The sequence below is a fragment of the Mesobacillus boroniphilus genome, from assembly GCF_018424685.1.
In the GTDB taxonomy this organism is placed as follows: domain Bacteria; phylum Bacillota; class Bacilli; order Bacillales; family Cytobacillaceae; genus Mesobacillus; species Mesobacillus boroniphilus_A.
Map to the genome: position 1 here is coordinate 864,397 of NZ_QTKX01000002.1, position 57,671 is coordinate 922,067.

A 57,671-nucleotide genomic window follows, 5' to 3' on the forward strand; every position below is an offset into this window, starting at 1 on the left:
GATGTTTCAATTTATGATGTGTGTAAGAGATCAGTCGGATAAATACTGAACTCGACAAAGGCAAACCTGGTGAAAGCCAGCGACGCAAAGCTACAGGGGCTACGGCAATTCATGCTAGGCCAGCCAGCTACCGAAAGATCAGGGTGAATTACATGATGCGTGTATTCAGTGAACCCCCCTTTCGGTAAAGGCGGGGTTATTTTTGTACAGTCGGAGGTGAAAAGCGAAGTGAGGCTCGTGAACGAATCGAACGGCAAAGAGTTGGCAGCGAATGTAAAAATAGCAGATACCTTTTTCAGCAGATTCAAAGGTTTAATGCTGACAGATAGCTTGCCAGAAGGTCACGGTCTCTACATAAAGCCCTGCCCGTCCATCCATACCTTTTTTATGAACTATTCCATCGATGTTCTTTACATCAACGAGAACTATGAAATTGTAGGTGCGGACGAACAGCTAGAACCTGCAAAAATGGGAAAGCGCTACAAAGGTACGTATTCCGTCTTCGAGCTTCCAGAAGGCACGATCCGGAATACAGGAACGAAAGTCGGTCATTCAATCAAACTAATAAAATGAAAAGGGGTTTTAAACGATGATAGCAAAAATGAAAGCATTATTCACAGAAGAACAAGGACAAGGTATGACTGAGTACGGTTTGGTACTTGGAGTTATTGCGGTAGCGGTAGTTACTTTATTAGTATCTCTTCGCACACAAATCATAGCTATGTTTACTAATGTTGTTACTGCAGTAACAGGAGCTACTACAGGTACTACTCCATAATATGCATTGACGTACTTTCCATTTCATATCAAAGCACTCATTTATTCTTATCTACAGTTTGTGATGGAAGTTCGTTTAATTAATACAATCGCCAGTCAGAGGTACAGGCAGAAGGAGCCTCGCGTTGAGAAACGTGGGGCTTTTTTAAAACTCCTCAATGAAGATGAGGTGGAATAATGTGGTTTGATTTAATTTTAGTAGCTTTACTGGTTATTTGTGTAATAACCGATTTAAGAGAACGGAAGATTTATAACAAGGTATTGATTCCCTTTCTCGCGATTGGCCTGATCCTCAATATCGCAGTTGGAGGAATAGCAGGGCTTGGCCATGCCTTGGCCGGACTTGCTGTGGGATTTGCTATTTTGCTAATCCCCTATTTTCTTGGCGGAATGGGGGCTGGCGATGTGAAGCTGCTCGCTGTAATCGGTGGATTGAAAGGTACGGTCTTTGTTTTGACAGCTGCTGTTTATATGGCGCTGGCGGGAGGAATACTAGCGTTATTTGTCCTCTTTTTTCGGAAGGGTGCACTTAGCAGGATCAAACAGATAGGCAATTTTATAGGGGGATTGCGGAGCGGGGTGAAGATACCGCTAGCTTTAGATAAAGACTCTTTAAATGCAACGTATCCATATGGGGTAGCGATCGCCATCGGTGCACTTGCAGCGATTGTTTTCCCTTCTGGAGGAGGTTTGCTATGAAGAGGGATGAGCGTGGCCAGTCACTAGTTGAGACAGCCCTAATCCTTCCTGTCCTCATTATCATTTTGCTGGGTATCATTGATTTTGGAAGAATCATGTATTCATATGCCCATCTCCACATGGCAGCCCAGGAAACTGTCCGGATGGGCGGACTAGGGAAAAATGATACTGAAATTGTTACCTTCGCAAAAGATTATGTCACTCTTAACCCGATTGACCAGCTGAGAATTAACATTTCCCCGGGAGATGCAAGCCGTGATTCCGGTGATTACGTTACTGTCAAGCTTGAATATCCTTTTCAATTCTTTACTCCGTTTGTATCCAGTCTGTTTCCTTCTTCATTGTCAATTAAAGCGGAGTCTACGATCAGAGTCGAGTAGGAGGAAAAAATGATTAAAAGACTTTTATTTACTGATGAGTCTGGGAATACGATTATCCTTGCAGCCTTTTCTTTATTGGTCCTTTTAACCATAGCGGGTCTGGCCATTGATGGTGGCATGCTCTATATGACAAAGTCTGAGCTTCAGAAAACGGCCAATGCGGCTGTACTGTCAGGTGCTCAGGAGCTGACCAATAACGAGGCGAAGGTAGATGAAATAACAAGGAAGACTGTAGCTTCTCACAACAATGGGTCTGAGATAGAGAGTCTTTCAATCCAAATGAAGAAAAAGGTCGCTATTGATCTGGCAAAGACGGTTCCACTGGCATTTTCAAAACTGTTAGGAGTTGAATCTGTAAGAGTAAAGGCGCATTCAGCAGCTGAGCTTAGGACAATGGGCAGAGCTGTTGGTGTAGCTCCCTTGGGAATTGATGACAGTATCCCGTTGGAGTTCAATAAAGAATACAAGCTAAAGGTCGACACCGGTGGAGTGGAGTATGGAAATTTTGGTGTCCTTGCGCTGGGTGACACAGGTGCCAGGACATATGAGGAAAACCTGCGAAATGGCTACCAGGAGGAACTATCTGCAGGGGATATAGTGATCACTCAGACAGGGAATATCGCTGGTAAAACAAGAGAAGTAGTAAAAGAAAAGGTAAATAGCTGTCCGGAATTGCCACGGGATATTCACTCCAGGGATTGCTCGCGGATTATACTGGTTCCTACTTATTCACCAAACAAAATAGATGTTAATCAAGTAAAAGAAGTAAGAATTACAGGCTTTGCTTATTTTTATATTACGGAACCAATGGACATGCTGGACACGTCTATAACAGGAATGTTCATCCAAAGGCCAGGGACTGGTTTTGAAAGTGAAGCAGCCGCCTCCAATGGCGCATACAGCATTCGAATAACGGAGTAGGTGATCAAATATGCGGTCAAAGCTAGTTTTGGTCCTCGCATTAGTAATGGGAATTGTAACGACATTTTTATTCTTTCAATATATGAATCAAGTAAATGCGGAAAAGGCAATGAATAGCAACTTGGTTGAAATTGTTGTTGCCAAAGAAAAAATCATGAAAAATGAGCAAATCACTTCCAATAAACTAGAAACTGCCATGGTTCCTGAAAAGGCATTGCACGCCAACTCCATTAAAAGCTTTGGGGAGGTTGAAGGGAAGCTGGCGAACGCTGAGATTGAACAAGGTGAGCCAATCCTTTCCCATCGACTGGGAACTCAGACTACAGAACATATCTATGTTTCTAGAAAAGTCAGGGATGGCTACCGTGCTGTTTCTGTCGGGGTTAACTTAAACCAATCAACTGCGAACCTGATTGAACCTGAAGATGAAGTCGACATTATGTTCTCAAAAAAGCTTCCAGGTCAGGAAGGAAATGTTGAGTCTAAAATTATCTTGGAAAAAGCAAGGGTTTTGGCGGTTGGACGGAAAATGGTCCTGCCTGAGGATACGCAGGAGCCATATGCTGAATATACGTCAGTTACGGTAGAACTTAAGCCAGCGGATGCTTTAAAGCTTGTCAATTCTGCTGAACAAGGCAATATCCATTTCATGCTGCATAAGCGGCCAGTCATAACGGAAAAAGCAGCAGCGGGCGACAGCGATCAAGATTGAATAAGATGGAGGGTGACCAATCATGGATAACACTGATGAACTGCAAATACATGAAAAGAAGCCGGCTAAGATGAAACGTGGCGAGCTTATTGCCGTTTGCAGTGCAAAAGGCGGGATTGGTCGCACGGTCCTGACAGTCAATCTGGCTGGAGCTTTGGTGAAGAAAAATATTTCCGTCGCGATTCTGGACGGAGATTTTCAATTTGGGGATATCGGACTCGCCATGGACTTGAAGTCAGCTTTTACCATCAAAGAAGTCATTGAAGGGTTGAGTACTCTTGATGAGCACTCTCTGGCTGGCTATATGTCAAGACATGAAAGTGGCGTGAAGGTGATGGCGGCTCCGGATCGCCCTGAGTATGCCGATCTTGTCACGAAAGATGCGGTGGATAAAATTCTCGACCTCATGCTGTTGAATTATGACTATGTTGTAGTTGATACTTCTGTCGGCTTAAATGAACACACTGTGCATATCGCAGAAAGGGCAGACCAGATCATGGTGATGGCGAACCTCGAGATGTCAGCACTTAAGAATACCAAACTGCTCATTGAGACCTTTGACATTCTTGAGCTTCGCAATAAAGTAACGCTCGTTGTGAATCGGGCAAATATGGAGAGTGTAATCAAGGCAGAGGATGCTGCAAGGATACTTGGCTACGATGATCCTGTATATATCCCAAATGATTTTCAAACATGCTCACAGTCACTTAATATTGGGATTCCTTTTGTAATGAATCAGGGCAAGACTGATGTGGCAAAAGCGGTCTTTAAAATGGCTGAACGAATAACCAGCCGGCGTGAGATTACCTTATTCAAAGAACCAAAGGGACCTTCTTTCCTATCAAAACTAATAGGAAGAAAACGCATGAAGGGAGGAACACCTTAATGAGCCTTCTGAATCGGATACAGGAAAGGACGCAACAAGCAGATGAAACTGATGGCCAGCAGGATGAGTTGCGGTCTCATCCTCCCGTACAGCCGAAGGTAGACATCAGGTCAGTCTTCAGAGAACCTCACACGAAAGAAACTGTCCATCCAGAAGCCAAAAGAAAACAGGATAAGCATCAGGAGCTTAAAAACCTGATACATAAGAGAATTCTTCAGGAATATAAAGATTCACCGGTAGAGGATATCATTCCTCAGCTTGAAGTCATGGCTATTGAAATCATGAAAGAGGATGAGCAATTCCGGGGCAGCATTGACCGTAAGAAGGTAGTGGATGAACTGAGGAATGACCTTACCGGGTTTGGACCAATCAATCCGCTGCTTATGGATGAAGATGTCAGTGAAGTAATGGTAAATGGCCCCTCAAAGGTCTACTGTGAACGGAAAGGGAAAATTGAATTGACTTCGATTATGTTCAGGGATGACGAGCATGTTATGAGCATCATTGAAAAAATTGTCGCCCCGATTGGCCGGAGAATCGATGAAAGTTCCCCAATGGTCGATGCGCGACTTCCAGACGGTTCTCGTGTCAACGCGATCATCCCGCCCCTGGCGTTGAATGGACCAACAGTAACGATCCGTAAATTCTCAAAAGATCCCTTTCAAATTGATGACTTGGTCAACTTTGGCACACTCAGCCAGGAAATGGCGATCTTTCTTGAGGCATGTGTAAAAGCAAGGTTGAATATATTCGTCTCTGGAGGAACAGGCTCTGGTAAAACGACAACATTGAATGTACTATCCAATTTCATTCCACATGATGAACGAATCGTTACCATTGAAGATGCTGCTGAGCTTCAGCTCGGCCAGGACCACGTCGTATCACTTGAATCAAGGCCTCCAAATATCGAAGGGAAGGGTGCAATCACGATCAGGGATCTTGTGCGTAACTCGCTTCGGATGAGGCCTGACCGTGTTGTCATCGGGGAGGTCCGTGGCGCTGAAGCACTGGATATGCTTCAGGCGATGAACACAGGTCACGATGGTTCTCTTGCGACTGGACACTCGAATAGCGCCAGGGATATGATTGCCCGCCTTGAAACGATGGTATTGCTTGCCGGTGTCGAACTTCCAGTAAAAGCGATCCGCGAACAGATTGCCGGGGCACTTGATGTTATCATCCAACAATCCCGATTGAAGGATGGCTCGAGAAAAATCACCAGTATAACCGAGGTTCAGGGAATGGAAGGCGATGTCATTGTCCTCCAGGATATTTTTGCGTATAAGCAGCAGGGCGTGCATGAGGATGGTAAAATCATCGGACGTCTCATTCCTACTGGGGTCCGCCCTAAATTTTATGAACGTCTTGAAGCATCAGGGATTCATATTCCGGCGAATGTCTTCATTGAAGGTGAGGAGTGGGCAGAATGATTTATGGCCTTTCCGCATTGTTCATGTTGACTGTATTTCTATTGTCATATTCTATTTTCCAAAGAATTTTTCTTTCTGACAAGCGTCTGGAGAAGCGGATTGAAAAATATCTGGCCAGTTCCGGGACGAAGCTTGACCGGAAGCAATATAATTTGATGGTTTACTATCAAATGACAAAACAAAAGGTCAGGAAGACCATGCTGACCAAGGAAAAAAATACAAAGCTCGAGACGATGCTAAGGCGGTCCGGACTTCCGTTGAAGCCGGAAGAGTTCATTTTATTCAAGTGGCTGTCTGCTGGATTGACAGGCTTACTTCTCATGCTGGTGAGCGGAAATGTCCTTTTAATGATACCAGGATTCTTTTTAGGATTAATGCTGCCTGGGTGGTATGTCAAAAAGAAAATCAAACAAAGAGTCGTGAAATTCAACGATGGACTTCCTGATATGATTTCTACTATTGTCGGGTCCTTAAGGGCTGGGTTCAGTTTTCAACAAGCTTTGAAAACCGTCATTGAGGAAGCGGGTTCTCCAATCAAGGAAGAGATGGGTAGCGTCATTAAGGAAATGCAATATGGTGCCAGCCTTGAAGACTCTTTGAATGAGCTGAAGCAGCGCATGCCAAGCGAGGATTTGGATTTAATGATCCAAGCAATTTTAATCCAGCGCCAGGTTGGCGGAAACCTTGCCACAGTCCTTGATAAAATTGTCCAGACGATCCGGGAGCGGACGAAAATTCACCGGCAAATATCTTCTTTGACCGCTCAGGGAAGATTATCAGGGGTTGTAATTGGGCTTTTGCCCATTATACTCGCATTTGTCCTTTATTTAATTGAGCCGGAATATATAGGTACATTGTTCATCCATCCGGTGGGGATCGCCTTAGTCGGGGCAGGGGTGGTTTCTGGTACAATCGGATTTGTCCTCATCCGCAAAATTACGTCTGTAGAGGTGTAGGATGCTATACTTTACATTTTTCTTAACTATTTCTTTTACAATTTATGGCTTCTATTTATTGAGGGCAGAAAAAGCTTCGCATTTAAAAAAGCGAATGTCTGCCTTTGTTGGGGGAATCAAAGAGGAAGCAGCTACACAGGATGAAAAGACATTTAATGCACCATTGTATGACCGGATCGGAAAACCGTTGCTGAACGATTTCAAAAGAAGTTTTAAAAAAAGAATGCCTGGGGAAAAGGAAGCCAAAATCGAAACGAAGCTACAGTTGGCTGGAAGTCCTTTTGGAATGACTCCGGTTGATTTCAGGTTGCTGCAAATATCGCTTGCTTTGGTGTTCCCTATTTTGGCTGGTGTCTATGGTGCCATTCTAAATGCAGGTTATGCAGGCGTTTTTATGTTTTTCTTGGTCGGACTGGCAGCTGGGAGCGTCTTACCCCACTATTATTTAAGCATGAAAAAGAAGGCTAGAAATAAAAGTGCCTTAAAGGAACTTCCGGATATCCTCGACCTACTGACAGTCAGTCTTGAAGCTGGACTTGGATTTGATTCCGCAGTCAGCAAGGTCGTTTCCAAAAAAGACGGGGTACTGTCAGCTGAATTCCATCGCAGTCTCGAGGAACTTAGACTTGGCCGAACGAGGAGAGAAGCGCTTACGGGAATTAAAAACCGGATAGAAGTCGAGGAAGTACGAGCTTTCATCAGCAGCATCCTGCAGGCTGAAAAGCTTGGAATTGGGATGGTGCAGGTGCTGAGAGTCCAGTCGAATGAGGTTCGAGACCGCCGGAGGCAGCGCGCTGAGGAAGAAGCTATGAAGGCTCCGGTGAAAATGCTGTTTCCTCTTGTCCTGTTTATCTTTCCAACCATATTCATCGTCTTGCTTGGCCCGGCTTTAATTCAATTCCTTCAAACCTTTTCGAAATAAAATGGACTGGCTGATGCCAGTCCATTTTTCTTATTTCTTGACGATTTTTGAAGGATTATTGATCTTGTATGCAACCGAAACGTCCAGAAGCAAGGCTTCATCTTCCACGTCCTTGCCTTTAGGGAGGCTCTTTTTAACAATCTTGCCATCAAATTCAAGCTGCTGTCCAGGCTCCAGTTCGTGCTTTTTCAGCGTTTTGCTGTGTGAGCCCCATGCCAGGCCAACCTCGATTGGTTCTTCCTGTTCGATTCGTACGTTTTCGAATACAACTACTTCGTCATTATCCTCATTGAAATGGTTCCAGCTAAGTGCAAATTGCTTCACCGTCGCTGTAAAATGAACCTTTTCCTCGGGGAGCACCAATTTAGGTGCTTTCTCTTTTTTCGGTTTTTTTGCTGGTTTTGCAGCTTTGGTTTCTGCTGCCGGTGCAGCTGTATCTGCTTTCGGCTTTTCCGCAGCAGCTATTTCTTTATCGGATGCCTCGGCCCCTTCCACTTCACCAGATGCCTGGGCAATGATTTCCTTTCCGAAGCTCGAAGACTGCATTTCCTTCAGGTAAGCAGGATGGATGCATGACAGGTTCCCATCCTCGAATTCAATAACCAGCGTATTGTATTCAGCGGTTTCACCGAACACCTCATAACCTTTTATGCTAACAAGACAGTGCTGATATCTGTCTTTATACCAGAATTCCTTCTTTGTGCTCAATCCCCATTCCTTCACCTTTTCGAGATAATGAGCGTCATCTTCAAATAGCTCATACATACCTTTCGGCGGGATATATTGAGTTAAATGGTTTTGATTTGAGCCTGCAACTGAATTCGCCATCTGCCCACTTCCTTTCATATCTATTTTACATTTACACCATGCAGAAAAAAAGCGCAAGCCATTGGTGCAAGACCGGACAGAAAAGGAGGGAGAAGTTCAATTATTGTCCGTCATCAAGGCCATGACGGACAGAAAAGGAGGGAAGAGCGTGATTATTGTCCGTCATCAAGGCCATGACGGACAGAAAAGGAGGGAAGAGCGTGATTATTGTCCGTCATCAAGGCCATGACGGACAGAAAAGGAGGGAAGAGCGCGATTATTGTCCGTCATCAAGGCTATGACGGACAGAAAACGAGGGAAGAGCCCAATTATCGTCCGTCATCCATCGCCGTCTATCTCTCTACCTGCACACATTTTCCTTTCACTAGATTCATGCCCTTACGTTTTTGGCCAACCTTGAATTTATTAAATAAGAAGTGGCACTAAAAGAAAGCAAGGAGGAACATTGTGGATACGAAGTATTTGAAAAAATGCATGAAGGAAATCAATGTGACGAATCTATAGTGAGGAGAAACCAATATGAAAGTACTAGTAATCTGGCATCTGCTTTCAGTTGGCGGTGTAAATGCCGGGTGGCGGAATCGTTCAATTTACTTTAAAAAACATGGAATTGATACTGAGTTTCTATATACGACCGATCTTGGCGGGCTTCACATCATGGAAGATGTCGCTCCTGTCTATTTAACTAAAGATGAAAACGAAATTATAGGCATTATACAGTCCAATGATTATGATGCAATCATCGTCATCGATACGAAAGATGCCTATACGTGGATCCGTAAAGCAGGATTTGCCGGGCCAGTAATCATAGAAGCCCATACTCCGGAGATTATCAAGCTCCAGCCCCATTTGAAATCCCTCAAGGCAATAAAACCTATAACCATCGTAGTCCCATCCAATTACCAGAAACGTGTTGTCTCCATTTTAACGGAAAGCAAACCGGTTGAGGTCATTTATAACGGTGTGGATCAATCCTTTTTCAGTCCCCTGCTGGAAAGGGAAATCGACTATTCCAGTGAACCTATTTTGGACACAGAGAAAAAAATTATTGGCTGGATTGGTTGTTTGGACGAACGGAAAAACTGGCAGATGCTTCTGAAGGTAGCGAAAAGGATCAAAAAAGAACGGAAGGATATTGAGTTTTGGGTAATTGGCGGTGCGCAAAGTGTCCAGCGTGCAGAGTTCGCGGCGAAATGGCAGGAGGAAAGCCTATCTGACATCGTAAAATGGCACCCTATCATTCCTTATCACCAAATGCCAAACGTCTATGCAAAAATACGTAAATCCGGGGGGTGCACGCTGGCAACGACAAAGTCCGAATCCTTTGGCAATACTTTTATCGAATCGATGGCTTGCGGTGTTCCAGTAGTTGCTCCTAACATGATGCCAGTTACTGAGCTAGTTCTTAAGGAGAAGACAGGGATGTTATATTACGGCCAAAAGGTTGATGATGCCGTAAAAAAGCTTTATTCCATCATTGACGCTCCTGAATTGCAGCAGCAAATGTCCAGGGCGGCCATCCAGCATGTCAAGCAGCATTTTGCCATTGAAGTAGTAGCGGATCAATATCTCGATCTATTATATGAAATTATTTACAGAGATCGGTTAAGAGGAGACCAGTCATGATGAAACCCGTAGCTTACCGTAGGAAACTCGATGGAAAATCAAATGCGCATCTGATTACTTTTGATGATGGCAGAGACTATGTGGTGAAGTTCCTTCAGGCTGGATTTGAAAAAACTTTGCCAAATGAATGGGTTGCCTATTGTCTGGCGAGATACCTGGGTTTGCCAGTGCCATGTGCCTGCCTGGTTGAAATGCCCGAAGAATTTACCGGGAAAATTCCTGAGCTTGCTCAGTTTATCCCTACTCGGCATCAATTTGCCTCTTTGTATGTGCCGAATTATCTTGACGGGCATCATGTATCGAATGTTAGCGGAATTGTGAATTCAGAAACGCTTGCTGGCATCATCCTTTTCGATTATTGGCTATGCAACAGAGGTCGGACACGAAAAAATATTCTTTTGCAAGAAGTGGCAAATGAAATCTATCATTTATGGATCATTGACCATGCCGAGATTCTCGGTTCGTATAATTGGGAGATTTCCAGCCTTGAAAATTTGCCAATTGGATTGAGGAAAAGTGCTGCACAACAAATGATGGCAACACATATCGAGAATGAGGATGCCTTCGCAGAGCCGCTTGAACTGATTCAGACCATACCGATTTTTTTAATAGAAGAAATTGTCTCAACTATTCCTGATGATTGGATGGTTACCAGGGAAGAAAGAAAAGCGATGGTCACAGCACTGTTGAAGCGGAGGAGGAAAGTACTTCCTAAATTGCTGCCTCGTTTTATAAGAAAAGTATATTTACCTCTGCATAGATGACTCATTGCCCCTAGCAGGAGTTCTTTCTTTTAGGCAGGAATCTATTATCGTACACCGGTTCATAGTCTATTTTTGAATTGGTAGGCCATTAACGTGTCGGGAGCTTGACCTTTTGAATATAAAAGACTATGGAATTCAAAAGGAGGCAGCATATGAAAATCCGAAAAGCGATTATCCCGGCAGCCGGACTCGGGACAAGATTTTTACCGGCAACAAAAGCACAGCCTAAGGAAATGCTGCCGATCGTTGATAAGCCGACAATCCAATATATCGTAGAGGAAGCAGTTGCCTCAGGGATCGAGGAAATCATTATCATCATCGGCAGGGGAAAAAGATCAATAGAGGATCATTTTGATAAATCATATGAACTAGAAGATGCGTTATTAAGAAAGAATAAGCTTGCTATTTTAGAAGAGGTCCAAAAGATATCAAGCCTGGCAAATATCTATTATGTCCGGCAAAAAGAACCGATGGGCCTGGGCCACGCTATCCTTTGTGCCCAGAGTTTTATTGGAAATGAACCGTTTGCTGTGATGCTAGGAGACGATATTGTGATGTCTGATACGCCGTGCCTGAAGCAAATAATCGATGTTTTTAAATACTGCAACAGTTCTGTTATAGCGATTCAAAGTGTGCCTGACAGTGATGTCAGTAAATATGGAATCATCAAACCGAAAGGGGCAAACCTTGAACCGAACTTGTTTTATATTGATTCGCTGATAGAAAAGCCTGAAAAAGAAGAGGCTCCATCTAATTATGCGATCATGGGCCGTTATGTTCTAAGGCCGGAAATATTCGATGTACTCTCAAAGCTGCCAGCAGGTCGTGGAGGAGAAATTCAGCTGACAGATGCAATCAATGAGCTTAATAAACGGCAGGCAGTCCTGGCATACAACTTCGAGGGTAAGCGATATGATATCGGGGATAAAATCGGTTTCATCAAGGCAACGGTTGATTTCGCACTGCAAAGGGAAGATACAAGGGACGATGTCATTGATTATTTGAAAGATGTGTACGACATGCCGGGCATGAAGAGAGAGAGTGACTGACATGAAGGTCGCTGTACTTGGAACAGGATATGTCGGACTGTCCACAGGAATCTGCCTGGCGGAAATCGGCCACAATGTGATTTGTATAGACATTGATGAAAGGAAAATAAATACCCTTAAGGAAGGAAAGTCCCCGATCTATGAACCCGGTCTTGAAGAACTTCTCATTAAAAATTCCTCTGCAGGAAGACTCACTTTTACTACCTCTCACCAGTATGCATTGAACCACGCGGACATTATCATTATCGCCGTCGGTACACCTCAGAGTGACGATGGGCAGGCGGATTTGAGCTTTCTTGAGCGGGCCGCAAAGGACCTCGCTGAAAATATCGTCCGGGATTCGATTGTCGTGGTTAAAAGCACGGTGCCCGTGGGCACGAATGAATATTTGAAACAGCTGTTACTAGGGCAGCTGAAAAATAAGGTTGAGATTAAGATGGTCTCCAACCCAGAGTTTCTACGGCAAGGGTCAGCCATTCAGGATACCTTGAAAGCGGACAGGATTATCATAGGCTCTGACGATGCGGGTGCTTCTGAAATAATCCAGGAAATGTATCGGCCGCTGAACGTTCCGTTTTTATTGACGGATGTAAGAAGCGCCGAAATGATCAAATACGCCTCCAATGCTTTTTTGGCAACGAAGATCAGCTTTATCAATGGAATCGCCAATCTTTGTGAAGCCGTAGGAGCAGACGTGGAAGATGTAGCGAAAGGGATGGGCTACGATAAGAGGATTGGATCAGCCTTTTTAAAGGCCGGAATAGGATACGGAGGCTCTTGTTTTCCGAAGGATGTAAAAGCACTGCTGCATACATCAAAGGAGCAAGGGATTCCTTTTTCCTTATTAGAAGAGACTATTGCCATCAATGATCATCAGCAAGAGCTGCTTGTAGGTAAGGCGCTGAAACGACTCGGAGAATTGAAGGGGAAGAAAATCGCCATGCTTGGCCTTTCCTTCAAGCCAGAAACGGATGACATGAGAGATGCACCGTCGATAAAAATTGCACATGCCTTAACTGCAGGAGGTGCTGAGGTTACAGCCTACGACCCAGTTGCATCCGGCAATGCAAGAAAGGTCATCGGTGAGGTCATCACCTACGTGGACTCAGCATTTGAAGCGGCAAAAGGAGCAGATGCGCTGTTTATTGTCACAGAGTGGGAAGAGTTCAGACAGTTAGAATTCGAAGCACTATTGGATGTCATGAAGCAGAGAATTATCTTTGACGGCAGGAACTGTTTAGATGAAGCAGCTCTTCAGGAATGCTCGCCAATTGAATATTATCCAGTCGGGAGGCCGGCGGTTATTATGAAAGATAAGAAAGTTTAAAATTCACTTCGAGAATTGTCCAGCTCCAGCGCTTAGCCAGTTTTCATCCCTGATAGTGCTTCCTCGAGTATCTTGCGAGAAGCGTTACCTTTGAGCAGCTCGAGTCGCTTGTCCAGCTGCGGCTCCTAACTCCTCGAGACGCTTCGGTCCTGCCAATGAAGTCAAAGAGCGACTTCACAGGCAGGCCCTCCAACGCTTGTCGGAGTTGAGCAGTCGCCTCCGCATTTCGAATTGTCTAGTTGCGCCTCCTAGAAACTCCGAAACTTCAACTCCGGCAGCAGAAGCAAAAAGCGCTTCTTTGTCGGAGGCTCCAGTTTCTGCGTTTCTGGGCAGTCGGCTACACATTTCGATTTGTCCTGTCAATGAAGTCAAAGAACGACTTCACTGCCAGGCCCTCCGCGGCACACGATGTGCTAGACCCGCCAGCCACAGGACAAGGAAAGCATCGAAGCGATTCATCGCACGACCGAAAGCGTTAGCTTTTGGGAGGACGTGGCGTTATAAGGCGGGCAGCGCTTTTCGGGGCTGACCAAGGCGCTTGCGCTCTTCTTAAGGGGAATGATTGAGTTCATTCCTTCTTTTTTTTGTTTGTTATGTTTACTAACTTGTTATTGAGGTAATCATGGCGTGGTTTTTGAAAATGAGGGATCTGGGAATAGTAAGGGTGATTTAAAACATAAGTGGAGGGAACAATTCGTGAAGTTTAATCTCCAGCTTTTAATTGCCTTTTTTGGTTCGTTATTCGGTTTTATCCTTATGTCTTACATGGTACAGGCAGAATATCTTGTTGCGTTCGACCGGGTTGTCATTGATAGGGTGCAGGGGCTCGAAGCGGAAGGGCTGACTGCGGTCATGAAGTTCTTTACCTATATTGGATCCTTAAGATTTATTGTAATTCTGTCCATTCCAATTTTCTTGTTCCTGTTTTATGTCTTAAAACACAGGCTGGAAATCCTGGTTTTCCTGTCTGTAGTTTATATTACTCCGATTCTGAACAGATTACTGAAGCTGTATTTTCATCGCGCACGCCCGGATTTTCATCGGCTCATCGAAATTGGTGGATACAGTTTTCCAAGCGGCCATGCGATGAATGCTTTTTCTTTTTACAGCATCCTTGCTTTCTTGCTCTGGCGCCACGTCCCAACCCGGATAGGGAGAACCGCTGTCATCCTCATCAGCAGTATTATGATCCTTGGTATTGGAATAAGCAGGGTTTATTTAGGAGTACATTATCCAAGTGATATCATTGGAGGTTTTCTTGCCAGCGGCCTATGGGTCGCAGCTGTTATCTGGTTTTTCCAAAGATATAAAGAAAAGCTGGAAATACCGGAGCGAGCGCACTGAGAAAATACCCGTTTTTTTCGTTTCAACCGGCCTGAGAACGGGAATGAAAATGAAAGACGCCGAAATGGATTACATAACATATTTCTCTCACATTTATATTGTATAAAAGAGATGGGCTTAGTGCTTGTACCAAAATGTGATTTAGTGAACAAACTCTCGAGGTGACTTTATGTATAAAAAACAAGAAAAAATGCTTATGTGGCTGGCTTTTATTGTGGCGGCAATCATGGGTCTGTCATTTATCGGACGAATTTTTGCTGGATAGAAAAGGGGAGTTAAAGAATGGGGAATGAAGAATCGGTTTTTTTCAGCCGTGTTTTAACGGAGCTTACATTATCCTTCCATATTATTTATGCCACCATCGGAGTCGGAATACCGCTGATGATCATGATTGCTCAGTGGCTCGGAATCAAGAAGCAGGATGAGCATTATATATTGCTCGCAAGAAGATGGACGCGAGGTTTTGTCATCACCGTGGCGGTCGGAGTTGTGACTGGGACGGCGATTGGTTTGCAGCTGTCCTTATTGTGGCCTAATTTTATGGAACTAGCGGGCAACGTGATCGCTCTTCCGCTTTTCATGGAGACATTCGCATTTTTCTTTGAAGCGATTTTTCTCGGCATTTATTTATATACATGGGACCGGTTTGAAAATCAGAAGAAACATTTGCTGCTATTGATTCCGGTTGCGGTTGGAGCATCCTTTTCAGCCGTGTTCATCACGATCGTGAATGCGTTCATGAATGCGCCGCAAGGCTTTGATCTTGTAAATGGACAACTGGTCAATATTAACCCGGTTCTGGCAATGTTCAATCCTGCGATGCCAACGAAGGTTGCCCATATGCTGGCGACAGCTTATATGACTTCAGCGTTTGTCCTGGCTTCGATTGGCGCATACCGTCTCTTGAAGGGTTCAAATCATATCTATCATAAAAAAGCATTATTTTTAACAATGAAAATTGGACTTATCTTTTCAATTGCCGCTGCTGTCATAGGGGATTTCTCTGGTAAATACCTCGCAGAATACCAGCCGGAAAAGCTGGCAGCAGCCGAGTGGCACTTTGAGACACATGAGGGAGCGCCACTGATGCTGTATGGTGTTCTTGATGACGGAGAAGTAAAATATGCGCTTAAAATTCCTTACGCACTCAGTATTTTGGCTCACAGCAATCCAAACGCCGAAGTCATTGGCCTGAATGAATTTTCTGAAGACGAGATCCCGCCTTTGTATATTCATTATTTATTTGATGGAATGGTGACCATCGGGATGTGGATGTCGGCCCTTTCACTGGTCTATGTCGTGGGTGTGTGGATGAAATGGAGTTTCATCAGAACAAGGTGGTACCGCTGGCTGATCGTCTTCGGTGGACCGTTGTCCATGCTTGCGATTGAACTAGGCTGGTGGTTCGCTGAAGTCGGGAGGCAGCCATGGATTCTTCGAGGAATCATGAAGGTTGAAGATGCGGCAACTACAAGTGGACAGGTCGATTTAATGCTGCTACTGTTTGCAGGTTTATACTTGATTCTTGCCATTGGCAGCACCGTTGTATTAACAAGGATGTTTCGGAAAAATACAGTTGAACAGGAACTGGAAGACAGGGAATTGGAGAAGGAAGGTGAGTTTCGATGACACTTGAAATAATAGGGATTTCGGTTCTTTGGCTCTTTCTATTTGGGTATGTCATCGTCGCCTCCATCGATTTCGGAGCAGGTTTTTTCAATGCATACAGCCTGTTCAGAGGAAAGCAGCATATCCTGACAGGGATTATCCAGCGTTATTTATCGCCTGTTTGGGAAGTCACGAATGTATTTCTTGTGTTTTTCTTCGTAGGAATTGTCGGGTTCTTTCCTAAAACAGCTTATTACTACGGAACAATCCTGCTAGTTCCGGCTAGCATTGGAGTTGTTTTGCTCGCCATTCGCGGAGCTTATTATGCTTTCACCACTTACGGTGGATTGAAGCACAAGAGATATACGTATTTATATGGACTTACTGGCTTGTTCATCCCTGCCTCCTTATCGATCGTACTGACGATTTCAGAGGGGGGCTTTGTCGAAGAGACTGCATCGGGGGTAGAGCTAGACTATTGGTCCCTGTTTACCAGTCCATTGACATGGAGCATAGTTGTCCTGAGTCTGGCCGCAGTTCTATATATATCTGCAGTTTTTTTAACGTGGTATGCGAATAAGGCCCAGGATGAACCTGCTACAGAGTTGTTGCGGAAATATGCCCTGATTTGGTCTGTACCTGCGATCGTGACGGCGACAGGCATCATCGTTGAACTGAAGGACCACAACCCCGAGCACTACAGCAGGCTGGTTGATTTATGGTGGTTGTTTGGCATTTCCTTTATCCTGTTTGTGGGGACAGTGTACCTGATTGGGAAACGCAAGGCATATGGAGTTGCGTTCGGGCTATTGACCGGCCAATTCTTTGTTGCCTTTTTTGCTTATGGAATTTCCCATTACCCGTATCTGTTATATCCCTTTCTCAGCATATACGACAGCTTTACAAATGAAGCGATGGCGGTTGCCCTGATCATCGCGTTCATTGCAGGGCTGGGGCTTCTGCTTCCGTCACTGTACTTGCTGCTAAGATTGTTTTTATTTAATAATGACTATGTCCAGGGGAAAAGGAACGATCATGCATAGGAGGTTGGAAAATGGCAGAATTCACAATGTTTTATGCTCCTTTCATTGTCATTATCGCATCGATTGTCGCGTCATTTTGGCTGGCAGGCAAGGATGAAAAGGTGGAGTGAATTTAAAAGAACTGCCATCCAGACTAAGGATGGCAGCTCTTTTGAAATTATGAAAGCTTGCGCCATAATGACGTACTAGACACTACTGAGTCATTTTCAATGATGGTATAGGCAGCATTTGTGATTGCTTCAGGTAAATTTGCTCCCGTACCTTTGAATTGGTTAAAAGCGGCCTCGGAAACTCCATTAGATGAGAAGCTGTATCCCAATTTCTCCAGTCTCTCGACAACTAGCATCGCATGTACAAGGTTTTGCTCCGGCTGGAATTCGGAATCATTGATAAATACGCCTTTATCATAATCATACCAGCGATCCCACCTATTAAGCTTCCAACCCAAAATCCTCCGTGCAATTGCATCCGTTTTAGTCATGTATTTCTACCTCTCCCTTCATTCATTTTTCACTGATTGTTATATAACAGATTATTTAATAAAATTATATTACATAACAGATTGGAAGTGCAATAACAAAGATTTAATTTCTGATATTTTATTTTGAAAAATTGCGCATCTTAAAACTGGGGGTGACAAACATGAATGAAAAAGAAATCAGCCAGCCAAATGTAAGGCTGGGCGGAAAAATCGCTAAGGAAAAAGGCCGCAGGAATGGTGAGTTAGGCAATGACCAGGATATCAATTCTGGCAAAAGCCGTAAAAAATAAGAAAGAGGGATGACCATGACAAATCGTAATGATAACCGCGAACGTAAAAATAAGTATCCTAACAATAAAGAGAGAAATATATCCAAAGATGTGAATATTCGAAGCGAAATGACCCAAAAGGATCTGAAGGAATAAAACAGGAAGGGGATATCCCCTTCCTGGCCTGTGATTTTTAGGCGATCTAGTGGACGATTCTTTACTCTTCTAGCGATGGAATACTCGTTTCTAGTCTCTTTTTTCTTCCCAATAGCCACAAATTCTGGCTCAAAGCCAATTCTTTCTACGACAATATCCCCTATGTCTCCCATAAACGGATCCCAATCAATAACCTACTTGGAATCACCAGGATCCCGGCGGTATTAACTGCAAAACTGCTATGAAAAACAGTGTTGGTGATAGTAAAAAATAAATTAGGATAGAACCTGGTTTTAATCTTGATAGATTAGGGTGACAATAATGATGAAAATTATTAGAATATTAATAGATTTATAATAATTTTTTACCGGGGGAGTCATGAAACGGAAAAAACTTCCAATGTCCCTGCAAACAAAGATCATTGGCTCAAATATTGTTAATACGGTGTTTATCATCTTTATTTTCCTTGTTATTTCATTGGTTATTGAATATAAACAGGTCGAAAAGCAGAGAGGGAACCAGGCTCTTCAATTGGCAAAGACAGTAGCATCCATGCCTACCGTGATTTCGGCATTTGAGCATGAAGATCCCTCTAAAACGCTTCAGCCTCTCATGAATAAAATCAAAAGGGAAACCGGGGCGCAATTCATTGTTGTCGGCAATACGGATGGAATCAGGTATGCGCATCCAGATGAGAAGAAACTTGGATTGTCGATGGTTGGAGGAGATAACAGCCCTGCTTTAAAAGGTGAATTTTATATATCAAAGGCGGAGGGTTCGCTTGGCCAGTCAATCAGGGGAAAGGGCCCCATCCGAAATCAGCAAGGGGAGATAGTCGGCATCGTCTCAGTTGGCTATATGATCGCTGACCTCCAGGAGGACGCTTATCAGCGAGGAAAAGAGATTGGTTTCATTTCATTAATTGTCGTGATCATCGGTATGATCGCAAGCTATCTTTTGGCTAAAAATATCCGAAGGACAACATTAGGTCTGGAGCCTCATGAAATGACGTCTTTATACCTTGAGAGGAATGCAATTCTTTATTCGATAAAAGAAGGCATTATCTCAGTTGATAAAGATGGTTATATTACAATGATCAATCAATCTGCTAAGGAACTATTAGATATAAAAGAAGACAGCCTAAATCAGAAAATAGAAACCATAATACCCAATACCGGTGTCTATCGTGTACTTGAAACAGGAAAGCCTGACCGTGATCATGAAATCACATTGAGAAATAGAGATATGATCATCAATCGAACTCCAATTATTGAAAATGGCGAAGTAATCGGGGTAGTATCAACATTTCGGGATAAAACGGAAATCAATAAAATGCTCGAAACTTTGACAGAAGTGCAAAGGTATTCTGAGGATTTACGGGCACAAACACATGAATTTTCCAACAAGCTTTATGTGCTCTCAGGTTTGCTCCAATTGGGCAAGCATGATGAGGCAATTGAAATGATCCAGGCAGAATCGGAAGTTCATGAAAATCAAAACAAGATTATTTTTGACCAAATCTTTGATACGAAAATCCAGGCATTATTATTAGGTAAACTGGGAAAAGCCTCTGAGAAAAAAATTCAGTTCATCATTGATGAGAATAGCAGTATGGGTCCCCTTCCGGCACATATTCCCTATACAGATGTAATATCGATCCTCGGGAACTTGATTGATAATGCCCTCGATGCAGTAGAAGGGAATAAAGCAGGTGAGGTTACATTCTTCGCAATTGATCTAGGTGAGGACTTGATCATTGAAGTATATGACAATGGACCTGGGATTTCAGTCAATGAAACGGAAAAAATATTTGAAACAGGCTTTTCTACCAAAGGTGAAGAAAATCGGGGCTACGGCCTGGCCATTGTGAAGCAGGCAATTGACAAACTTAATGGAAATATCGAGGTTGAATCTAGACCAGGCAAAGGATCGATATTGACCGTTTACCTGCCGAAAAAAAGGCATAATGTTGCAAATTAGGGACTATAGGAAGATAGAGAACACAGGGAGAAGGGGTGATGGTGATGATCAAGGCAGCTATAGCAGAAGATGATTTCAGGGTTGCATCCATTCATGAACAGTTTTTACAGAAAATTGAGGGTATTGCGGTCGTTGGCAAAGCATTGAATGCAAAAGAAGCCATTGAGCTTTTGGAAAGTAAAGAAGTAGATGTGTTATTGCTGGATAATTATCTTCCAGATCGTAACGGTGTATCAATGCTGCCAGTTTTAAGAAAAAGGTTCGAGAATTTGGATATTATCTTGATCACTGCTTCGACTGAACGGAAAGTAGTGGAACCTTCCATACGCAATGGAGTGGTTGATTACATAGTAAAGCCAGTTACTTTTGAACGATTCAAGGAAGCTCTGGAGAAGGTGGTTAGGCGCAGGGTACTAATGGAATCAAACGAGGAATTTAATCAGGCAGTAATCGACCAGGTATTGACCGGCGGGCAAGCTGGCGAAGAGACCAATTTTCTGCCAAAAGGAATCGACCCATTAACGCTGGGAAAAGTAGAGGATACATTGAGTTCCCTTTCAAGTGGCATTAACGCAGAGGATTTGAGTGAGCATTTAGGCGCGTCAAGAACCACAGCCAGAAGGTATTTGGAGTATTTAATTTCTGTCGGGAAGGCAAGGGCTGAACTGGAATACGGGATAGTTGGAAGGCCTGAGCGAAAATACTATTTGGTTTGATGCATCTCCTGTGAAGGGAGATGTTTTTTTGTATAAACATTTCAATACTGGCATTCCTATTTGGACCTCCGTGAACAAAATGAACAAAATAGCCAAAAAGATTTTTATGGAAGTAAAATTGTAAACGGTTACAATTTGATTATTCTGAATTAACATAGCATTTAGGATGGAAGAATGATCTTTATAAAGGGGGAAACAAAATGAAAAAGTTTTTAGCGACGGCTGCGGCGTTCACGATGCTGTTCGCAGCAGGATGTTCGAACCAGTCTTCTGGCGACGGCAATGCAACAGGGGAAAATGGAGAATGGAAACCGACTCAACCAATTGAAATTACGGCTCCAGCTGGACCAGGCGGCGGTTGGGATACAACAGCACGTATGGCTTCACAGGTTTTCGAACAGGAGAAAATCATTGACAAGCGTTTACCGGTTGTCAATAAAGCTGGTGGAGGCGGAGCGATTGGCTGGGCTTATATCGCCGGTAAAAAAGACAGCGAGCACAATATGTTTGTTGCATCGCCGCCATTAATTTTAGTGCCTTTAAATGGACAATCTGAATATGGATATGAAGACTTCACACCGCTTGCGAACGTAATTGCAGACTACGGTGCATTCGTTGTTAAAGCCGATGCGAAGTGGGATAACCTGAATGACCTATTTGAAGATATGAAAAAGGATCCTGCAAGCGTCAGCGTTATTGGAACTTCATCACCGGGCAGTATGGACCATATGCAGTTTGTCAAGATTGCTAAGGCCGCTGGCGTTGATGTAACTAAAATCAAGTATATTTCTGACCCGGATGCTGGTGGTTTAACGGCTGTATTGAATGGAAGTGTGGATGTTTATACAACAGGTGTAGCAGAAACGATTGAACAAGTAAAAGCAGGGAAAATCAAGGTTCTCGGTATCACTGCTGAGGAAAGATTAGAAGGAGAAGTCTTATCGGACTTCCTAACAGCCAAGGAACAGGGGATTGATGAAACGTTTGTAAACTGGAGAGGCTTCTTCGGACCTCCGGGGATGGATCCAGCAGCTGTTAAATACTATGAAGAAAAATTCAAAGAGTTAAGCAACTCTCCTGCATGGGATGAAATCCGCAAGAAGTATGGATGGGGAGAACTTTACATGGATAGCGAAGAGTACAGCGAGTTCTTGAAAAAAGAAGCGGAAGACATGAAAGAGCTTCTTGAAGAGCTAGGGTTGTCACGCTAACTTCCAGTCTGAATAAAAGGAAACTTATCGGAAGATAGAGCAGATTCGCCTGTTCTATCTTTCATTCTATTAGAAGAGGTGACCATCATTGCTTATAAGGATCAATCAAAAAGTTGCCGTTATCCTGGCAATTCTAGCAGGCTTCTATTTGCTATTAAGCTATAATCTGCCGAAATACCCTAATGCCATAATCGATGCGGATGTTGTGCCAAAGGGTCTAGGCTTTCTTTTGCTGTTTTTCGCTGTCATTCTATATTTAGATAAAAAAGAAGAGACTGAAGCGGAAAAGTTAAAGCGTACAATCACCAAAGAGAATGTAATGTTGTTATTAGCCGTTCTTGCTTTCATATTAATCTACATTTTCCTATTAGAAATCATTGGCTTTTTAATCATGACTGCTTTGTTTATTTTTGGATGCTCATTATTCCTTGGGTACAGAAAGCATGTAACGAACGCCATAGTTTCGGTTGTATTTTCGTTAGTTATTTATGGACTTTTCAACTATCTTTTGAAAATAAATCTGCCAGCAGGAATTATCCCGTTGTAAAAGGAGGGTAGAGCATGGATGCATTTCAGGGTTTAATGTCAGGATTTCAAGTAGCATTTAGTTTACAGGGAATTTTATTTGTATTTATCGGTGTTTTTGTAGGTACATTCATCGGAATGATGCCAGGATTGGGACCAATCAGTGCAATCGCAATCATGATCCCAATCACTTATAGTATGGATCCGACGGTAGCATTGGTTATGATGGCCGGGGTTTATTATGGAGCCATCTTTGGAGGTTCTAGTTCTTCAATCCTCTTGAACGCACCTGGTGTTGCCGGGACGGTTGCAACTGCCTTTGATGGTTATCCAATGGCACAGCAGGGGAAAGCAGGTAAGGCACTCGCGATTGCTGCAATTGCCTCTTTTACAGGGGGAACAGTCAGCGTCATTTTATTAATGTTATTTACGCCAATCCTCTCGGCTGTCGCGGTTTCGTTTGGGCCAGCTGAATATTTCGCCTTGATGTTTTTGGGTTTGACAGCCATATCAAGTTTGTCAGATGGCTCGACAATCAAGGCATTTATATCGGCTACACTAGGATTTATCGTTGTAACCATTGGGATTGACAGTCAGACAGGAACGAGCCGGTTCACGTTCGGGAACCCGAATCTTCTCGAGGGTATCGACTTCCTGGTCATCGCATTGGGTTTATTTGCTCTGGCTGAGGTCACTACACTCATCTTGAACCGAAAAGATAATTCTATGAGTGACAATAAAGAGATTGGCAGCCTGCGTCTGTCTAAGCAGGATGTCAAGGAAATGAGCGGGCCGATGGCAAGGCAATCCTTCCTGGGCTTCCTCATCGGTGTCTTGCCAGGAGCGGGAGCAACGATCGCTTCCTTTATTGCTTATATTACGGAAAAGAAGCTGGCGAAAAAGCCAGAAGAATTCGGGAAGGGTTCAATCAAAGGACTTGCTGCACCTGAAACAGCCAATAATGCAGCTACTGGAGGAGCATTCGTGCCACTTCTCAGCCTGGGAATTCCAGGTTCGGGTACAACAGCCGTTCTATTGGGAGCATTTTTAGTTTTAGGCGTTCAGCCGGGTCCACTATTGATACAGGATCGTCCTGAAGTATTCTGGGGGATTATCGCCAGTATGTATATCGGGAATATTTTTCTATTAATCCTGAACCTTCCGTTGATCCCTTACATCGCCAGGGTACTCAGGATTCCTAGGCCGCTATTGATCTCACTAGTGATCATTTTCAGCTTGATTGGGGTATATGCCATAAGCTTCAACACATTTGATTTGTACATGTTAGTCGCATTTGGAATCATTGGATTCCTGATGAGGATGTTCTCGTTTCCAGCGGCCCCATTCATCCTCGCTTTTATCCTTGGAGGAATGATGGAGCAAGCCTTCAGGCAAACGTTGACGATTTCAAACGGAAGTCTGGCTATCTTTATGGATAAGCCAATCGCGCTTACACTGATCATTGTAAGCTTGCTGACAATTTTAGTTCCAATGTTTACAGGGCGAAAAAAGCTAAATGCGAAGAACGATGCAGGAAAACCTTTATAATGATGAAAAACTGCAGGCCAGGTGGTTTGCAGTTTTTTTATTCCTTAAGGAAAGGGTTGCTCCAATATTCACCTTATATATATCCTGGGAGAATGTTTATCAGCATCCAGTTGGGTTATAAGTAAATAAGAATTGTAAAAGGAAGGAGTGGCACCATGAAGAAAAGAAACTTATTACTTTCATTCACGTTTGGGACAGGCCTATTGCTTGCCGGTTGCGGAGCCAATGAAGAGCCTCCGCCGGAAGAACAACCTGCCGTTGAGTCAGACGAACATGCTCCTTCAGCACCTGATGGAACCCATGAATTACCGGATGAACCCGAAGAAGGTACAACCGAGAATGACGAGGAATTAACCGAATCGGAAAAGCAGCTCATCGAAGAGTCTGTTGAAGAATAACAGTTTAATGAAAAAACCTTGGAACCGTCATGGTACTAAGGTTTTTTTTATCACTAGAAGGTTAACGTTATAGTTAAAAACACATAAATGCTACAAGGAGAGAAGAACGTTGAGAAAAGCTATTTTACCATTGATCATCATGCTGGCGGGGTGCACTGGAGCTGAAAGTCCTCCTCCTGAATCGGACCCGGCCTCTGGAGGGAAAAAGCAACAAACTGAAACTCAGAACTCAAATGAAAATAGTGAATCAAAAGTGAAACTTGATGCGCCCCATCTATCCCAACTGCCTGAGTTAGAGCGAGGCTGTGAAGTTACGACACTGGCGATGCTATTACAGCATGCGGGCAAGGATGTTGGGAAGATGGAGCTATCAAAGGAAATCGACCGTGTTCCATTTGAAAAAGATGGGCTGAAAGGGCATCCAGCTGAGGGCTTTGTAGGCAATATGAAAACATTGGACGAACCTGGGCTTGGAGTCTATCATGGCCCTGTTGCAAAATTAGGAGAAGAATACCTGCCAGGTAAAATATTAGACCTGACCGGGGAAGAATTTAGCGAAGTAGAAAAACATGTTAAAGATGGCCGGCCCGTATGGGTGCTGGTACCAAGTACATTTGCCGTGGTACCAGAAAAACATTGGGAAACCTGGAATACCAAAAAAGGCAAAGAAAAGATCTCATACAAATGGCATTCGGTCTTGGTCACCGGTTTCGACGACAATAATGTATATGTAAACGATCCGCTTGGAGATAAAAACGATAAGCTCTCAAAAGAAGAGTTCGTAGCAGGCTGGGAGCAGTTCGGAAAACAGGCAATCACTTACAAACCATAACAATGAAAAATGCTGTTCCTTCATCAATGAAAGGAGCAGCATTCTTTCTGACGATCTGTCATCAACTTAAAAATAATGATGTGACCTATAGCCTGCATGAAATAGGCAGCATGTCTAACTTTGTAATTTGATTGAATGAAAAAAAGGAAAGAAATCAGCGACTTCTTTCCTTTTTTTTAACTTAGTTAGTCATGGAACCAGGCTGTTAGGGATTCGTCTGGGTGTAGCTTGTCAGCATTTGGTCCATATCTTGCTGCGCCAATTGAGGTACCTGATAATAGCCATGTTTGTTTTGATAAAGGAAAATTTCATAGCTCAGTTCAATGAAATTCGGAACGCTGTCCGCAATGACACGTCGAAGCACAGGATTTGTCATCTCCAGTGCAGTCATTGCAAGCATGGAAGACATCGATTTTGCCTGTCCCAGCATAAAACCGGATATGCCTTCATCAGAAATCTCATTAAGTGACTGCATAGGCTTTTTCGGCTGGCCAGGCTTAAGTCCATATATAACATCATTATTCTGGGTCATTTCATATTGCTGAGTCGGTATGGTTGGATCTTGTCCTGTTTTAAAACTCTCGACTATTGTGTTATATGTTTGAGTGACAAAAGCAGACTGACGCTGCAGGATCGTTTTTAACTCGGGATCCTTTATATGCTGATTATATATTAGATATTGATCAAGCATACAGGTGATTCCACTGATAACCTCGTGAGCATCAAAGAGCTCATGTCCCCCATGATTGTTTGACAAACCTTGATTCATTGGCATGATCGCTTCCGTTTGATTGCCGTTTTGGTTAATGTTTTGCACTACTGCTTCCCTCCCTGGATTCTGATAACCCATTTATGTTTTCCGAGTTAAGGAAATTAATGTGCAGAAATAGAGCCTAATTCATGCCATTTTTACAAAGTATTGAATATCTCCTGCAAATATCTAGTAGACAGCATTTGATGCAAATGGAAATTGCTGTTCCCAAAAGAATTGTAAAAATAAATTCGGTCAATAAGGTCGTACTATTAGCCATTAGTAGTCGCTTGGAATCTTCCTAAGTAATGGAATGATAATAACATTTCTGCAGGAATGCTATACTGCTTACTGGGAGAAAGTAAATAAGGATATTAAAAAATGGGAATAAAATTCAAAATAAACTTCACTTATTAAACTTTATAAAAACTAAATCAGTATTTCCTTAGCTATTCAAGACCATGAATAATAGTAACGATTGTTATGAAGGGACAATTCAAATCGATTTAAAGTAAGTAAAGTGTAAACTTTTTGACTGTCAAAAGAAAATGGATTATGATAATTAAATCTTATTAAACCAACTGAAATAGGAGGAATTGAAATGAAAAGACTTTCATTTTTACTTTTACTAATCCTTTCCACAGTTCTATTAATATCTGGATGCGGTGGGCAGGAGAATGATGATAAGGTTCTGCAAGGTAACGACGCAACTGAGGAAGAAAACTCGGTTCTTGCCAAGGTGGAAAAAGAAGGGAAACTTCTTGTGGGGACAGAGGGTACATATCCTCCATTTACTTTCCATGACAAGGACGGCAATTTAACAGGTTTTGATGTTGATATTGCAAAAGAAGTTGCCAAGAGACTAGGGGTTCAAGCGGAGTTCAAAGAAACTCAATGGGATGCAATGTTTGCTGGTCTTGATGCAAAGCGTTTTGATATGGTTGCAAACCAGGTGGGAATAAAGCCGGAAAGAGAAGAGAAGTATTTATTCTCTAACCCTTATATCACATCTACAGCAGTATTAATTGCTCATGAAGAAAATAATGAGTTGAAGGGTTTCGAAGATCTGAAAGGTAAAAAGGCGGCCCAGTCAATGACTAGCAACTATGCTGACATTGCAAGGGAAAACGGAGCAGAGATTGTTGGGGTTGAAGGCTTTAATCAGGCCATCGAACTAATTTTATCTAAACGCGCTGATGCAACTATTAATGAAAGTCTTTCGTTCCTTGATTTTAAAAAGGCAAAACCAGACGCAAAGGTCAAAATTATTGCAGAGAGCGAAGATGCTTCAAAAAGCGGTTTAATGTTCAGAAAAGACAGCGACACCCTTGTCGAAGCGGTGAATGGAGCACTTGCGGATATGATTGCTGACGGTACCTATGACAAAATTTCTTTGAAATGGTTTGGTGAAAATGTACTTGAATAATATATTGGCTGACCCTGAAAGGTTGGCAAGACTGATGGAAATTGCCCAAAATTCAGTTGTCCCCCTATTACAGGGGGCTATTTTTTATACAATCCCTTTAACACTGATATCCTTTATTTGCGGAATAGGATTAGCAGTTCTGACTGCACTAGCGAGGATTTCAGACGTAAAGATTCTACGGATGATTGCCAGGATCTACGTATCCGCGATAAGAGGGACACCTTTATTGGTGCAATTATTCATCTTGTTTTATGGTTTGCCTACTATCGGACTTACTCTGGATCCGTGGCCGTCTGCGATAATCGGTTTCAGCCTGAATGTTGGTGCCTATGCGTCTGAAATTATAAGAGCAGCCATTCTTTCTATACCTAAAGGCCAATGGGAGGCTGGATATTCCATCGGAATGAGCAGCAGGCAGGTATTAAGGAGAATTATTATCCCTCAGGCTGCAAGGGTATCCATTCCGCCATTATCCAATACTTTTATAAGTTTAGTAAAAGATACCTCACTTGCATCCATGATTCTTTTAACCGAAATGTTTCGGCGAGCACAGGAAATCGCGACTACAAATTATGAATTTCTTCTTCTCTATACTGAAGCGGCGCTTATTTACTGGTTTATCTGTTTTATCCTTTCAATTGCTCAGGGAAGAATTGAAAATCGACTGGACCGATATGTATCTCGCTAGAATGAGTGTGAAAGGAGGGGTTGTATGATCACCATTAAAGGTTTAAAGAAATCTTTTGACCAGCTGGAAGTATTAAAAGGACTTGACCTTGAGATTGACAAAGGTAAAGTGGTAGTCATTATTGGTCCATCAGGATCCGGCAAAACGACATTTCTGCGCTGCCTGAATGTCCTTGAAACACCAACAGAAGGCAAAATTTCTATTGGCGGGCAGAAGATTGACTTTTCAGCCAAAGTTTCACCAAAATCTATTTCATCGTTCAGACGTCTTACCGGTATGGTTTTTCAAGGATATAATCTGTTTCCTCATATGACGGCATTGGAGAATGTAATGGAAGGACCAGTAACCGTAAAAAAAGAAACGAAAGATAAGGCTCGCCAGAAAGCAGAATTCTTCCTGGAAAAAGTAGGACTTTCTGACAAAATGGATTTTTATCCATTTCAACTGTCAGGCGGCCAGCAGCAGCGTGTAGGTATCGCAAGGGCGCTAGCAATGGAACCAGAAGTGATGTTGTTTGACGAGCCAACATCTGCCCTGGATCCTGAGCTTGTTGGCGAAGTATTAAAGGTTATGAAGGATCTGGCAAACGAGGGCATGACAATGGTCGTTGTAACTCATGAAATGCGATTTGCCCAGGAAGCTGCTGATGAAGTAATTTTTATGGACGGCGGTGTTATCGTTGAACGGGGAGCACCTGCCAGCATTTTCACCAATCCAACAGCTGACCGTACAAAACAATTTTTGCGGATGATTCAGTAAGAAAGTAAAAATCTATGATTGAATTAATCGGAACAATTTAGTATTTAGATAATCGAATAGGGAGATACCCATGAGATCAAAAATCGTATTATTTATGCTCTTATCTGTCCTTGTCCTGGCAGCATGCGGACAAACAAAATTAGAAGGAAACATGACATTGTTGAATCAAGACAGGGAAGAAATTACCTTCCCGGAGGAAAAGCCCACACTATTTTTTTTCATTACTACGTACACCTGAACTCTTTGTCAACAGCAGCTGGTTCAGTTGCATGAAAATCTTGATGAATTAAAAGATCAGGATGTAAATATGTATATCATCAGTAAAGATACGCCTGAACAACAACGAGAATTATATGATGCACTAGCCAAAAAATACGGCAAAAGTTTACCTTTCATTTCTGATCCTGATCTTAAAATGATTGAGCGTTTTGATATGAAAAATGGAGATACAGCCTACAGGGGATATGGACTGCTTGATGAACAAGGAAATGTCATTTTCCATACAGTCAATGATTACTGGGGTGAGCAATTCGATAAAACAGTAGAAGAAATAAAGGAAGAATACCAAAGTACTTCAAAATAACCGTCAGGATAGTACTGGCATAAAAATGCTGTCGTTAATTAAACCGGCAGCATTTTTTAATTCGCTGGTAAGCGGGCATTAAAAGGAAGTTTAGGAAGAAAAGTGAAACGCCTTTTGATTATGCATATTGCAAGACGATTGTTTTGCTTCTGACTTTTATGATCAAGTGTCTGTTGAAAGATTATATTTTCAATAAAAGTGGCAGAAACGGCATTATGGCGGAAAAAAATAAGGCTGAAGTAATCATCGCTATGCTACCCATTGCACCTTCTTCTTCACCCCAATGCAGGGAACGATTTGCCCCTAACATTTGTGCGGATAACCCCATTGCCAATCCCCTAGCGCCTTTACTTCGTATTCTTAAATATTTAAATAATTTGGGACCAATAGTCAGGGGTACGAGACTTGAGATAATAACAAAGCATACTGTGATGGAGGAGAGTCCTCCAAGGTCATTTGAGATGGTGATTGCAATCGGAAGAGTAACAGATTTAGGGATCAGCGAGGCAAGTAACTGTTGGTTCAAATGAAATAATTGGGCCATGCCGATCACAGACAGTGTTCCAACGACTGTGCCACCAAAAACGCCAGTTAAGATTTTTTTATAATTTTTCTTTAGGAAAGTCCACTGCTTGTAAAGCGGCACAGCTAATGAAACGACTGAAAGTTTTAGCAGATGATTAAATATAATACTTCCCTCCTCGTAAGCAGGTTTTTGAACATGGAAGGCAAGCATTACCATTATAAGAAGGAAAGAAGCGGTAAATAGAGGATTTAACCACCCTTTTCTAAATTTGAGGTGCAGATGCACACAGAACAAATACACTATTATAGTGATGATCACGCAGAAAAAAACTTCTCCGGTAATTTGGGTCATTTGTGATCTCTCCTTTTCAATTTTTCATACCATTCTGCAAAGAAAGCAGTACCTAACATGCTGAAGATGCTGCTGACAATCAAGATGATTAAGACATACCAATCGAAAATATCTGACAATCCAGAGGTTAAAAAAAGACTTACTATCGGAGGGATAAATAGCAAAGTAAGATGTTTCAATTGAAAGGAAGCCACTCTCTCTATCCACGACAATTTCAGAATGCCCGTTACCAGGGAAATAAAAAGAAGAATCATGCCTACAATACTGCCAGGTAATGGGATATGTAATACATCCGCTATTCCATAGCCGAGCAGAAGAAACCCAAGGATGATCAGAACCTGCAGTATCCAACTTAACCCCACTAATTCTTACCCTCCTTCTATAACTTTGTAGGTAAGATTAAAGTAATTTCCTAATGTTTTCAGTAAATGTGTAATAAAGTCTTACATCTTTTTTTAAGATAATAGCGAAAAGAAAATTTTTAATATTTTACATAGATACAATTACAGATTTAGACGAAGGCAGGGCATAGGCCAACAAAAAGAACACAAACTAAAATGTGAGATGTCGATAGTATAGGAACAAGCCGACATCCTTAATAAGTAACTATAAGGAGGGTGGAAAATGGCTAAAAATAAACCTAAGCATGACAAAGCTATGCCAAAAGCAGATATCGAATTTGCGGAAGAAAGAGGAAATGGATTTGAAAAGGTAGCTTTAAAAGCTCAAAGAAAACAAAATAAATGATTGGTCTTTAAGTTTGAAGAGCTTCCATTTGAAGATTTTTCAAAAAAATGATTGCGGGAAGAAAACGAAACCAAAAAGAACTGCAGAGAAACTACAGTTCTTTTTGGTATTTTTTTACCGGTATTTGAGCTCTAGGCAAAATATAACCCATGACCGCACCAATGAACGCAGGGAGGATCCATCCAAGGCCGATATCGTATAGAGGAAGATAATCCTTGTATATAGACGTTACAGAGTTGAATAAAGAAATATCTATATTCGGCAGGCTAGCCACTAATGCGCTATAGCCATCAAAAAAACTAACCAAGAATGTCATCGCTATTGAAGCGGAGTATACGCTATGTTTATTGCCGAAAAGCGGCGATATTAGAGTTAGCAGGATAAGGATGATTGCTAAAGGGTACAGGAACATTAATACCGGTACGGCGAATTGGATGATATTGTTTAAACCAAAGTTTGCGATTGTAAACGAAACGATGCAGAGAAGAAGCACAAATCTTTGATAAGAAACCTTTGGTAATAGATCATGGAAAAACTCGCTGCAGGCAGTAATTAACCCTATGCTTGTTTTTAAACATGCCAGCACAATGATGATAGCAAGCAAGATTGCACCGAAGGGCCCAAAATAGTGTTTGGCAACTGCAGAAAAAATCTGTCCGCCATTCTCGAATGTTCCAATAGCCAATACGCTAGATGCACCCATATACGTTATAAGTCCGTAAATCATCATCATCAATGCCATTGCGAAGATGCCGGATTTCCATGTAGCCCTGGCAATATCCTTGGTGCTGGTAATTCCTTGGCCTTTAATGGCATTTATGACAACAATCCCGAATGCCAGTGATGCAAGGGCATCCATTGTATTATACCCCTCTTTGAATCCTGTAATAAAAGCCAAATTTGTATAAGTACCGTTCGCTTCCCCAAAGCTGCCCATTGGCTTGATAACGGAAATTCCAATTAATAAAAATAAAAATACGAGAAAAGCGGGTGTTAGGTATTTTCCAATGTAGTCCATGACCTTCGCAGGATGCAGGGAGAAAAAATAAACGATGGCAAAGAAGGCGAAACTGAAAACTCCTAGCCATATACCAGCTTGTCCTGGGTCAATGTAGGGTTCAAAACCAACTACGAACGGAACAGTGGCGGTCCGTGGAATCGCGAAAAAGGGTCCAATCGTCAAGTAAAGGATTGTGGCAAAGCCGACACCAAAAATAGGATGCACTCTGCTGGCTAAATCACGCAAACCCGTGCTTCCCGAAAGGCCAATCGCCATTATGCCTAAAAAAGGGAGACCGATGGCAGTAACCAGGAAGCCAATTAATGCTGGCCAGAAGTTTGTGCCTGCCAGCTGTCCTAATTGGATAGGGAATATTAAATTCCCGGCTCCAAAGTACATACCAAATAGCATGGTCCCAATTAGGGCATAGGTTGAAAAAGGTATTTTTTGCTGCATATACACTTGTCTCCTTTTCTTGTTGCAGTGAATTCTGATTTGAGATCTTCTTCAGTTGGGATGGAGGAATTCCTATAAAGCCTTAAAAGAAGGGAATGAAATAGAGCGAAAGAACTGTCTTGTGCAATCTATCACAAGAGAGGTGGAATTTATACTTTCATAGAGCCCAAAAGAAGAATAATACACACTACTATATATACTTACCATTCACAAGTCAATTAAATTTTTAGTATTTTTAGAATTAAAAGTTCGCGTTGAAGGACTACTTTCAGGAGTCTTATTATCAGGCGATATTTCCATAGGGGCAGTTAAAAAAACGCTGCTTTCATCCGATAGAAAATAGGTATGAAATTGAGTTCAGGAGAGAATCTGATGACGATCGAACAAGCAAAAGCAATTTTGAAAAATCCGGAACTAGGACGATATTTGACAAGAGAAGAAATGGAAGCAATTGATTTCTTAATCAGCGTAGCTGAAACAGAAGAACAGAAGTAGTTTGCTTCTGTTCTTTTGTTTGATTGGCTGAAAAGCTGGTGAACTTAAAGTATTTAAAAAGATCCTTGCGATTGTGCAAGGGTCGTATTTTAATAGTGGGCCAACAAGCAGTTAAGTATAAGTAAATAGATATTATTTATTTTTCGTTGCTTTCTATTTTATAAATTTTTTTATACGAAAAATAGGAATTGAGTATTAGTTACGGGCAGTAAGGAAGGGATGCATGCTGGCCCATGAACATGCGTGATTCAAGATCGATCCTAAATAGGAAGCGGGATCTATTTCTCTAGCACATGGTCCACAGGCCTGCCTGCTTGTTTCTATAACGTAATCACAATCGGTCCGTTTTTTGTAAGGATGATCGTATGCTCGCATTGGGCTACAAAGCTGTTTTCAGTTACATATGTCCACTCATCGTTATCATTTTGAAAAACTTCCTCTTCACGAGTCGAGATGAATGGTTCAAAAGCGATGACCATGCCATCCTTCAGAAGCTCGTCATCCCATGGTTCATTATAATTGTAAATATGGTCAGGTGCTTCGTGTATTGTACGGCCGATTCCGTGACCTGTAAGGTTTTTGATAACAGTTAGTCCGTTCTTTCTCGCAGTTGCCATCACAGCTTTGCCAAGTCCGCTCTTTTTTGAGCCTGGCTTCGCTTTTTTCAAACCTGCTTCAAAAGCTTCGACAGCTGTTTCGCATAGCTTGGTCAAAATAGGATCTCCCTCGCCTACGACAAATGAAATTCCAGTATCGGCAAAATAACCATTTTTTGAACCGGATACATCTATATTAACGATATCGCCTTCTTTCACTACACGGCTTCCCGGAATCCCATGTGCCACCTCTTCGTTAACACTAATACATGTATAGCCGGGGAAATTATATTCTCCTTTTGGTGCAGAAATCGCACCATGTTGTTCAAACAAGGCACCCGCCATTTCATCGAGTTCCTTAGTAGTAATCCCAGGCACTGTCTTTTGGACCAATTCCTCACGAATCAAGCCCACGATTCTGCCGATTTCTTTTAATCCGTTAAAATCTTCTTCTGTTTTCGCAATCATGATATATTCCTTTCCAATAGCATCGATTTAAAAAGCCTACGATTAGAGTATCCTTTTTGAGTACGAAAATCCATCCATTAGGTTTACGGATAGTGTAAAGAGATTGCATTCTCGTTTTTTGTATACTCTAGAGTCTCCATAATCATCCCCAACTCAAACTTTCATCCACTTCCATGAAAACGATAACAACATGATGGTATCAGTATTTTGTTCTATAAACCTAAAACTAAAAAATTGCTACCATAAGCAAAATTCGATGGCTTATAAATGTAAGCCCTTTTTTTTATGATTAAGGTACAAGAAAGACAAAGCAACTAAGGTGGTGAAGAAATGGAAGTCAAGATTCAACAGCCGGTCGAACAACAAGTCAGTGACACCATAATGGTAGAGCCTACAAAAAAAGAAAAATTCAAAAAAATTAAAAAGACAATCATTTCTCAAAAGTATTTGCAGACGATGGCACTTTTCGGTGTAGTATGGATGTTCATCTTTAACTATATCCCAATGTATGGGTTAATCATCGCATTCAAGGAATACAGCATCATCAAGACAGTCTCAGAAGCACCATGGGTAGGATTGATGCAGTTTAAAGAATTCCTGCAGGATGAGAATTTCTGGATCGTCTTAAAAAACACACTTGGAATCAGCTTGATTAAATTAATCATCGGGTTCCCGCTTCCAATCATATTTGCTCTTTTGCTCAATGAACTTACATCAATGAAGCTTAAGAAAGCGGTTCAAACAATTTCTTACTTGCCGCACTTTATTTCATGGGTTGTACTTGGAGGTATTTTGACTACATGGCTGGCAGACATCGGAGTCATCAATGATATCCTGCTAGGATTGGGGTTGATCAGTGAGCGTACGAACTTCCTTGCAGAACCTGATAACTTCTGGGCTATCGTCATTCTCTCGGATATATGGAAAGAACTTGGATGGTCAGCAATCATTTATCTAGCAGCAATTGCTGGTGTTTCACCAGAGCTATACGAGTCATCAACGATTGACGGAGCAAATCGTTTCCAAAAGATGTGGCATGTCACATTGCCGTCGATTCGCCCGACAATCACAATTCTTTTCATCCTTGCTGTAAGCGGTGTCTTAAATTCAAACTTCGACCAGATCTTGATTCTGCGTAACTCGTTAAATGAGAGCGCTAGTAATGTAATTGATATTTATGTCTATCAGATGGGTCTGCAGAATGCCCGCTACTCATACGCAACAGCAGTCGGTTTATTGAAAGCAATCATTGCCTTCATCCTGCTCCTGTCTGCTAACAAGATTGTAAAGAAACTGAATGGAACATCTTTATTCTAAGGGGGGTGAGGTTGTGTTTAAACTTTTTAAACGGAACCGGCGAACAACAAGCGAATACATCTTCGACAACATTAACATTCTCATCATGCTCTTTATATGTGCCATTACGATCTACCCAATCTGGTATGTTCTCGTCAATTCACTGAATGATGGTGTTGATGCAATGAGAGGCGGAATTTACTGGTGGCCGCGAGAGTTTACTTTAGAAAACTACAAGGCTGTTTTTGAAACGCCTGGTATTGTCACATCATTTGGCGTAACAATTGCCAAAACGGTTATCGGAACAATCACACACGTATTCTTTACAGCGATGGTTGCTTATGCCATATCGAGACGAGACCTTTACGGCAGGAACTTCTACATGCTGGTCGGTGTCATCACAATGTTTTTCAGCGGTGGATTGATTCCTTACTTTCTATTAATCAGGGATCTTGGTTTGTTTGATAACTTCCTTGTATATATCATTCCAACAATGTTTAACTTCTTCCATCTAATCATCTTTGTATCTTTCTTTAGGGAATTGCCAACTTCTCTGGAGGAAGCAGCAAAAATAGATGGAGCAAATGACTTTATGATCTTTATCAAAGTAATCATTCCGCTCTCAATGCCGGTTATCGCAACAATTGCATTATTCCAGGGCGTATATCAGTGGAATGACTATTTTGCAGGAGTCATCTTTGTTAATAACCCAGACCTGCAGCCAATCCAGACTTATCTATACAAGGTTGTTGCAGAATCCAGCTCCAACCAGATGATGACGAATGCAGCAGGATCGATTGCCACGAAGACGGTAACATCCCAGTCTATCAAGCTGGCAACGATGGTTGTAACCACACTTCCAATCATGTTAGTCTATCCATTCCTGCAAAAGTACTTTGTAAAAGGAATGCTGATTGGATCTGTAAAAGGTTGATCTAATAAACTTCGATTTAAATTTTTCTTCATAGAAGAAATTTAAATAACTGGCTTCATTATCGAATGTCTATGCTTTTCATGAAGGATACCCCCTTCTGATCTTGGGAAAGGCTGGTACTTAGGAAAAAAGCCTTTCCCGCTTTTTCAAAGCAGTGTACATTTAATAATGTGGCCCAAAATAACACAAAAGAGAGAGGGTCAAAAATGAGGAGAAAATTCTTTTCCAAAGGCTTTTCACTAATGCTTGTTCTATCATTGGTTTTAGCACTATTTTCAGGCTGTTCCAGCAAGACAAATGAAAACGCTTCCGATGAAAAGGACTCGGACAAACCAAAGGCGACAGCTGATGCTCCCGGCTGGCAATCCAACAAAGAACCTATTACGTTTGATTGGTATGTGAACTTTTCCTGGTTCGCGCATAAATGGGGCGACGATGATGTTTCTAAGTATGTAACGGATAAAACTGGTGTTTCAGTCAACTTTATCTCACCTGCTGGTAATGAAGCAGAAAAAATGAACACAATGATCGCATCTGGCAAACTTCCAGATTTCATTACCATTGGCTGGTGGGAAGATGCTGTTAAGAAGATGATTGAAGGCGAGCTTGTCCTTCCATTAAATGAACTTGCAGATCAATATGATCCATATTTTTATAAAGTAGCAGATGGCGCAAAGATCGAATGGTATAAGCAAGAAGATGGCAACACGTATGGCTACCCGAATGCTTCTTCTTCACCAAAGGATTTCGACAAATATAAAGACCTTAAGCCATCTAACCAGACATTCCTTGTAAGAAAGGATATGTATGAGGCAATTGGCAGCCCGGATATGAGCACACCTGAAGGATTCTTGAAAGCTCTTGAAGCTGCTAAGGAAAAATTCCCTGAAGTGAACGGTGCACCATTGATTCCATTCGGATTGAATGAATTTACTGATGTAGGAAACACTTCTCTTGAAGGCTATCTTCAAAACTTCCTGAATATCCCGATGGAAAAAGACGGAAAGGTTTATGACCGCAGCCAGGATCCTGAGTATCTTGCATGGTTAAAAACTTTCAGAGAAGCAAATGACAAAGGACTTCTTGCGAAGGACATCTTCATTGATAAGCGTCCGCAAATGGAAGAAAAGATTTCACAAGGCAGATACTTCGCGATGCTTTACCAGCGCAGTGACCTTGCAGCACAACAGCACGCATTGTATGCAAAAGATCCTAATTCAGTGTATATCGCAGTTGACGGACCAGCTAACTCAAAAGGAGATGCACCTGCATTGGCTGGTGACAGCATCTCGGGCTGGACTGTTACGTTGATTTCTAAAGACGTGAAAGACAAAGAAAGAGCAATTCAGTTCTTGACTTACATGATCAGTGAAGAAGGACAAATGGACCTTTACATGGGTAAAGAAGGCGAAACGTATGATATGGTGAACGATAAGCCTGAATTCAAGCCAGAGGTATTGGATCTATTGAACAAAGACCGTGCAGCATTTGACCAGCAGTATGGAGCTTCATTCAAATACTGGATGCTTATGGATACAAATATGAGCCTTGCCTGGGCACCTCCTGCTTCTGAACCATTTAAGCAAATGGAAGATTGGACAAAAGGAAAGACAGTCAGCTATGCGGAATTTGACGGCATCAGCCCGACTGGAACTTCTGCAGAAGGTGTAGCAGCAAGCAAGATTGCACAGGAATGGGGCAAGACACTTCCTAAACTTCTTTTAGCTAAATCCGATAAAGAATTTGATAAAATCTTTGAAGGATTCCTGAAGAAACGTGATTCTTTTGGCTATGAAAAAGTTGAAAAGTATCAGCAGGAAATTTATGAAAAGAACAAAGAGAAACTTGATGCATCAAAATAAATAACAATGGAAAGACTGTTCCTTCTAGAATTAAATTTCTTGAAGGAGCAGTCTATTCCTGTTTTTGGATTGTCCATGTCTCTTCATGATATTGAAACACTTTCCCAAGCTATCGATAGAAATTAAGGCTTATAATTTTAATGTCAACTAATGTTGGGTGTGATTATTATGGATTTTCAAAAAAAGTTTAAAGAGACTGCGAATTGGCTGGATCAACTTTCCCTGCAGCAAAAACTGATTGCCTTATATATTATCATTATCATTATTCCTATTATCATATTCATTTCTATATACTCAAGCAACGTGTATGACAGGGCAATCAACGAAATCAGAATCAAAAGTGAAAATGCTCTGGAAATCGAGAAAATCCATATAAAAAACAATATTGAATCGATGAGGCGGACGGCCCAAATGGTCGTTTCGGACATGGAATTTATAGACTTTGTTAAAAGCAGGAACGAAGCAAACATTGATCAGTTAATTGATTTCAGAATGAATGAGCTGTCGAATGTAACCAGGCTGCAGGCTAATAACCCGGCGATTGAAAATATCCGTCTGTATACTACCAATCCTTATATAACAGAAATGTGGCCGATTCTCTTTAAAGAGGAACGGATTTTTGAAAAGCCGTGGCGGGAAGAGGTTATAAACAGAAATGGAATGGAGGTCTGGTGGTTTGACCAGCAGACAGAGGATGTCCTTGAAAGACTGCCATCGCAAAACACTGCGAAAATTTCATTGTTACGGGAGCTAGATTATCCAAAGGATGAACATTTGGGCATCATTGAAATCAATATGTTCCTTAAAAACTTTTTCCCAAAGATGTTCGGTACAATGCAGGATCCTGATTCGGTCTATGTGGTCATTGATAAGGATAACAACATAATCAGGAATTACCATCACACCTTTTTAGAAGACGAGGGAATTGACACTGAAGATCTCAAACTTAAGTTCAACAGATCAAAACACGAAGGCACTGGAAGTTTTCAATTTAAAAACAAAGAAACTCCATATCTTGTCATCACTGCCTACATTGATGATTTGGATGCATACCTGCTGAATATTATCTCGCTTGAAAGCCTGTATGCCGAGACGGCAAAGACGAGGAATGTTATTTTTAGCGGAATTATTTTTCTGGTCATTGTTCTTTCTTTTGTTACCTATGTTTTGATTTTATTGCTTCTGAAAAAAATGTACAAACTGAAGGATTCAATGAAGCGAGTAGAACAAGGGGATTTTTCCGTTGATGTAGAGATTGACGGACAAGATGAGATTTCGGAGCTTGCATTTCATTTTAAAAGTCTCCTTGGTAAAATGAATGGATTGATAGCCGACGCCGTAAACAAACAGGCAACTGCAAAAGAAACAGAACTAAAAGCCTTGAAAACTCAAATTGATTCACATTTTCTGTATAACACACTGGAAAACATCAAGATGATGGCAGAAATAGAAGGGGAGTACGCCATTTCTGATGCAGTGACAGCCCTTGGTGAAATGATGCGATATAATCTTAAATGGAAAAATGACTTTGTGGTTCTTGATGAAGAGCTGAACTATATTAAAAATTATGTAGATATCATGAATCTGCGTTTAGATGGGCAGCTGACTTTAAATATTGATGTCCCAAATGAACTGCGAGACCAGGAAGTGCTAAAAATGTCGCTGCAGCCGATCATTGAGAATGCCATCAAACATGGAATTATACCGAACCACCAGAAAAGCAAAGGACTCCTTCAGGTGTTTGCAAGGTGTTCTGATGATTATGTCATCATTGAGATACAAGATAATGGTGTGGGGATGACAGCTGAAGAGTGTGAATTCCTAAACGAATCAATCCAGGCAGGACAGGAAAATCACAGTCTTGGTTCTAAAGGTGGAAATGGCATTGGAATCCACAATGTGAATGAGAGAATCCAGCTCTATTATGGGACTGAGTATGGAGTGTTTGTAACAAGTGTCAAAGGCGAATTCACGATGGTGACGGTAAAAATGCCTTGTAAAATTATGAAAGGGGGCAGCCAAAGTGTATAAAGTCCTTATAGCTGATGATGAGAAAAATATTCGATTGGGCATACAGGCCATGATCAGACGTGAATATCCTGATTTTACAACCTTTATTGCTTCTGATGGCCAGGAAGCCCTTGAAATCATAATTGAAAATGAGCCAGATATTGTTATCACTGATATCAAAATGCCAAGGATGGATGGCATTCAGTTGATCAAGGAACTTCAGCAAAAAGAAATAAAAGCATCGATTGTGATTCTCAGTGGATATGATGATTTCACATATGCCAAGGAAGCGATCAAGCATAAGGTACGGGATTATTTATTGAAGCCTGTCAACCGGTCAGAGTTATTCAAAACCTTGAACTTGATCACAGAGGAACTGGAAGATAGCCAGAAAATGACCTACCAGCACATGGATGAATATCGTGCCAGTCAATTGAATTACATTTTGCTCAATCCCAATATACAAAAAGAAGTGGTCGAAGATCTTTATAAGAAAATGAAAATTGATACTTATCCGGATGGATACTTTGTAGGAATTATTGAGACGGAGGGGAAAATAGAAGAAGAGCATTTGCTTGATAAGATTAATCAGCTCCTGCTTTCAAGCAACGGCTGCATTCCATTTCTTGATAAAGACAGGCGAGTCACAATCATATCTGCAGACATCGAGAATTTTTCCATGTTGAAGGAGCAGCTTGGCCGGGACAGGCATTTTGTCTTCTCCATCGGTATCAGTGAAAAAGAACAAGACATCAGGGAACTGAAAAAAACCTATGAGCAGGCAGCGACTGCCCTTAAGTATCATTTCCTTTACCCGCGCAGGCAGGTCATTTTATATGAAAATGTTAAGGAGAAGCCAGATGTCGCTTCTCTCCCAGTAGAATTGATCAATAAGATCTCCAATATGCTTGGAACAGAAAGGGAAAAAGAAATTAAAACAAACCTGAGACAGGTAATGGACTTCGATTTGATCGCCCACAGCAGCATCAACTATCTAGAAAACCTTAACATGGCAATCAATGAAACAATTTTCAAAGGCTTTTTTAAGCGCCTGGGAGAAGAATCCCTTGCTACATTCGAGCTTTTGAACAAAATAGATAATATATATAATTTTGATAACTTCCACGAATATTTCCATGCCCTTGAAGATCTGCTGATGAGAATCCACGAATATAACAAGCAGATGAAGTCCGTATATTCAGAGCAAAAATATATGGACCGGGCCATCGCGTATATTAGGGAAAATTATCATAAGGACTTGAATTTAGCCGTTGTCGCCAATTACATTTCATTGAATTACTCCTATTTCAGCCATATGTTCAAGGAGTATATTGGCCAAAACTTTGTTGATTATCTAAAAATGGTCAGGGTGGAAAATGCAAAGCAGCTGCTGAAAGAGACGGATTTTAAAATACTGGAAATCAGTGAGATGGTAGGTTACAAAAATCCAAAGCAATTTGCCCGGGTTTTCCGGGAAGTCGAGGGAATCTCTCCAAAAGAATATCGGGAAATGAAAGGATGAAGAGAGCTGAATAGGCTCTCTTTTTTTCTGTTTTTTAGATGCCGATTACAGATGTGCTAACAAGTATCTTGAATCGTCCGTTATCTAACATCTAGAACCGGAGCAACCTTTGTGTTCGGACAAAATAACGCCGGAGCGACATCGTTTTGTCCGAAGTCGCCCCAAGTTCGGACAAAATAACGCTGGAGCGACATCGTTTTGTCCGAAGCCGCATCAAGTTCGGACAAAATAACGCTGGTGCGTCATTGTTTTGTCCGAAGTCGCCCCAAGTTCGGAAAAAATAACGCTTGTGCATAATCGTTTTGTCCGAAGTCGCCCTAAGTTCGGACAAAATAACGCCGGAGCGACATCGTTTTGTCCGAAGTCGCATCAAGTTCGGACAAAATAACGCTGGTGCGTCATTGTTTTGTCCGAAGTCGCATCAAGTTCGGACAAAATAACGCCGGAGCGACATCGTTTTGTCCGAAGTCGCCCCAAGTTCGGACAAAATAACGCCGGAGCGACATCGTTTTGTCCGAAGTCCCCCCAAGTTTGGACAAAATAACGCCGGAGCGACATCGTTTTGTCCGAAGTCCCCCCCAAGTTCGGACAAAATAACGCTGGTGCGTCATTGTTTTGTCTGAAGTCGCCCCAAGTTTGGACAAAATAACGCTGGAGCGACATCGTTTTGTCCGAAGCCGCCCCAAGTTTGGACAAAATAACGCTGGTGCGTCATTGTTTTGTCCGAAGTCGCATCATGTTCGGACAAAATAACGCCGGAGCGACATCATTTTGTCCGAAGTCGCCCCAAGTTCGGACAAAATAACGCTGGAGCGACATCGTTTTGTCCGAAGTCGATCCAAGTTCGGACAAAATAACGCTGGTGCGTCATTGCTTTGTCTGAAGTCGCCCCAAGTTTGGACAAAATAACGCTGGTGCGTCATTGTTATGTCCGAAGTCGCATCATGTTCGGACAAAATAACGCTGGAGCGACATCGTTTTGTCCGAAGTCGCCCCAAGTTCGGACAAAATAACGCTGGTGCGTCATTGTTTTGTCTGAAGTCGCCCCAAGTTTGGACAAAATAACGCTGGAGCGTCATTGTTTTGTCCGAAGTCGCCCCAAGTTCGGACAAAATAACGCTGGTGCGTCATTGTTTTGTCCGAAGTCGCCCCAAGTTCGGACAAAATAACGCTGGAGCGTCATTGTTTTGTCTGAAGTCGCCCCAAGTTTGGACAAAATAACGCTGGTGCGTCATTGTTTTGTCCGAAGTCGCCCCATGTTCGGACAAAATAACGCTTGTGCGTAATCGTTTTGTCCGAAGTCGCCCCAAGTTCGGACAAAATAACGCTGGTGCGTCATTGTTTTGTCCGAAGTCGCCCCAAGTTCGGACAAAATAACGCTGGAGCGACATCGTTTTGTCCGAAGTCGCCCCAAGTTCGGACAAAATAACGCTTGTGCATAATCGTTTTGTCCGAAGTCGCCCTAAGTTCGGACAAAATAACGCCGGAACGTCTTCGTATTATCCGAATTAATGCCAGATTTGTTTTTCACTTCTTTATAACCTCTTCATAGCTTAGTAATTCCTATGAAATTCGCATTTTTTGGAAAGGTTTTCACTTGGAGAAACGCTCTTCTAAAATATTGACACCCTAAACAAAATTCTCTATCTCAAGATGCAAGACTGGCAAAGGTAGAATAGGAGTTGAGATATGTTTTGTTCGAAACATCCAGTTTTTTCAGAAGGGGGCGGTTTAGGTGGAGCCAGTAAATAAGGACAAAATAAACAAAGAAATGATGACGCTTTCAAAAACGGAAGCAGAGTGGAAATTAATTTGGGAAGAGAATTTTAGTCTTCCTGACATAGATGAAAGTAAATGGAATTTTGTTGTGGCCGGTAACGGGTTTGGGAATGAAGAATCCCAGTACTACACAAGAAGGAAAGAGAACGCGCGAATTGAAAATAGCATGCTCGTTCTTGAGGCCAGGGTTGAAGAGTATAAAGGACTGGATTATACATCCGCAAAAATAACGACTAAAGGTAAGGCAGCCTGGACGTACGGACGATTTTCGATTAGGGCGAAATTGCCGGAAGGACAGGGAATCTGGCCAGCAATCTGGATGATGCCAGAGGATATGGAACAGTACACAGGATGGCCTGCCTGCGGGGAGATTGACATTATGGAGCTGATCGGCCATCAAGCTGGTACGGTTTATGGAACGCTTCATTATGGAATGCCACACACATATACAGGAGAAAACTATAAGCTGCCTCAAGGTAAAAAATTCTTTGAGGATTTTCATGTCTTCACCCTTGATTGGGAACCAGGAGAATTCAGATGGTATGTAGACGATGTCCTGTATGCAAGGCAGACTGAATGGTTCAGCAAGGCTTCGGAATCAGAGGAGCAGCAACCTGGTTTTGCGCCGTTTGACCGTGAGTTTTACCTCCAGCTGAATCTTGCAGTTGGGGGAAAATGGCCTGGATATCCTGATGAAACAACTCAGTTTCCTCAGCGGATGACAGTTGATTACATCAAAGTTTACAAGAGAGAAGACCAATAACATTTGAGGTGAAAAATAGATGACTAGATTTTCAAGAGATTTTATTTTCGGAACGGCTACATCTTCCTATCAGATTGAAGGGGCGTATAAAGAAGACGGCAGGAGCCTTTCCATTTGGGATACGTTTTCCCGCATTCCTGGCAAAGTCATCAATATGGATAACGGGAATATCGCATGTGACCATTACCATTTATACGAGAAGGACATCGAGATATTGAAGACACTAGGCGTTGATTCTTATCGTTTCTCGATTGCCTGGCCAAGGATTTTCCCAGAGCAGGGGAAATATAACGAAGCTGGAATGAACTTTTATAAAAAGCTTATAACACGCTTGATCGAAAACGGAATAAAGCCCGCGGTCACTCTTTACCATTGGGATTTGCCAGTATGGGCTCACGAACAGGGCGGCTGGACAAACAGGGAATCCGTGAATTGGTTCATCGAATACGCAGAGAAATGCTTTGAGGAACTTGATGATCAAGTAGATATGTGGATTACCCACAATGAGCCATGGTGTGCAGGATTCCTTGGTTATCATCAGGGTGTACATGCTCCAGGCCATACAAATATGGAGGAAGCATTAAAAGCGGTCCACCATATTCTTCTGTCCCATGGTGAGGCAGTGGCCCTGTTGAAAGGCAAGTTTGCTTCTTCAACACCTGTCGGCATTACGCTGAATCTGTCGCCGATGTACCCTGAAAGCGATTCAGCCAATGATCGATTGGCGGCTAACAATGCCGACGGCTATACAAACCGCTGGTTCCTTGATCCTGTTTTAAAAGGGTCTTACCCAGTCGATATGATGAACCTGTTCTCCAAATACGTCCACTCCTTTGATTTTATCCAGAAAGGTGATTTGGAAAAGATTTCGATTGAGTGCGATTTCTTTGGGATTAACTTTTACAACCGCAGTCTAGTTAAATTCAACGCTGCATCGGATTTCCTTTACACGGGTGCTTACTCGGAGTACCCGAAGACAGGGATGGGATGGGATATCTCTCCTGTGGAGTTTAAGGATTTAATCCGCCGTCTGCGCCAAGAATATACGAAACTGCCAATCTATATCACTGAAAATGGGGCTGCCTTCGATGATGAAGTTTCAGAGGAGAATACAGTCCATGATCCTGAGCGGCAGGATTATATTGAACAACATATTAAGGCTGTTGCCGAGCTGAATGAAGAGGGTATGAACATTGCTGGCTACTATCAATGGTCCCTTCTCGATAACTTTGAATGGGCATTTGGTTATGAAAAACGCTTTGGAATTACTTATGTCGACTTTAAAACACAGGAGAGAATCTTGAAGGACAGCGGCTATCGCTATGCCGAAATCATCAAGGAACGTTCAATTTAAATCCAATACCTCCGGAGTGATAATGATGGAAAAATACAGAATCGATGATCAGCAATACTTTGTAATTGAGCAATTTGACGAGGCAAAGACTTTTTCGAGCTTCCTTCCTGGTCTCGCAGGCTTATACGGAGTCCCGATTTGGTCCTTTTATGTAAATCGCGGCCAGGCAATGGTAAGCTTCGGTGTCCAGGATAAAAACCATGCGATCACTGAGTTCTTCCCGGCAAACCAGGCATACCAGCGAGTTTCCATGAATGGATTCCGCACGTTCGTCAAATTGACGGGTGAGAACGGAACGGCCATATTTGAACCGTTTTCTGCTTATGGCGGCACTAAAGGCCGTAAACGTAATATGTACATCAAGGAAAATGAATTAAAAATTGAAGAAATCAACGAGCAATATGGTGTGAGGACGCTCGTCACCTATTTCACGCTGCCTAATGAGAACTTTGGGGCACTGGTGCGCAAAGTGGAGATCGAGAACATTTCCGAAAAGAAGCTGGAGCTCGAGGTACTCGACGGGCTGCCGGCAATCATCCCGTTCGGCATTGATGATGCCGCATACAAAGCGGTTGGTAATACACTGAAAAGCTGGATGGATGTATTCAATCTTGACCGCGGGATTCCTTACTACCGAGTCCGGTCTTCAACGAATGATTCTGCTCAAGTAGACGAAGTGACAAAAGGCCACTTTTATTTGAGCTTTACCGAAGCTGGCGGCTTGATTCCTCCAATTGTTGATGCTGATCTAGTCTTCGGGTCGAACAGCTCGCTTTCATATCCGAACGAGTTTGAAGAAAAGTCAATTGATGCAATAGCCGCTGCTGTGCCTGTGACATCCAATAAAGTACCATGCGGATTTTCACCTTTAGGGCAGGTGCTTGGTCAAGGGGAGAACTTAACACTCTATACTCTAGTCGGCCATGTGAATGATATTGAAATCATTAATGGAAAAGCGGAAGAGATCATGGCGGCTGGTTACATGGAACGCAAATATCAAGAAAACCAGGCTCTTGTAACCACGATCATCAAAGATGTAACTACTAAAACGGCGTCACCTCTATTCGATGCTTATATCAATCAGAGCTATCTAGATAACGTCCTGCGCGGTGGATATCCAGTTTTATTAGAGACTGATGGTGAGCCGTTTGTCTATTATGTCCATTCGCGTAAACACGGTGATCTGGAAAGGGACTATAACTTCTTTTCTCTTGCACCTGAATTCTTTTCTCAGGGGAATGGAAACTTCCGTGATGTGAATCAAAATCGCCGGAATGATGTCTTTTTCCATCCTGAAACCGGAGTATTTAATATCAAGCTGTTCATGAGCCTAATCCAGGCAGATGGATACAACCCTCTCGTGGTGAAGGGCGCAAGCTTTGAGATAACCGACAAAACCGTGTGGAGCTGGCTTGATGAAATGGTCACCGATTCTGGTGATGCTGATTTTATCAGAAGGAAGCTTAGAGGCACCTATACACCAGGAGATTTACTGCAAAGCATAACGGATAGGGACATCAAGCTATCGGTATCGCTTCAAGAGTTCCTGAAGAAAGTCCTTTCAATGAGCAGCCAGAACATGGAGGCAGAGTTTGGCGAAGGCTACTGGATGGATCATTGGACGTATAATCTGGACCTTGTTGAAAACTATTTGAAAGTGTACCCCGAAAACAAACAGCACTTGCTCTTTGAGGATCGGGATTATAAATACTTCTCCAGTCCGGTATTTGTTAATCCACGCTTAGAAAAATATGTACTTGTTGATGGGAAGGTCCGCCAGTACGATGCCATTACTGAAGAGGGACACCAGACAAGTTCCAACTGGCTAATGAAATCTGATGGTGAATTCTATACATCGATCCTGTACAGCAAAATGTTCACGTTAGCACTGAACAAATTTTCAACCCTGGATCCTTTTGGCATGGGTGTGGAGATGGAAGCGAACAAGCCTGGCTGGAATGACTCGATGAATGGGCTGCCTGGTTTATTCGGTTCTGCGATGGGGGAAACACTCGAGCTTAAGCGTCTGCTTAATTTTGTTGTTGCCGCTGGACAGGAAGCAGATAAGGAAATTCCCCTTCCAATCGAAGTATATAAGCTTGTAGAAGCGGTGAATGTGCAGCTCGAACAATTCCAACTGGGCAATCTTGACGAGTTCGGTTATTGGGATCAGGTTTCCCATGCGAGAGAGCAGTACCGCGAATCGATTCGAAATGGATTCAATGGCGAGGAAGTGAATGTTCCTCTTCAGCAGCTTGTTGATGCAGCCAGCAAATGGCTAGAGAAAACGACAGCTGGAATTGAACGTGCGAAAGAAATTGGCGAAGGCCTGATTCCAACTTACTTTGCCTTCAAAGCTGACCAGTGGGAGAAGCTGACGGACGAAAACGGCAAAGAGAAGTTGAATAAGAAGGGTCTGCCGCTCGTGAAGATTCATTCATTTGAAGTTTCTGCACTGCCGCATTTCCTCGAGGGACCAGCAAGAGAAATGAAAAGTGCTGGTTTGCAAACAGCCCAATCAATTTATAAGCACGTAAGAGAATCTGATATTTTCGATGCCAAGCTGAAAATGTACAAAACATCTGGATCGCTTGAAGAGGAAACCTATGAGATCGGCCGTGCCCGTGCGTTCACGCCAGGCTGGCTTGAGCGGGAATCGATCTTCATGCACATGGAGTTCAAATATCTGCTCAGTGTCCTGAAGTCTGGCTTATATGACGAGTTTTTCGAGGATTTAACGAATGCGCTTCCTCCATTCATGGACCCAGAAGTATACGGCAGAAGCATTCTTGAGAATTCATCCTTTATTGCCAGCAGCGCAAATCCAGACGAGTCTCTCCATGGACAAGGATTTGTAGCCAGGTTGAGCGGAACAACAGCGGAATTCTTGAGCATTTGGCAGTTGATGATGATTGGCAAGGAAGTTTTCACAGTCAATGAAGCAGGATTGAGCTTACGCCTGCAGCCTATTTTGCCGTCATGGCTTTTCGACGCAGATGGGAAGGTACAGTTTACATTATTGGGCCATACAGAGGTAACCTATCATAATCCTTCTCGAAAAAATACGTATGGAGCTGATGGAGTAAGGACCGTTAAATATGAGCTTCATATGAATGACGAAATGGTAGAAGTAGAGAATGATCGTTTGCCAGAATCATACGCAAAAGATGTGAGGGACGGCAAAATTACAAGAATTGATGTTTATCTAAACTAAGGAACCGGGGTGCGCTTGATGGAAATTAAGGTATTTCAGACCGCAAAGAATACAGGAGACCGATTAGCTGACAAAGGAAACCTTACTGCTGAAAATGGAGCAGATCTGCAGCCTAGTGTGCTGAAGCTTGATCCGGAGAAAAAGTATCAAAGCTTTATGGGTTTTGGAGGCGCCTTTACCGAGGCGGCTGCCTACACGCTTGCCCAAATTCCGGAAGAAGACCGGCTGAAAGTAGTCGAGAGCTATTTCAATCAGGAAACAGGACTAGGCTACAGCCTGGGCAGAACCCACATCCACAGCTGTGACTTCGCCCTTGAGAACTATACGTATGTTGAGGAAAATGATGTCGAACTCAAAACGTTTTCGATTGAGCGCGAACAGAAATATGTGCTTCCGCTCATTAAGGATGCTGTTAAAGCAAGGGGAGAAGGTTTAACAATACTGTCTTCCCCCTGGAGCCCTCCAGCCTGGATGAAAACCAATAATGAAATGAATAATGGCGGGAAGTTGAAGCCTGAGTTCTATGGGGCATGGGCGTTGTACTATACGAAGTACATCAAGGAGATGGAAAAGGAAGGCATCCCGATTTGGGGAATCACCGTTCAAAACGAACCTGAGGCAACTCAGGTTTGGGATTCCTGCAGATATACGGCAGAAGAAGAACGTGACTTCGTTAAAAACCATTTAGGACCTGTGATGGAGCAGGAAGGCCTGCAGGATAAGAAAATCATCATCTGGGATCATAACAGGGACATAGCCTATGAGCGGGCAAAAACGATTTTATCAGATTCAGAGTCTGCTAAATATATTTGGGGAACAGGCCTCCACTGGTATGTCTCAGAGGAATTTGAGAACTTGAGTAAAATCCATGACGAATTCCCTGATAAACACCTGATTTTCACGGAAGGGTGCATCGAAGGCGGAGTTCAGCTTGGCGCCTGGCATACAGGAGAACGCTACGCTAGGAACATCATGGGTGATATCAACAATTGGCTTGAAGGCTGGATTGACTGGAATATCGTCCTGAATGAACAGGGAGGGCCGAACCATGTAGGCAATTATTGCGATGCACCGGTGATCGTCGATACCAAGACTGGAGAGATTCACTATAATAGCTCCTTTTATTATATTGGGCATTTCAGCAAATACATCAAACCGAATGCATTCAGGATTGCGCATGAACTAAATCACCCAACACTAAAGTCGGTTTCATTCCAGAACGAAGATGGCTCGATTGTTGCAGTCGTGATGAATGATGAAGACAAGCCAGAAACAATAAGCCTTTCACTTGATGGCAGGGTAACGAAAGCAGAACTGCCAGAACACTCTATTACTACCTTCATTCTAAAAAGTTAGATAGCTATAATCAGAGATTAAAATGAACCGCCTCCTTGTCATGACAGAAATCATTTTTTATTTATGGATGTTACGTGAAGGAGGTGGTGTTTTTTAAATTTTGAAAATTGTCTAGCTCCAGCGCCTAGCCAGTTTTCATCCCGAATCGGCTTCCTTGAGTATCTTGCGAGAAGCGTCAGCTTTGAGCAGCTCGAGTCGTTTCGGTCCTGCCAATGAAGTCAAAGAACGACTTCACTGTCAAGCCCTCCAACGCTTGTCGGGGCTGACCAAGGCGCTTACGCTTTTCAAAATGAAGGAGGAATTGGATTGAAAAAAACACTGGCCATTTTATTAAGTACAATGATGATGTTGCCTGGTACGAGTTTCGCAGGCAACGGCGTCGAACAAGGCAATGAAAATGCAGTCCCGAAGCAGGATTTTAAACAGAACAAATCAGAATGGTCGCTTGTCTGGTCAGATGAGTTCAACGGACCTGAAATCGACCGCAGCAAATGGACCCATGATATTGGGAACTGGATCGTCGACGAGGATGGCAATGGAATAGCACCTGGATGGGGGAACAATGAAAAAGAGTATTATACGGATTCAAGTGAAAACGCCTTCATCGATGACGGCAAGCTTGTCATCAAAGCGAAGCAAGAGCAGGTTACAGATGAGTTTGGAACGTATGATTACACTTCAGCCAAGCTGAAAACAAAAGGCCTGTTCAGCAAAACATACGGACGCTATGAAATTAAGGCAAAGCTGCCAACAGGGAAAGGGCTTTGGCCTGCCATCTGGATGCTTCCTGAAGAGGATAAATATGGTTCCTGGGCAGCCTCAGGTGAGATTGATATTATGGAGTCATGGGGCAGCAGACCCCATACAGTAGCAGGAACAATCCATTATGGTGAAGGATGGCCGAATAACAAGTATACCGGCAAGGAATTCGAGCTTCCTGAAAATAGAGGCATCGACAAGTGGCATACATATGCGCTTGAGTGGGAACCAGGAGAGCTGCGCTGGTATGTAGACGGAGAACTCTATCAAACTCAGAACAAATGGTATTCAAAAGGTACGGATAACGCAGCAAACTTTTCCTATCCTGCACCTTTCGACCAGGAATTCTATTTGGTTATGAACCTCGCAGTTGGCGGATGGTTTGACGGGGATCCTGATGAGACGACGGAATTCCCAAGCCAGATGGAAGTAGATTATGTCAGGGTATACGATCTGAAAAAACGCGAATATCGTGAACCGGTTGAGCCAGTGGCAGAGCCGGTGGAATTGCCTGCAGATGCTAAACAGCCTTTGGAAGACGGCAACCTGATCTATGACCAGAATTATGAAGAGCCGATCACCGTTGTGGATGAGCCAGGTGAAGCACTGAATTCAACGTATTGGAACTTTGTAAAGTTACCGGAGTTCGGCGGAGACGGCAGCCTGACAGTGGAAGAAATTGAAGGCAAGAGGTTTGCTAAAACAAATATCACGAATGCGGGATCCCAGCTTTATTCCCTGCAAATGATCCAGAACCTTTCTCTAGGCAATGGCGGGAAATATAAAGTCAGCTTTGATGCTAAATCAACGGATCCGCGTAGTATCATGGTCAAAGCTGGCGCAGGAGCTTCACGCGGCTGGGTGAAATATTCAAATGAAGAGTCGTTTAAGCTGACGAGTGAACTTCAATCCTATGAATTCACTTTTGATATGCTGAATGAAACAGACATTGCGTCAAGACTTGAATTCAATCTTGGCGGCAACGGGACGAATCCTGTCTGGATCGGTAACGTGAGAGTCGTAGATATTACTGGGACTCCAGTAGATCCAGATGCTCCTAAACAGCCGCTTCCAGATGGAAATCATGTCTATAATGGTACGTTTGACCAGGGCGGCATGGATCGTCTCATGTTCTGGAACTTCTCAGTCGAAGACGCAGCTGCTGCAACTGTATCTGTTTCCGAAGAAACGAGAGAGCTACGTGTAGCGATTGAAGATGGTGCCAAATATCCTGAAGCAGTCCAGCTTGACCAACAAGGGATTTACCTAGTTAAGGGAAATGATTATAAGGTTACTTTAAAAGCACGAGCAGACGAAACAAGAACGATTCAAGCTGCCCTTTTGAGTAAGGACGGCATGGTTAATTATTCAGGAATTAAAACAATTAACCTCACTTCAAATATGGAAGAGAAAACATTTGAATTTACAATGCCTGAGGATGTTTCTGATTCAGAAGCTCAACTTGTCTTTAACTTTGGAGACGCAGATGGCGATGTCTATTTGGATGATGTAGCACTGCTAAAGACATCAAACATACCGGATTATGGAAACATTGACTTGTATCCATTGAAGAATGGTGATTTTGCAGATGGTTTGAATTCATGGGGAAATTATGTACACAATGATGCTGCAGCCAGTATCTCAGAGGAAAATGGCGAAGCAAAAGTGGCTATTACCAATGAAGGCAATGAAACATGGAGTGTACAATTTATACAGGGGGGATTAAGCCTAGCTAAGGAAGTAGTCTATGAGCTCTCCTTCGAGGCGCGCTCAACCGTGGAACGAGATATTGAGGCAACGATTGAAAATGCTCAATATACAAGATTTTTGAGTGAAAATCTTCAACTTAGTGACCAAATGAAGCAATACTCATATGAATTCACGATGCCTGTCGATGAAACCGTATCCTTGAAGATGTTGCTTGGCAAAAACGCTTCATCGCTAGTCGAGGCACATGATGTATTCATTGATAATGTGGTCTTGAAAGTTAAGGACGCACCGTCTCAGCAGGAGCCTGAGCCTGTTTCTACACCTGGTATTGATAATGGAACATTTTCAGATGGAACAAATGGATGGACCGCATGGTGGGGCGACCAGTGGAGCGGATATGGAGCAGGTACAATGACTGCTGAAAACGAAGAACTGAAGGTTGCGATTTCACAGGTTGGCGGTCAATCGTATGCCCCTCAGGTTTTTCAGAAGGGCCTGCTTTTTGAAAATGGAGCCAGCTATACAGTCACGTTTGAGGCAAGAGCAGACGTGCCGAGGAAAATGAATGTCAATATAGGGAAAGAGCTGTCAACTGATCCATGGTTCACACCTTATGTACCAACTCAAACAATTAATTTAACGACTGATATGAAGCCATTTAGCTTTAACTTTGTAATGAATGAAGCAACGTATGCCGATGGCAAAATCGTTTTCGAGCTCGGCAATATTTTAGATGGCAATACAGCAACAAATGTCTATCTGGACAATGTAAGCATCACAAAAAATTAAGTTAATTAGCGGATGGATCGACTTGGTCGAAATAATTCGGAATGTGGTCGAATTATTTAGAAATTCGCCAATAAAACTCAGAATGTGGTCGAATTATTCTAAAATTCGCCAATAAAATTCAAATATGGTCGGAATCAAGAGGCAGAACAGCAAGTCTTTTCTGCCTCTTATCCTTCTATTCCATTGCGTTGCTTTAAAATTTAACAATCAAAGTTGAATGATCAGAGGCCAGCGTAATATAACCCCTTTTTTGAATCAAGGGGAACTTTTAAAGGTGGAAATGCATAATGAATTTACAAAAAAACAACAGTCTGCCTAAACAGGTTGGCTTATTAGCACTTACCTGGCCGATTTTTATAGAATTATTTTTGCACATGTTGATGGGCAGCACGGATACTTTTATGCTATCCCATATTTCGGATGATGCCGTTGCGGCTGTCGGGGTAGCCAATCAGCTCGTATTCTTCATGATCCTCGTATTTGGCTTCGTTGCCACAGGCACCGCGGTTCTAGTATCACAAAACCTTGGAGCAGGGCTTCAAGTGGATGCAAGAAGAATATCAGGTCTATCACTCTCTCTGAACCTGATTTTTGGAGTGGTGGTGAGCATTATTGTTGTCGGTTTCAACGATGTATTTTTACAGATGTTCAACCTGACTCCAGAAATCAATCGTCTGGCGCATCAATATCTGGTGATTGTTGGCGGAACACTGTTTACCCAGGCGCTCCTTGTTACTGCGTCGGCAATCCTGCGGGCAAATGGTTTAACAAAGGAAGCGATGTTCATTTCGATCATTATGAATATCATCCACCTTGCAGGAAACAGTTTATTTATTTACGGACTATTTGGCGTTCCGGAAATGGGTGTTCAGGGTGTAGCTATTTCGACAGCCATATCCCGCTCAATCGCAGTGCTTCTAATTTTCAGATTGTTATACCGCAGGCTTCCTGTGAAAATCGCATTAGAAGATTACCTTAACTTCAATAAGTCTTTTATTAAAAAGATCCTGAAAATAGGCATTCCTTCGGCTGGGGAAAATGCACTTTACAATACCAGCCAGATGGCGATTACAGTTATTATTGGTTTGCTGGGGGCTATGGCCCTGACAACAAGGGTATACACATTCAATATCATGTCATTCATGATGCTATTCGGAATAGCTATAGGCCAGGGAACGCAAATCCTGATTGGATACAAAGTAGGGGCCAGAGAGTTTGATAAAGCCTATCACCAGCTATTAAAAAGCTTGAAACTAAGTATCATTATTACTATGGCGATCACCGTTGTAATCGTTTCGATCAGGGAACCCATCCTGGGGATTTTTACTGATAATAAGGACATCATCAGGGAAGGAAGTAAGGTTCTTCTCCTGTGTTTAATCCTCGAACCTGGAAGAACCTTCAACATAGTCGTAATCAGTTCTCTCCGGGCAGCTGGGGATGCTGTATTCCCTGTGAAAATGGCTCTTGTCTCAATGTGGGGAATCAGTGTGCCACTCGCCTATATTTTGGGGATTAAAATGGGTTTTGGTCTTTCTGGCATTTGGATGGCCTTTATCATTGATGAATGGTTCAGAGGAATCATCATGTATATCAGGTGGAGAAGTCGTGTGTGGGAGAAGAAGGTCCTGGTTGAAACAAGGGCCCAAACAGCATGACAGAAAGGAGTTAGCAAATGAATTACAGACAGCTTGGAAGCACAGGGATAAAGGTGTCGGAAGTTGGTTTTGGCGCATGGCAGCTCGGGAACGCCAGGGATTGGGAAGGCATGGAGGACAATCAAGCAATCAGGCTTGTGCATGAAGCGCTTGATCAGGGCTGCAATTTCTTTGATACAGCTCCGAATTATGGCGGTGGTAATAGTGAGTCATTGCTTGGGAAAGCTCTTACTGGAAGAAGGAGCGAGGCGGTGGTTACTAGCAAGTTTGGGCACCATCCAGATAACACCCTCAATTTTGATTCGCAGAAAATCAGCAGTTCAGTTGAAGATAGCTTGCGTCGGCTTAAAACGGATTATCTAGATTCTATTTTGTTGCATAACCCTCCGTTTGAGATCTTGACTGGAAGCACGGATCATTTTGAGATATTGGAGTCACTCAAGCAGGAAGGAAAGATCCGTGCTTACGGAGCTTCAGTTGACTCGGGCAGGGAAATGGAGGAGCTGATTCGGAATTCTAAAAGCCAGGTTATTGAGGTAATGTTCAACATTTTTCATCAGGAGCCAAGAAAAGCCTTCAAGAAGGCAGCAGAAAAAAATATCGGACTGATTGTAAAAGTTCCGCTTGATTCTGGATGGCTGTCAGGCAAATATGATGAAAATAGTGTGTTTACAGACATACGGAGCCGTTGGGACAGGGATCAGCTTACGAAAAGAGCGGAGCTCATTCCTGTTCTTAAGGAAATGCTCGAACCTGGAGAATCGCTGGTACAGATGGCTTTAAGATATATCCTTTATTATCGGGAGGTCTCTACCGTCATTCCTGGAAACAAGAATCTTGAGCAGTTGATTGAAAATTTAACTGCCTCAGGTAAAAGGATTCCAGCGGAAAAAGCAGAAAAGATAGAGGGGATTTGGGAACAAAAGCTGCAAGCTGACCCGTTGGGATGGTAGAAAATAATAAGAATTCTTTGGAGGTTTTTAAATAATGGCATATCAACCAGACAGCAATCGCTATGATTCAATGACATATAATAGGTGCGGCAAATCGGGCCTTAAATTGCCAGCCATTTCCCTGGGCTTATGGCACAATTTCGGAAGTCAAGATCCCTTTGAGAAGGGCCGTTCTTTAATTAGAAGAGCTTTTGATCTTGGGATTACTCATTTTGATCTTGCAAATAACTATGGTCCCCCGCCTGGTTCAGCAGAGGAGAACTTTGGCTCAATTCTTAGGAAGGATTTTTCAGTGTACCGTGATGAGATGATCATTTCAACAAAAGCAGGATATGGTATGTGGCCGGGGCCGTATGGCGATTGGGGTTCAAGGAAATATCTCGTTTCGAGTCTTGACCAAAGCCTGAAAAGGATGGGACTCGATTATGTCGATATCTTTTACCACCACAGGCCGGATCCGGAAACGCCTTTGGAAGAAACAATGATGGCGCTTGATCATGTCGTCAGGCAGGGTAAAGCTTTGTATGTTGGATTGTCCAATTATGGAGTAGAGGAAACGAAGCAGGCAATCGGAATTTTAAAAGACCTGGGTACTCCGCTGCTGATCCACCAGCCTGCCTATTCTATGTTTAACAGGTGGGTAGAAGGCGGCCTGACAGATTTGCTAAAAGATGAAGGAGTCGGATCGATAGCATTTGTTCCATTGGCTCAAGGATTGCTGACAAACAGGTATATCAATGGAATTCCACAAGACTCCAGAGCTCTGAAGCCAAACAGCTTCCTGAATGAGGGAGATGTATCTGAAGAAGTTCTTGCTAAGGTTAGACAATTAAATGAAATAGCCCAGGAACGGGGCCAGTCACTTGCCCAGATGGCACTTGCCTGGGTGCTCAGGGAACAGAAAATCACCTCAGCACTCATCGGTGCAAGCAAGATCAGCCAAATTGAAGAAAACGTCGCTGCACTGAACAATCTTAATTTTAGTGAAGCAGAACTGAATTTGATTGATGAAATCTTAAAATAAGGACTTCAAACAAAGCTGTAAAGCCAAATGGTTTTACAGCTTTTTTCTTTATGGTTAAGGAATTAATAAAATTATTGTGTTATGGATAACTCCATGAAGTTTTCTTAATCCAGCTCCAGCGCCTAGCCCCTCGAGTCGCTTCGGTCCGCCCAATGAAGTCAAAGAACAACTTCACCGGTCGGCCCTCCAGCGCTTGTCGGGGCTGAATGAGACGCTTGCACTTTTTGTTCTTGGAATGATTTTCTTGTATTTAGGGTAAAGGTAATTTGGTCTTATATCAGGATAGGTAAGCCGCTCTTTTTACCCAAGGTGCCAGCTTTGGTAGTATTTAATTAGTGTCATTTCAGCACTGCCTGTAACTGAAAATAAGAAATCCTCAAAGTGCTAACAATATCTAATAGTAAAATTCGAGAGAATATAGGGGTGAAAAAGTGATCAGCTTTGAAAATGTAAC

Annotated in this window: 54 protein-coding genes, 1 pseudogene and 1 riboswitch (1 of these 56 running past the window's edge); of the genes and pseudogenes, 47 read left to right on the plus strand and 8 right to left on the minus strand. The window is 42.5% G+C overall.

Annotation, left to right across the window (positions count from 1 at the left end):
• The first annotated feature begins 49 nt into the window (after window positions 1–49).
• A riboswitch (cyclic di-GMP riboswitch) is annotated at window positions 50–135 on the plus strand.
• A 93-nt stretch (window positions 136–228) separates the two neighbouring features.
• The 10 genes from DYI25_RS17090 (at window position 229) to DYI25_RS17135 (ending at window position 7,683) form a co-directional block, all read left to right on the plus strand.
• Complete coding sequence (locus DYI25_RS17090; protein ID WP_213371058.1) at window positions 229–573, plus strand: DUF192 domain-containing protein; 345 nt, start codon at window positions 229–231, stop codon at window positions 571–573.
• A gap of 16 nt (window positions 574–589) precedes the next feature.
• Window positions 590–778, plus strand: a complete 189-nt coding sequence (locus DYI25_RS17095) for a Flp family type IVb pilin (protein WP_213371060.1) — start codon at window positions 590–592, stop codon at window positions 776–778.
• Between the two features lie 176 nt (window positions 779–954).
• Complete coding sequence (locus tag DYI25_RS17100) at window positions 955–1,476, plus strand: A24 family peptidase (protein WP_213371062.1); 522 nt, start codon at window positions 955–957, stop codon at window positions 1,474–1,476.
• Window positions 1,473–1,856, plus strand: a complete 384-nt coding sequence (locus tag DYI25_RS17105) for a TadE/TadG family type IV pilus assembly protein (RefSeq protein WP_213371064.1) — start codon at window positions 1,473–1,475, stop codon at window positions 1,854–1,856. The genes DYI25_RS17100 and DYI25_RS17105 overlap by 4 nt, the downstream gene beginning before the upstream one ends.
• A 9-nt stretch (window positions 1,857–1,865) precedes the next feature.
• Window positions 1,866–2,777, plus strand: coding sequence for a pilus assembly protein TadG-related protein (locus DYI25_RS17110; protein ID WP_213371066.1), 912 nt, complete (start codon window positions 1,866–1,868; stop codon window positions 2,775–2,777).
• A gap of 10 nt (window positions 2,778–2,787) precedes the next feature.
• Window positions 2,788–3,489, plus strand: coding sequence for a Flp pilus assembly protein CpaB (gene cpaB / locus DYI25_RS17115; protein ID WP_213371068.1), 702 nt, complete (start codon window positions 2,788–2,790; stop codon window positions 3,487–3,489).
• A gap of 22 nt (window positions 3,490–3,511) precedes the next feature.
• Window positions 3,512–4,375, plus strand: a complete 864-nt coding sequence (locus DYI25_RS17120) for an AAA family ATPase (RefSeq protein ID WP_213371070.1) — start codon at window positions 3,512–3,514, stop codon at window positions 4,373–4,375.
• Window positions 4,375–5,805: a CpaF family protein gene (locus DYI25_RS17125; protein WP_213371072.1), complete on the plus strand. Its 1,431-nt coding sequence runs from the start codon at window positions 4,375–4,377 to the stop codon at window positions 5,803–5,805. Before DYI25_RS17120 ends, DYI25_RS17125 begins: the two co-directional genes overlap by 1 nt.
• Window positions 5,802–6,761 carry a type II secretion system F family protein gene (locus DYI25_RS17130; RefSeq protein WP_213371074.1) on the plus strand — a complete coding sequence of 320 codons (960 nt, stop codon included), beginning with the start codon at window positions 5,802–5,804 and terminating at the stop codon, window positions 6,759–6,761. The genes DYI25_RS17125 and DYI25_RS17130 overlap by 4 nt, the downstream gene beginning before the upstream one ends.
• 1 nt (window position 6,762) lies before the next feature.
• Window positions 6,763–7,683: a type II secretion system F family protein gene (locus DYI25_RS17135; protein ID WP_213371076.1), complete on the plus strand. Its 921-nt coding sequence runs from the start codon at window positions 6,763–6,765 to the stop codon at window positions 7,681–7,683.
• 30 nt (window positions 7,684–7,713) lie between these two features.
• Here the strand turns inward: DYI25_RS17135 and DYI25_RS17140 are convergent, their stop codons facing one another.
• On the minus strand, window positions 7,714–8,511 hold the full coding sequence (locus tag DYI25_RS17140; protein ID WP_249745488.1) for a hypothetical protein: 798 nt from the start codon (window positions 8,509–8,511) through the stop codon (window positions 7,714–7,716).
• A 519-nt stretch (window positions 8,512–9,030) separates the two neighbouring features.
• On the opposite strand from DYI25_RS17140, the gene DYI25_RS17145 reads away from it, so the two are divergent.
• The 4 genes from DYI25_RS17145 to DYI25_RS17160 all read left to right on the plus strand — a co-directional run bounded on the left by DYI25_RS17145 (window position 9,031) and on the right by DYI25_RS17160 (window position 13,277).
• On the plus strand, window positions 9,031–10,137 hold the full coding sequence (locus DYI25_RS17145; RefSeq protein ID WP_213371079.1) for a glycosyltransferase family 4 protein: 1,107 nt from the start codon (window positions 9,031–9,033) through the stop codon (window positions 10,135–10,137).
• Window positions 10,134–10,901, plus strand: a complete 768-nt coding sequence (locus tag DYI25_RS17150) for a HipA family kinase (RefSeq protein ID WP_213371081.1) — start codon at window positions 10,134–10,136, stop codon at window positions 10,899–10,901. The genes DYI25_RS17145 and DYI25_RS17150 overlap by 4 nt, the downstream gene beginning before the upstream one ends.
• A 152-nt stretch (window positions 10,902–11,053) precedes the next feature.
• Window positions 11,054–11,950 (plus strand): UTP--glucose-1-phosphate uridylyltransferase GalU, encoded by an 897-nt coding sequence (gene galU, locus DYI25_RS17155; RefSeq protein WP_213371083.1) that lies wholly within the window; start codon window positions 11,054–11,056, stop codon window positions 11,948–11,950.
• 1 nt (window position 11,951) lies between these two features.
• Entirely contained in the window at window positions 11,952–13,277 is a 1,326-nt protein-coding gene (locus DYI25_RS17160) for a UDP-glucose dehydrogenase family protein (protein WP_213371290.1), read from the plus strand.
• Between the two features lie 43 nt (window positions 13,278–13,320).
• Here DYI25_RS17160 and DYI25_RS22640 read toward each other — a convergent pair whose 3' ends face one another.
• On the minus strand, window positions 13,321–13,455 hold the full coding sequence (locus DYI25_RS22640; protein ID WP_274609521.1) for a hypothetical protein: 135 nt from the start codon (window positions 13,453–13,455) through the stop codon (window positions 13,321–13,323).
• Window positions 13,456–13,973: 518 nt separating this feature from the next.
• On the opposite strand from DYI25_RS22640, the gene DYI25_RS17165 reads away from it, so the two are divergent.
• From DYI25_RS17165 to cydS, 4 genes are all read left to right on the plus strand, one after another.
• Window positions 13,974–14,621 carry a phosphatase PAP2 family protein gene (locus DYI25_RS17165; protein WP_342032532.1) on the plus strand — a complete coding sequence of 216 codons (648 nt, stop codon included), beginning with the start codon at window positions 13,974–13,976 and terminating at the stop codon, window positions 14,619–14,621.
• 282 nt (window positions 14,622–14,903) lie between these two features.
• Entirely contained in the window at window positions 14,904–16,250 is a 1,347-nt protein-coding gene (locus DYI25_RS17170) for a cytochrome ubiquinol oxidase subunit I (protein ID WP_213371085.1), read from the plus strand.
• Window positions 16,247–17,272 carry a cytochrome d ubiquinol oxidase subunit II gene (locus tag DYI25_RS17175; protein ID WP_213371087.1) on the plus strand — a complete coding sequence of 342 codons (1,026 nt, stop codon included), beginning with the start codon at window positions 16,247–16,249 and terminating at the stop codon, window positions 17,270–17,272. The genes DYI25_RS17170 and DYI25_RS17175 overlap by 4 nt, the downstream gene beginning before the upstream one ends.
• An 11-nt stretch (window positions 17,273–17,283) precedes the next feature.
• Entirely contained in the window at window positions 17,284–17,382 is a 99-nt protein-coding gene (gene cydS, locus DYI25_RS22810; protein ID WP_425374529.1) for a cytochrome bd oxidase small subunit CydS, read from the plus strand.
• Window positions 17,383–17,429: 47 nt separating this feature from the next.
• Here the strand turns inward: cydS and DYI25_RS17180 are convergent, their stop codons facing one another.
• Window positions 17,430–17,753 carry a BC1872 family protein gene (locus DYI25_RS17180; RefSeq protein ID WP_213371089.1) on the minus strand — a complete coding sequence of 108 codons (324 nt, stop codon included), beginning with the start codon at window positions 17,751–17,753 and terminating at the stop codon, window positions 17,430–17,432.
• Window positions 17,754–17,914: 161 nt separating this feature from the next.
• Here DYI25_RS17180 and DYI25_RS22645 point away from each other — a divergent pair, with 161 nt between their 5' ends.
• The 8 genes from DYI25_RS22645 to DYI25_RS17215 all read left to right on the plus strand — a co-directional run bounded on the left by DYI25_RS22645 (window position 17,915) and on the right by DYI25_RS17215 (window position 25,388).
• Window positions 17,915–18,043: a hypothetical protein gene (locus DYI25_RS22645; protein WP_274609522.1), complete on the plus strand. Its 129-nt coding sequence runs from the start codon at window positions 17,915–17,917 to the stop codon at window positions 18,041–18,043.
• A 513-nt stretch (window positions 18,044–18,556) separates the two neighbouring features.
• Window positions 18,557–20,158, plus strand: a complete 1,602-nt coding sequence (locus DYI25_RS17185; protein WP_213371091.1) for an ATP-binding protein — start codon at window positions 18,557–18,559, stop codon at window positions 20,156–20,158.
• Between the two features lie 44 nt (window positions 20,159–20,202).
• Window positions 20,203–20,874 carry a response regulator gene (locus DYI25_RS17190; RefSeq protein ID WP_213371294.1) on the plus strand — a complete coding sequence of 224 codons (672 nt, stop codon included), beginning with the start codon at window positions 20,203–20,205 and terminating at the stop codon, window positions 20,872–20,874.
• A gap of 200 nt (window positions 20,875–21,074) precedes the next feature.
• A complete protein-coding gene (locus tag DYI25_RS17195; RefSeq protein ID WP_213371093.1) occupies window positions 21,075–22,085 on the plus strand; it encodes a tripartite tricarboxylate transporter substrate-binding protein in 1,011 nt (336 codons plus the stop codon).
• Window positions 22,086–22,173: 88 nt separating this feature from the next.
• Window positions 22,174–22,632 carry a tripartite tricarboxylate transporter TctB family protein gene (locus tag DYI25_RS17200; RefSeq protein WP_213371095.1) on the plus strand — a complete coding sequence of 153 codons (459 nt, stop codon included), beginning with the start codon at window positions 22,174–22,176 and terminating at the stop codon, window positions 22,630–22,632.
• A 14-nt stretch (window positions 22,633–22,646) separates the two neighbouring features.
• Window positions 22,647–24,158 (plus strand): tripartite tricarboxylate transporter permease, encoded by a 1,512-nt coding sequence (locus tag DYI25_RS17205; RefSeq protein WP_213371097.1) that lies wholly within the window; start codon window positions 22,647–22,649, stop codon window positions 24,156–24,158.
• Window positions 24,159–24,313: 155 nt separating this feature from the next.
• Window positions 24,314–24,556: a hypothetical protein gene (locus tag DYI25_RS17210; protein ID WP_213371099.1), complete on the plus strand. Its 243-nt coding sequence runs from the start codon at window positions 24,314–24,316 to the stop codon at window positions 24,554–24,556.
• 109 nt (window positions 24,557–24,665) lie between these two features.
• Window positions 24,666–25,388, plus strand: coding sequence for a C39 family peptidase (locus DYI25_RS17215; protein ID WP_213371101.1), 723 nt, complete (start codon window positions 24,666–24,668; stop codon window positions 25,386–25,388).
• A 205-nt stretch (window positions 25,389–25,593) separates the two neighbouring features.
• Here DYI25_RS17215 and DYI25_RS17220 read toward each other — a convergent pair whose 3' ends face one another.
• Window positions 25,594–26,238 (minus strand): spore coat protein, encoded by a 645-nt coding sequence (locus DYI25_RS17220; protein ID WP_213371103.1) that lies wholly within the window; start codon window positions 26,236–26,238, stop codon window positions 25,594–25,596.
• A 502-nt stretch (window positions 26,239–26,740) separates the two neighbouring features.
• Between DYI25_RS17220 and DYI25_RS17225 the strand changes: the two genes are divergently transcribed.
• From DYI25_RS17225 to DYI25_RS17245, 5 genes and pseudogenes are all read left to right on the plus strand, one after another.
• The gene (locus DYI25_RS17225; protein WP_213371105.1) at window positions 26,741–27,565 is read left to right on the plus strand and encodes an amino acid ABC transporter substrate-binding protein; all 825 of its coding nucleotides are present in this window, start codon (window positions 26,741–26,743) and stop codon (window positions 27,563–27,565) included.
• Entirely contained in the window at window positions 27,552–28,253 is a 702-nt protein-coding gene (locus DYI25_RS17230; RefSeq protein ID WP_213371107.1) for an amino acid ABC transporter permease, read from the plus strand. Before DYI25_RS17225 ends, DYI25_RS17230 begins: the two co-directional genes overlap by 14 nt.
• Window positions 28,254–28,277: 24 nt before the next feature.
• Window positions 28,278–29,012 carry an amino acid ABC transporter ATP-binding protein gene (locus tag DYI25_RS17235; protein ID WP_213371109.1) on the plus strand — a complete coding sequence of 245 codons (735 nt, stop codon included), beginning with the start codon at window positions 28,278–28,280 and terminating at the stop codon, window positions 29,010–29,012.
• 70 nt (window positions 29,013–29,082) lie between these two features.
• Window positions 29,083–29,250, plus strand: coding sequence for a hypothetical protein (locus DYI25_RS17240; protein ID WP_213371111.1), 168 nt, complete (start codon window positions 29,083–29,085; stop codon window positions 29,248–29,250).
• Between the two features lie 15 nt (window positions 29,251–29,265).
• Window positions 29,266–29,595: pseudogene (locus DYI25_RS17245) on the plus strand (peroxiredoxin family protein); the annotation flags it as partial.
• A gap of 181 nt (window positions 29,596–29,776) precedes the next feature.
• Here the strand turns inward: DYI25_RS17245 and DYI25_RS17250 are convergent.
• Entirely contained in the window at window positions 29,777–30,472 is a 696-nt protein-coding gene (locus tag DYI25_RS17250; RefSeq protein WP_213371113.1) for an LrgB family protein, read from the minus strand.
• Window positions 30,469–30,834, minus strand: a complete 366-nt coding sequence (locus DYI25_RS17255; protein WP_342032533.1) for a CidA/LrgA family protein — start codon at window positions 30,832–30,834, stop codon at window positions 30,469–30,471. Before DYI25_RS17255 ends, DYI25_RS17250 begins: the two co-directional genes overlap by 4 nt.
• A gap of 262 nt (window positions 30,835–31,096) precedes the next feature.
• Between DYI25_RS17255 and DYI25_RS22650 the strand changes: the two genes are divergently transcribed.
• The gene (locus DYI25_RS22650; protein WP_274609523.1) at window positions 31,097–31,219 is read left to right on the plus strand and encodes a hypothetical protein; all 123 of its coding nucleotides are present in this window, start codon (window positions 31,097–31,099) and stop codon (window positions 31,217–31,219) included.
• 91 nt (window positions 31,220–31,310) lie between these two features.
• Here the strand turns inward: DYI25_RS22650 and brnQ are convergent, their stop codons facing one another.
• Window positions 31,311–32,675, minus strand: a complete 1,365-nt coding sequence (gene brnQ / locus DYI25_RS17260) for a branched-chain amino acid transport system II carrier protein (protein ID WP_213371115.1) — start codon at window positions 32,673–32,675, stop codon at window positions 31,311–31,313.
• 372 nt (window positions 32,676–33,047) lie between these two features.
• Here brnQ and DYI25_RS22655 point away from each other — a divergent pair, with 372 nt between their 5' ends.
• Window positions 33,048–33,170 carry a hypothetical protein gene (locus tag DYI25_RS22655; protein ID WP_274609524.1) on the plus strand — a complete coding sequence of 41 codons (123 nt, stop codon included), beginning with the start codon at window positions 33,048–33,050 and terminating at the stop codon, window positions 33,168–33,170.
• 320 nt (window positions 33,171–33,490) lie between these two features.
• On the opposite strand, the gene map is transcribed toward DYI25_RS22655, so the two are convergent.
• Window positions 33,491–34,234, minus strand: coding sequence for a type I methionyl aminopeptidase (gene map, locus DYI25_RS17265; RefSeq protein WP_213371118.1), 744 nt, complete (start codon window positions 34,232–34,234; stop codon window positions 33,491–33,493).
• Window positions 34,235–34,615: 381 nt separating this feature from the next.
• Between map and DYI25_RS17270 the strand changes: the two genes are divergently transcribed.
• The 14 genes from DYI25_RS17270 to DYI25_RS17335 all read left to right on the plus strand — a co-directional run.
• Entirely contained in the window at window positions 34,616–35,551 is a 936-nt protein-coding gene (locus tag DYI25_RS17270; RefSeq protein ID WP_249745530.1) for an ABC transporter permease, read from the plus strand.
• On the plus strand, window positions 35,532–36,464 hold the full coding sequence (locus tag DYI25_RS17275; RefSeq protein WP_213371122.1) for a carbohydrate ABC transporter permease: 933 nt from the start codon (window positions 35,532–35,534) through the stop codon (window positions 36,462–36,464). The genes DYI25_RS17270 and DYI25_RS17275 overlap by 20 nt, the downstream gene beginning before the upstream one ends.
• 206 nt (window positions 36,465–36,670) lie before the next feature.
• A complete protein-coding gene (locus DYI25_RS17280) occupies window positions 36,671–38,326 on the plus strand; it encodes an extracellular solute-binding protein (protein WP_213371124.1) in 1,656 nt (551 codons plus the stop codon).
• Window positions 38,327–38,494: 168 nt separating this feature from the next.
• Window positions 38,495–40,357, plus strand: a complete 1,863-nt coding sequence (locus DYI25_RS17285; protein ID WP_213371126.1) for a cache domain-containing sensor histidine kinase — start codon at window positions 38,495–38,497, stop codon at window positions 40,355–40,357.
• Window positions 40,350–41,858 (plus strand): response regulator, encoded by a 1,509-nt coding sequence (locus tag DYI25_RS22735; protein ID WP_213371128.1) that lies wholly within the window; start codon window positions 40,350–40,352, stop codon window positions 41,856–41,858. The genes DYI25_RS17285 and DYI25_RS22735 overlap by 8 nt, the downstream gene beginning before the upstream one ends.
• Before the next feature lie 1,735 nt (window positions 41,859–43,593).
• A complete protein-coding gene (locus DYI25_RS17295) occupies window positions 43,594–44,400 on the plus strand; it encodes a glycoside hydrolase family 16 protein (protein WP_213371130.1) in 807 nt (268 codons plus the stop codon).
• Between the two features lie 19 nt (window positions 44,401–44,419).
• Entirely contained in the window at window positions 44,420–45,754 is a 1,335-nt protein-coding gene (locus DYI25_RS17300) for a GH1 family beta-glucosidase (protein WP_213371132.1), read from the plus strand.
• A gap of 22 nt (window positions 45,755–45,776) precedes the next feature.
• Window positions 45,777–48,968, plus strand: a complete 3,192-nt coding sequence (locus DYI25_RS17305) for a cellobiose phosphorylase (protein ID WP_342032534.1) — start codon at window positions 45,777–45,779, stop codon at window positions 48,966–48,968.
• Window positions 48,969–48,986: 18 nt separating this feature from the next.
• Window positions 48,987–50,324, plus strand: a complete 1,338-nt coding sequence (locus tag DYI25_RS17310) for a glycoside hydrolase family 30 protein (protein ID WP_213371134.1) — start codon at window positions 48,987–48,989, stop codon at window positions 50,322–50,324.
• A 306-nt stretch (window positions 50,325–50,630) separates the two neighbouring features.
• On the plus strand, window positions 50,631–53,582 hold the full coding sequence (locus DYI25_RS17315) for a carbohydrate binding domain-containing protein (RefSeq protein ID WP_213371136.1): 2,952 nt from the start codon (window positions 50,631–50,633) through the stop codon (window positions 53,580–53,582).
• 287 nt (window positions 53,583–53,869) lie between these two features.
• Window positions 53,870–55,240, plus strand: coding sequence for an MATE family efflux transporter (locus DYI25_RS17320; RefSeq protein ID WP_213371144.1), 1,371 nt, complete (start codon window positions 53,870–53,872; stop codon window positions 55,238–55,240).
• A 17-nt stretch (window positions 55,241–55,257) separates the two neighbouring features.
• The gene (locus DYI25_RS17325; protein ID WP_213371146.1) at window positions 55,258–56,193 is read left to right on the plus strand and encodes an aldo/keto reductase; all 936 of its coding nucleotides are present in this window, start codon (window positions 55,258–55,260) and stop codon (window positions 56,191–56,193) included.
• A gap of 34 nt (window positions 56,194–56,227) precedes the next feature.
• Window positions 56,228–57,217 carry an L-glyceraldehyde 3-phosphate reductase gene (mgrA, locus tag DYI25_RS17330; RefSeq protein WP_213371148.1) on the plus strand — a complete coding sequence of 330 codons (990 nt, stop codon included), beginning with the start codon at window positions 56,228–56,230 and terminating at the stop codon, window positions 57,215–57,217.
• A 431-nt stretch (window positions 57,218–57,648) separates the two neighbouring features.
• A protein-coding gene (locus tag DYI25_RS17335; RefSeq protein WP_213371149.1) for an ABC transporter ATP-binding protein crosses the window boundary here: on the plus strand, window positions 57,649–57,671 show its start. Its footprint extends 925 nt past the window's final position; the window shows 23 of its 948 coding nt (coding positions 1–23); its start codon is at window positions 57,649–57,651; its stop codon lies off the right edge, out of view.

Coding starts and splice junctions, on each gene's coding strand:
- DYI25_RS17095 (WP_213371060.1), top strand. CDS start 590: ATGATAGCAAAAATGAAAGCATTATTCACAGAAGAACAAGGACAAGGT.
- DYI25_RS17175 (WP_213371087.1), top strand. CDS start 16,247: ATGACACTTGAAATAATAGGGATTTCGGTTCTTTGGCTCTTTCTATTT.
- DYI25_RS17225 (WP_213371105.1), top strand. CDS start 26,741: ATGAAAAGACTTTCATTTTTACTTTTACTAATCCTTTCCACAGTTCTA.
- DYI25_RS17130 (WP_213371074.1), top strand. CDS start 5,802: ATGATTTATGGCCTTTCCGCATTGTTCATGTTGACTGTATTTCTATTG.
- DYI25_RS17285 (WP_213371126.1), top strand. CDS start 38,495: ATGGATTTTCAAAAAAAGTTTAAAGAGACTGCGAATTGGCTGGATCAA.
- DYI25_RS17300 (WP_213371132.1), top strand. CDS start 44,420: ATGACTAGATTTTCAAGAGATTTTATTTTCGGAACGGCTACATCTTCC.
- DYI25_RS17160 (WP_213371290.1), top strand. CDS start 11,952: ATGAAGGTCGCTGTACTTGGAACAGGATATGTCGGACTGTCCACAGGA.
- DYI25_RS17210 (WP_213371099.1), top strand. CDS start 24,314: ATGAAGAAAAGAAACTTATTACTTTCATTCACGTTTGGGACAGGCCTA.
- DYI25_RS17170 (WP_213371085.1), top strand. CDS start 14,904: ATGGGGAATGAAGAATCGGTTTTTTTCAGCCGTGTTTTAACGGAGCTT.
- DYI25_RS22645 (WP_274609522.1), top strand. CDS start 17,915: ATGAATGAAAAAGAAATCAGCCAGCCAAATGTAAGGCTGGGCGGAAAA.
- DYI25_RS17135 (WP_213371076.1), top strand. CDS start 6,763: ATGCTATACTTTACATTTTTCTTAACTATTTCTTTTACAATTTATGGC.
- DYI25_RS17120 (WP_213371070.1), top strand. CDS start 3,512: ATGGATAACACTGATGAACTGCAAATACATGAAAAGAAGCCGGCTAAG.
- DYI25_RS17195 (WP_213371093.1), top strand. CDS start 21,075: ATGAAAAAGTTTTTAGCGACGGCTGCGGCGTTCACGATGCTGTTCGCA.
- DYI25_RS17145 (WP_213371079.1), top strand. CDS start 9,031: ATGAAAGTACTAGTAATCTGGCATCTGCTTTCAGTTGGCGGTGTAAAT.
- mgrA (WP_213371148.1), top strand. CDS start 56,228: ATGGCATATCAACCAGACAGCAATCGCTATGATTCAATGACATATAAT.
- DYI25_RS22650 (WP_274609523.1), top strand. CDS start 31,097: ATGGCTAAAAATAAACCTAAGCATGACAAAGCTATGCCAAAAGCAGAT.
- DYI25_RS17250 (WP_213371113.1), bottom strand. CDS start 30,472: ATGACCCAAATTACCGGAGAAGTTTTTTTCTGCGTGATCATCACTATA.
- DYI25_RS22655 (WP_274609524.1), top strand. CDS start 33,048: ATGACGATCGAACAAGCAAAAGCAATTTTGAAAAATCCGGAACTAGGA.
- map (WP_213371118.1), bottom strand. CDS start 34,234: ATGATTGCGAAAACAGAAGAAGATTTTAACGGATTAAAAGAAATCGGC.
- DYI25_RS17310 (WP_213371134.1), top strand. CDS start 48,987: ATGGAAATTAAGGTATTTCAGACCGCAAAGAATACAGGAGACCGATTA.
- DYI25_RS17150 (WP_213371081.1), top strand. CDS start 10,134: ATGATGAAACCCGTAGCTTACCGTAGGAAACTCGATGGAAAATCAAAT.
- DYI25_RS17270 (WP_249745530.1), top strand. CDS start 34,616: ATGGTAGAGCCTACAAAAAAAGAAAAATTCAAAAAAATTAAAAAGACA.
- DYI25_RS17105 (WP_213371064.1), top strand. CDS start 1,473: ATGAAGAGGGATGAGCGTGGCCAGTCACTAGTTGAGACAGCCCTAATC.
- DYI25_RS17100 (WP_213371062.1), top strand. CDS start 955: ATGTGGTTTGATTTAATTTTAGTAGCTTTACTGGTTATTTGTGTAATA.
- DYI25_RS17180 (WP_213371089.1), bottom strand. CDS start 17,753: ATGACTAAAACGGATGCAATTGCACGGAGGATTTTGGGTTGGAAGCTT.
- DYI25_RS17125 (WP_213371072.1), top strand. CDS start 4,375: ATGAGCCTTCTGAATCGGATACAGGAAAGGACGCAACAAGCAGATGAA.
- DYI25_RS17205 (WP_213371097.1), top strand. CDS start 22,647: ATGGATGCATTTCAGGGTTTAATGTCAGGATTTCAAGTAGCATTTAGT.
- DYI25_RS17190 (WP_213371294.1), top strand. CDS start 20,203: ATGATCAAGGCAGCTATAGCAGAAGATGATTTCAGGGTTGCATCCATT.
- DYI25_RS17320 (WP_213371144.1), top strand. CDS start 53,870: ATGAATTTACAAAAAAACAACAGTCTGCCTAAACAGGTTGGCTTATTA.
- DYI25_RS17325 (WP_213371146.1), top strand. CDS start 55,258: ATGAATTACAGACAGCTTGGAAGCACAGGGATAAAGGTGTCGGAAGTT.
- DYI25_RS17220 (WP_213371103.1), bottom strand. CDS start 26,238: ATGGGTTATCAGAATCCAGGGAGGGAAGCAGTAGTGCAAAACATTAAC.
- DYI25_RS17235 (WP_213371109.1), top strand. CDS start 28,278: ATGATCACCATTAAAGGTTTAAAGAAATCTTTTGACCAGCTGGAAGTA.
- DYI25_RS17110 (WP_213371066.1), top strand. CDS start 1,866: ATGATTAAAAGACTTTTATTTACTGATGAGTCTGGGAATACGATTATC.
- DYI25_RS17305 (WP_342032534.1), top strand. CDS start 45,777: ATGATGGAAAAATACAGAATCGATGATCAGCAATACTTTGTAATTGAG.
- DYI25_RS17140 (WP_249745488.1), bottom strand. CDS start 8,511: ATGGCGAATTCAGTTGCAGGCTCAAATCAAAACCATTTAACTCAATAT.
- DYI25_RS17185 (WP_213371091.1), top strand. CDS start 18,557: ATGAAACGGAAAAAACTTCCAATGTCCCTGCAAACAAAGATCATTGGC.
- brnQ (WP_213371115.1), bottom strand. CDS start 32,675: ATGCAGCAAAAAATACCTTTTTCAACCTATGCCCTAATTGGGACCATG.
- cydS (WP_425374529.1), top strand. CDS start 17,284: ATGGCAGAATTCACAATGTTTTATGCTCCTTTCATTGTCATTATCGCA.
- DYI25_RS17275 (WP_213371122.1), top strand. CDS start 35,532: ATGGAACATCTTTATTCTAAGGGGGGTGAGGTTGTGTTTAAACTTTTT.
- DYI25_RS17240 (WP_213371111.1), top strand. CDS start 29,083: ATGAGATCAAAAATCGTATTATTTATGCTCTTATCTGTCCTTGTCCTG.
- DYI25_RS17230 (WP_213371107.1), top strand. CDS start 27,552: ATGTACTTGAATAATATATTGGCTGACCCTGAAAGGTTGGCAAGACTG.
- galU (WP_213371083.1), top strand. CDS start 11,054: ATGAAAATCCGAAAAGCGATTATCCCGGCAGCCGGACTCGGGACAAGA.
- DYI25_RS17280 (WP_213371124.1), top strand. CDS start 36,671: ATGAGGAGAAAATTCTTTTCCAAAGGCTTTTCACTAATGCTTGTTCTA.
- cpaB (WP_213371068.1), top strand. CDS start 2,788: ATGCGGTCAAAGCTAGTTTTGGTCCTCGCATTAGTAATGGGAATTGTA.